General features: G+C 57.3%; 39 protein-coding genes, 1 tRNA gene and 1 pseudogene. 23 read left to right on the top strand and 18 right to left on the bottom strand.

Features of this window, described 5'->3' with window-relative positions; all coding sequences use genetic code 11:
- Nucleotides 1–292 precede the first annotated feature (292 nt).
- Entirely contained in the window at nucleotides 293–1,774 is a 1,482-nt protein-coding gene (locus tag LW884_08640) for a GWxTD domain-containing protein (protein MCE3008394.1), read from the bottom strand.
- Nucleotides 1,775–1,838: 64 nt separating this feature from the next.
- Between LW884_08640 and LW884_08635 the strand changes: the two genes are divergently transcribed.
- The 8 genes from LW884_08635 (at nucleotide 1,839) to LW884_08600 (ending at nucleotide 16,636) form a co-directional block, all read left to right on the top strand.
- On the top strand, nucleotides 1,839–2,408 hold the full coding sequence (locus LW884_08635; protein MCE3008393.1) for a WbqC family protein: 570 nt from the start codon (nucleotides 1,839–1,841) through the stop codon (nucleotides 2,406–2,408).
- Between the two features lie 207 nt (nucleotides 2,409–2,615).
- Entirely contained in the window at nucleotides 2,616–3,620 is a 1,005-nt protein-coding gene (gene nuoH, locus LW884_08630; protein MCE3008392.1) for an NADH-quinone oxidoreductase subunit NuoH, read from the top strand.
- 45 nt (nucleotides 3,621–3,665) lie between these two features.
- Nucleotides 3,666–6,212, top strand: a complete 2,547-nt coding sequence (locus tag LW884_08625) for an ATP-dependent Clp protease ATP-binding subunit (protein ID MCE3008391.1) — start codon at nucleotides 3,666–3,668, stop codon at nucleotides 6,210–6,212.
- A 227-nt stretch (nucleotides 6,213–6,439) separates the two neighbouring features.
- A complete protein-coding gene (lipA, locus tag LW884_08620) occupies nucleotides 6,440–7,324 on the top strand; it encodes a lipoyl synthase (GenBank protein ID MCE3008390.1) in 885 nt (294 codons plus the stop codon).
- A gap of 347 nt (nucleotides 7,325–7,671) precedes the next feature.
- Nucleotides 7,672–9,765, top strand: a complete 2,094-nt coding sequence (locus tag LW884_08615; GenBank protein MCE3008389.1) for a formylglycine-generating enzyme family protein — start codon at nucleotides 7,672–7,674, stop codon at nucleotides 9,763–9,765.
- A 371-nt stretch (nucleotides 9,766–10,136) separates the two neighbouring features.
- Nucleotides 10,137–10,952, top strand: a complete 816-nt coding sequence (locus LW884_08610) for a hypothetical protein (GenBank protein ID MCE3008388.1) — start codon at nucleotides 10,137–10,139, stop codon at nucleotides 10,950–10,952.
- A 13-nt stretch (nucleotides 10,953–10,965) separates the two neighbouring features.
- Nucleotides 10,966–11,490, top strand: coding sequence for a hypothetical protein (locus LW884_08605; protein MCE3008387.1), 525 nt, complete (start codon nucleotides 10,966–10,968; stop codon nucleotides 11,488–11,490).
- Nucleotides 11,456–16,636 (top strand): PKD domain-containing protein, encoded by a 5,181-nt coding sequence (locus LW884_08600; GenBank protein ID MCE3008386.1) that lies wholly within the window; start codon nucleotides 11,456–11,458, stop codon nucleotides 16,634–16,636. Before LW884_08605 ends, LW884_08600 begins: the two co-directional genes overlap by 35 nt.
- 388 nt (nucleotides 16,637–17,024) lie before the next feature.
- On the opposite strand, the gene LW884_08595 is transcribed toward LW884_08600, so the two are convergent.
- Both LW884_08595 and LW884_08590 read right to left on the bottom strand, forming a co-directional pair.
- Complete coding sequence (locus tag LW884_08595; GenBank protein ID MCE3008385.1) at nucleotides 17,025–17,204, bottom strand: histone H1; 180 nt, start codon at nucleotides 17,202–17,204, stop codon at nucleotides 17,025–17,027.
- A gap of 87 nt (nucleotides 17,205–17,291) precedes the next feature.
- Complete coding sequence (locus LW884_08590) at nucleotides 17,292–18,536, bottom strand: pyridoxal phosphate-dependent aminotransferase family protein (protein MCE3008384.1); 1,245 nt, start codon at nucleotides 18,534–18,536, stop codon at nucleotides 17,292–17,294.
- A gap of 115 nt (nucleotides 18,537–18,651) precedes the next feature.
- Between LW884_08590 and porQ the strand changes: the two genes are divergently transcribed.
- The gene (gene porQ / locus LW884_08585; GenBank protein MCE3008383.1) at nucleotides 18,652–19,755 is read left to right on the top strand and encodes a type IX secretion system protein PorQ; all 1,104 of its coding nucleotides are present in this window, start codon (nucleotides 18,652–18,654) and stop codon (nucleotides 19,753–19,755) included.
- Nucleotides 19,756–19,840: 85 nt separating this feature from the next.
- On the opposite strand, the gene LW884_08580 is transcribed toward porQ, so the two are convergent.
- Entirely contained in the window at nucleotides 19,841–20,185 is a 345-nt protein-coding gene (locus LW884_08580) for a hypothetical protein (protein MCE3008382.1), read from the bottom strand.
- Nucleotides 20,186–20,351: 166 nt separating this feature from the next.
- Here LW884_08580 and LW884_08575 point away from each other — a divergent pair, with 166 nt between their 5' ends.
- Entirely contained in the window at nucleotides 20,352–23,312 is a 2,961-nt protein-coding gene (locus LW884_08575; protein MCE3008381.1) for a serine hydrolase, read from the top strand.
- 10 nt (nucleotides 23,313–23,322) lie between these two features.
- On the opposite strand, the gene LW884_08570 is transcribed toward LW884_08575, so the two are convergent.
- The 8 genes and pseudogenes from LW884_08570 to LW884_08535 form a co-directional block, all read right to left on the bottom strand.
- The gene (locus LW884_08570) at nucleotides 23,323–24,717 is read right to left on the bottom strand and encodes a Fic family protein (GenBank protein MCE3008380.1); all 1,395 of its coding nucleotides are present in this window, start codon (nucleotides 24,715–24,717) and stop codon (nucleotides 23,323–23,325) included.
- A gap of 42 nt (nucleotides 24,718–24,759) precedes the next feature.
- On the bottom strand, nucleotides 24,760–25,656 hold the full coding sequence (gene dapA, locus LW884_08565; GenBank protein MCE3008379.1) for a 4-hydroxy-tetrahydrodipicolinate synthase: 897 nt from the start codon (nucleotides 25,654–25,656) through the stop codon (nucleotides 24,760–24,762).
- Nucleotides 25,657–25,719: 63 nt separating this feature from the next.
- Nucleotides 25,720–26,781 carry an aminotransferase class V-fold PLP-dependent enzyme gene (locus LW884_08560; GenBank protein MCE3008378.1) on the bottom strand — a complete coding sequence of 354 codons (1,062 nt, stop codon included), beginning with the start codon at nucleotides 26,779–26,781 and terminating at the stop codon, nucleotides 25,720–25,722.
- A 175-nt stretch (nucleotides 26,782–26,956) separates the two neighbouring features.
- A pseudogene (gene serA / locus LW884_08555) lies at nucleotides 26,957–28,201 on the bottom strand (phosphoglycerate dehydrogenase).
- Between the two features lie 118 nt (nucleotides 28,202–28,319).
- Nucleotides 28,320–30,515, bottom strand: a complete 2,196-nt coding sequence (locus LW884_08550) for a thioredoxin family protein (protein ID MCE3008377.1) — start codon at nucleotides 30,513–30,515, stop codon at nucleotides 28,320–28,322.
- 91 nt (nucleotides 30,516–30,606) lie between these two features.
- On the bottom strand, nucleotides 30,607–31,260 hold the full coding sequence (locus LW884_08545) for a 3-oxoacid CoA-transferase subunit B (protein ID MCE3008376.1): 654 nt from the start codon (nucleotides 31,258–31,260) through the stop codon (nucleotides 30,607–30,609).
- Nucleotides 31,261–31,436: 176 nt separating this feature from the next.
- Nucleotides 31,437–32,741, bottom strand: a complete 1,305-nt coding sequence (locus LW884_08540; GenBank protein MCE3008375.1) for a GEVED domain-containing protein — start codon at nucleotides 32,739–32,741, stop codon at nucleotides 31,437–31,439.
- A gap of 267 nt (nucleotides 32,742–33,008) precedes the next feature.
- Nucleotides 33,009–34,229 (bottom strand): NAD(P)/FAD-dependent oxidoreductase, encoded by a 1,221-nt coding sequence (locus tag LW884_08535; GenBank protein MCE3008374.1) that lies wholly within the window; start codon nucleotides 34,227–34,229, stop codon nucleotides 33,009–33,011.
- A 127-nt stretch (nucleotides 34,230–34,356) separates the two neighbouring features.
- Here LW884_08535 and aspS point away from each other — a divergent pair, with 127 nt between their 5' ends.
- From aspS to LW884_08520, 3 genes are all read left to right on the top strand, one after another.
- Nucleotides 34,357–36,153, top strand: coding sequence for an aspartate--tRNA ligase (gene aspS / locus LW884_08530; GenBank protein MCE3008373.1), 1,797 nt, complete (start codon nucleotides 34,357–34,359; stop codon nucleotides 36,151–36,153).
- A gap of 103 nt (nucleotides 36,154–36,256) precedes the next feature.
- The gene (locus LW884_08525; protein MCE3008372.1) at nucleotides 36,257–38,281 is read left to right on the top strand and encodes an OmpA family protein; all 2,025 of its coding nucleotides are present in this window, start codon (nucleotides 36,257–36,259) and stop codon (nucleotides 38,279–38,281) included.
- Nucleotides 38,282–38,326: 45 nt separating this feature from the next.
- On the top strand, nucleotides 38,327–40,315 hold the full coding sequence (locus LW884_08520) for an OmpA family protein (protein MCE3008371.1): 1,989 nt from the start codon (nucleotides 38,327–38,329) through the stop codon (nucleotides 40,313–40,315).
- On the opposite strand, the gene queG is transcribed toward LW884_08520, so the two are convergent.
- The 3 genes from queG to LW884_08505 all read right to left on the bottom strand — a co-directional run bounded on the left by queG (nucleotide 40,299) and on the right by LW884_08505 (nucleotide 44,045).
- A complete protein-coding gene (gene queG / locus LW884_08515) occupies nucleotides 40,299–41,237 on the bottom strand; it encodes a tRNA epoxyqueuosine(34) reductase QueG (protein MCE3008370.1) in 939 nt (312 codons plus the stop codon). The two genes, LW884_08520 and queG, sit on opposite strands and share 17 nt — an antisense overlap.
- Nucleotides 41,234–42,184, bottom strand: a complete 951-nt coding sequence (locus LW884_08510; GenBank protein ID MCE3008369.1) for a hypothetical protein — start codon at nucleotides 42,182–42,184, stop codon at nucleotides 41,234–41,236. The genes queG and LW884_08510 overlap by 4 nt, the downstream gene beginning before the upstream one ends.
- 97 nt (nucleotides 42,185–42,281) lie before the next feature.
- Nucleotides 42,282–44,045, bottom strand: a complete 1,764-nt coding sequence (locus LW884_08505) for a tetratricopeptide repeat protein (protein ID MCE3008368.1) — start codon at nucleotides 44,043–44,045, stop codon at nucleotides 42,282–42,284.
- A gap of 141 nt (nucleotides 44,046–44,186) precedes the next feature.
- Here LW884_08505 and LW884_08500 point away from each other — a divergent pair, with 141 nt between their 5' ends.
- The 5 genes from LW884_08500 (at nucleotide 44,187) to LW884_08480 (ending at nucleotide 48,330) form a co-directional block, all read left to right on the top strand.
- Complete coding sequence (locus tag LW884_08500; GenBank protein MCE3008367.1) at nucleotides 44,187–44,408, top strand: fructose-6-phosphate aldolase; 222 nt, start codon at nucleotides 44,187–44,189, stop codon at nucleotides 44,406–44,408.
- Nucleotides 44,409–44,427: 19 nt separating this feature from the next.
- The gene (locus tag LW884_08495) at nucleotides 44,428–45,180 is read left to right on the top strand and encodes an ATP-binding cassette domain-containing protein (GenBank protein ID MCE3008366.1); all 753 of its coding nucleotides are present in this window, start codon (nucleotides 44,428–44,430) and stop codon (nucleotides 45,178–45,180) included.
- A 168-nt stretch (nucleotides 45,181–45,348) separates the two neighbouring features.
- Nucleotides 45,349–46,035: a metal-dependent hydrolase gene (locus LW884_08490; protein ID MCE3008365.1), complete on the top strand. Its 687-nt coding sequence runs from the start codon at nucleotides 45,349–45,351 to the stop codon at nucleotides 46,033–46,035.
- 94 nt (nucleotides 46,036–46,129) lie between these two features.
- Nucleotides 46,130–47,326, top strand: coding sequence for a pyridoxal phosphate-dependent aminotransferase (locus tag LW884_08485; protein MCE3008364.1), 1,197 nt, complete (start codon nucleotides 46,130–46,132; stop codon nucleotides 47,324–47,326).
- A 23-nt stretch (nucleotides 47,327–47,349) separates the two neighbouring features.
- Nucleotides 47,350–48,330: a PfkB family carbohydrate kinase gene (locus LW884_08480; protein ID MCE3008363.1), complete on the top strand. Its 981-nt coding sequence runs from the start codon at nucleotides 47,350–47,352 to the stop codon at nucleotides 48,328–48,330.
- 272 nt (nucleotides 48,331–48,602) lie between these two features.
- Here the strand turns inward: LW884_08480 and LW884_08475 are convergent.
- Nucleotides 48,603–48,676, bottom strand: a tRNA-Asn gene (locus tag LW884_08475).
- 102 nt (nucleotides 48,677–48,778) lie between these two features.
- On the bottom strand, nucleotides 48,779–50,737 hold the full coding sequence (locus LW884_08470; protein MCE3008362.1) for a hypothetical protein: 1,959 nt from the start codon (nucleotides 50,735–50,737) through the stop codon (nucleotides 48,779–48,781).
- A gap of 237 nt (nucleotides 50,738–50,974) precedes the next feature.
- On the opposite strand from LW884_08470, the gene LW884_08465 reads away from it, so the two are divergent.
- Entirely contained in the window at nucleotides 50,975–51,475 is a 501-nt protein-coding gene (locus LW884_08465; GenBank protein MCE3008361.1) for a histidine phosphatase family protein, read from the top strand.
- Between the two features lie 5 nt (nucleotides 51,476–51,480).
- Here the strand turns inward: LW884_08465 and LW884_08460 are convergent, their stop codons facing one another.
- Nucleotides 51,481–51,834 carry an NADH-quinone oxidoreductase subunit C gene (locus LW884_08460; GenBank protein MCE3008360.1) on the bottom strand — a complete coding sequence of 118 codons (354 nt, stop codon included), beginning with the start codon at nucleotides 51,832–51,834 and terminating at the stop codon, nucleotides 51,481–51,483.
- A gap of 124 nt (nucleotides 51,835–51,958) precedes the next feature.
- Between LW884_08460 and LW884_08455 the strand changes: the two genes are divergently transcribed.
- From LW884_08455 to LW884_08440, 4 genes are all read left to right on the top strand, one after another.
- A complete protein-coding gene (locus LW884_08455; protein MCE3008359.1) occupies nucleotides 51,959–52,789 on the top strand; it encodes an aminotransferase class IV in 831 nt (276 codons plus the stop codon).
- Nucleotides 52,790–52,973: 184 nt separating this feature from the next.
- A complete protein-coding gene (locus LW884_08450; GenBank protein MCE3008358.1) occupies nucleotides 52,974–53,759 on the top strand; it encodes a mechanosensitive ion channel in 786 nt (261 codons plus the stop codon).
- A gap of 100 nt (nucleotides 53,760–53,859) precedes the next feature.
- The gene (locus tag LW884_08445) at nucleotides 53,860–55,056 is read left to right on the top strand and encodes an acetyl-CoA C-acyltransferase (GenBank protein ID MCE3008357.1); all 1,197 of its coding nucleotides are present in this window, start codon (nucleotides 53,860–53,862) and stop codon (nucleotides 55,054–55,056) included.
- Nucleotides 55,057–55,371: 315 nt separating this feature from the next.
- A partial coding sequence (locus LW884_08440) for a hypothetical protein (GenBank protein MCE3008356.1) occupies nucleotides 55,372–56,834 on the top strand: 1,463 nt, incomplete at its 3' end.

Below are 56,834 nucleotides of genomic sequence, written 5' to 3'. Positions count from 1 at the left end.
TGGCGTACATCCGTCCCAAAGTGTGTTGTGCATCTGCATCTCCTTGCTCAGCCCTTTGCTGCAGCACTTGCAGCGTGTCTTGGGCGGTGCTATACAGGGGCAGCAGTAGGAGGCCTAGCAGGCAGGCAGTCCGTATCGTCTTCATCGGCTTATCTTCGGGTGTTACGGTTTTAGACTTGTTTCATGCATCCCTTGCTACCAAGTTAAGGGAATAGGGGCGCTTGTCAATTTCCTTGCTCGTACGGGCCTCCAGCCAGGGTAGGGCCGTGGTGCAGTGCAGCGCGGTGTCGGGCTACCTGCCCGGTTCCAGAATTGGCTGATTCGGGCTCGTATCCGGGCTGCCCCCTGCGGCCCCGTTGCCGTTCTGCTGGATCATCTGCCGCCAGGCGGTGTTTTGCACCTCTCGGCGGTGGCTGCTGTGTATCAGCTGGTAGTTTCCCGTCAGGCCCAGGTCGGCAAACACAAAGGAGACGGCACTCTGCCCATCCAGGGTATTGTAGTTCCACAGCTGGTAGGGGTGGCTTCGCTCGTCGCTGTCTACCTGCTCCAGGGTGTTTGGCGCACCGTACTGCAGCAGTATGCGGCCACGGTCGGTCTGCCAGCCGGCCCGGCCCGGCAGGCCAAAGCGCTGGTTGGCATAGGCTAGCCGCTTCCGGTAGTCTAGCGCCAGGGCCGCAGGCTCTTTTTCGCCTGCTTCTCCTGCCCGAGCTCGCTTTTGCCAGAAGCTTACAAAATAGTTTTTGCGCTCCTCCTCGGTGCGCAGCGCGCGGGCAAAGTCTACCTCCAGCCGCGAGGAGATGGGCTGTAGCTGGGGGATTAGCTCGCGCAGCTCTTCGTCCTTATACCCATACAGCCGGTCGTAGGCCGATAGGTCTGCCTGTGTTTCGGTTTCGGCCTCCTTGTATATCGCCAGGGCACGGGTTTGGCGGGCCAGCAGCCGCCCGGTGTTGGTGTTCAGCTCCAGGTGCAGCTCGTACAGGCCGTCGGCCAGGCCGGCCAGGGGCAGGCCGCCCACATAGCTGGTGTAGGCCCGGGGCAGGCTGGGGCGCGTAAGGGTGCGTGCCTGCCCGGGTGCCTCGCTGCTGCCCGCCGGGCGCAGGTAGTAGGCCAGGTAGTAGGGTTCCTGTATCTTCCGGTCCAGCCGGTAGTATTCCCAGTAGAAGTAGAGCGAGTCCTGGCCCATCAGCACCCCATCTGTAGCCAGGGGGTATAGCTCCCAGCCATTCTTGGAGAAGGAGGTGAGCTGGGTGTCCGAGGGCTGGTAGCCCTGTAGCAGCATCAGGTCGCTCACCGTCAGGCTATCTGCCTGGGGGGTGAGGTAGAAGAAGCGGCGGGCCTCATACACCCGTGCCTTTGTGCCGTTTGCCTGGGCATCCTGGCAGCTTACGGTTAGGCCATAGTTTCCGGGCGGCAGTGCCCGCCGTAGCTGAAACTGAATGAGGCTGGGCAGCTGGGTGCTATCGGCCAGGGTCTCGGTCTTCAGGTGCTCGCGGGTTTCGAATAGCCGGGTGCTGTCGGGCAGGCTGTACAGCTGCACCTGCACTGCTGCCAGGCCCTGGTAGCCCCCCTGCACGGGCCTGCGCACCAGCTGGGTTGTTTCGATGCCGACGTATAGCTCCACATAGGGGTCTCCCTCCAGGGTATAGAAGCGGGCTACATCGATGTGTGGCAGCTGCGCCAGGCACTGGCCAATGCACAGTAGGCAGCCCAGCAGGGCCGCCCACCCGGCACGGCATGGCCCGTGCGCAGTGGTGGGATAGAGGGGCATACGCATGTGCAAATATACCGCATCTGCCGGGCAGCTGTCTTCTTCGTGCTGCATGGGTTATTTTTGCCAGATGACACCGATGCCCCTGCCCCCCCACTACCTGCCCAGTGTGCACTGGTGGGCCCAGGCCGTGCAGCAGGCTGGGTCCTCCGAGCGGGTGCTGTGGCTCAGCACACAGGTGCAGTACGAAAAGCAGACCCCCCTGAGCCGCACACAGATAAAGACCTGCAACGGGGTGCAAACCCTGGTAATACCTGTGCGGCACCACAGCCGCCACCAGCCCCTGGCCCTGGCCCAGCCGGAGGATGCCCAGCGGTGGCGGCAGGTGCATAGCCGCGCCCTACAGTCGGCCTATGGGCGGTGCGCCTACTGGGAGCACTATGGCCCCCCCCTGCTGGCCACCCTGGCCCAGGCCGATACGCTATGGGCACTGAACGAAGGCCTTATCCAGCAGATGGCCACTGCCCTGGGGCTGGGGGTGCAGGCCGTGGCCGCCCCACCGGCTGCCATAGGCTGCTATGTGCTGCCCCTGTACTTTCAGCCCTTTGATGCCCATGTGCCCGGCCTGAGCGGGCTAGACCTGCTGATGAACACGGGCCCCGAGGCCCTCCGGCTGCTGCTGCAGGCCCGGGCCGGCTAGCCCCCCGGCCGGCCATGCCTGTACAGCCCTGCGCCCGGGCAGCCTGCCTGCCACCGTTTGGTTTTCCATTGCGTTGGTTTATTCTGTACTTTTGCACAAAGAGAAAATGCCTATTCCGTCATGATCGACCTGATTAACGTCCTGCCCGAGTCCTTTGCGGGTGCCTTGGCCGAGAAAGCCATTTTTGTAGGCCTGGTGGTTTTTGTGATGCTAACAGCAGCAGCCTACAGCGTGTTTGCCGAGCGTAAAATTGCCGGTTTCATCCAGCAGCGCCCCGGGCCCAACCGCGTAGGCCCCTTCGGCCTGCTGCAGCCGGCGGCAGATGCCGTAAAGCTGATCCTGAAAGAGGATATTGTGCCGGCAGATAGCAATCGTTTTCTGCACTTTCTGGCCCCGGCCCTTACCGTGTTTCTGGCGGTTATGGGCCTGGCCATGCTGCCCTTTGCCAAGGGGCTTATTATTTTTGATGCCAACATTGGCATCTTGTTTATCCTGGGGGTCAGCTCCATTGCGGTGTATGGCATCACCCTGGCCGGCTGGTCTAGTAACAGCAAGTATGCCCTTATTGGCGGCCTGCGCAGCAGTGCCCAGATGATTAGCTACGAGCTGAGCATGGGCCTGAGCGTAGTGGGTGTGGTCCTGCTGGGCAATGCCTTCTACGGCGGTAGCGAGTACCTGCGCGTTAGCAGCCTGGTAGAGGCCCAGCGCACGGCCTGGTTCTTCTTTCTGAACCCCATTGGTGCCCTCATTTTTATCACAACAGCTTTTGCCGAAACCAACCGGACACCCTTTGACCTGGTAGAGGCCGAGCAGGAGCTGGTAGGTGGCTTTCATACCGAGTACAGCGGGATGAAGTTTGGTGCCTTCTTTGTGGGTGAGTACCTGAATGTGGTGGTGATGAGTGCCATCATCAGCGCGCTTTTCTTTGGCGGCTACCTCGGCCCCTTTGAGGGTGCCCTGGGCGTGGCAGGCTGGGAGCCCCTGTGGCAGACCCTGTGGGGCATTGGCTGGTTTGCTGCCAAAACCTTTTTCTGGGTGTTTGTGTTTATCTGGGTACGCTGGACGCTACCTCGTTTCAAGTACAATCAGCTGATGAACCTGGGATGGAAGCGCCTGCTACCCATCAGCGTACTGAACCTGATGATCATTGCGACGCTACTGAGCACCGGCGTGTATACTGCCATTTTGCGGGCAGTGGGTATTTTGGAATAACATTTGCCACAACAAGGGTTGTTGCCCTAACGTATAAAGCAAGACATGGAAGCTAATTTTTCAAACCGAGTACGAGACGTGATCAGCTACAGCCGCGAGGAAGCCCTACGGCTGGGTCATGACTATATAGGCACTGAGCATCTGCTGCTGGGCCTCATCCGCGAGGGGGAGGGCTACGCCATCAAGCTGCTGGTAGGCCTGGGCGTAGACGTGAGCCGGCTGCGCAAGACCATAGAAGACTCTGTGAAGATAACCAATGCCAACGTACATATTGGCAATATCCCGCTGACCAAGCAGGCAGAGAAGGTGCTGAAAATCACGTATCTGGAGGCCAAGTTCTTCAAGAGCGACGTGATAGGCACCGAGCACCTGCTGCTCAGCCTGCTGCGAGACGAAGACAACATAGCGGCCCAGATCCTGTCTCGTTTTGGCATAACCTACGAGATGGTGAAGCATGAGCTGGAGACCGGCGGAGACGAGCTACGCATGGCACTCCCCTCCGAGCCTGGCGAGCCATCCGGCAGCAGCGAGGCTGGCGAGCGCAGCAAGAAGGCCTCGAAGAGCAAAACCCCTGTGCTAGATAACTTTGGCCGCGACCTTACCCGCTCGGCAGAGGAGGGTAAGCTAGACCCCATCATCGGCCGCGAGGCAGAGATAGAGCGGGTAGCCCAGGTGCTCAGCCGACGCAAGAAAAATAACCCCGTGCTGATAGGCGACCCCGGCGTAGGAAAGACCGCCATAGCCGAGGGCCTGGCCCTGCGCATCGTGCAGCGCAAGGTGAGCCGCGTGCTGTTTAACAAGCGGGTGGTGAGCCTGGACATTGCCAGCCTGGTGGCTGGCACCAAGTATCGGGGCCAGTTTGAAGAGCGCATGAAGGCCGTGCTATCCGAGCTGGAAAAGAGCCCGGAAGTCATTCTCTTTATCGATGAGCTGCACACCATCGTGGGCGCAGGCGGTGCCAGTGGCAGCCTGGATGCCAGCAATATGTTCAAGCCCGCCCTGGCGCGCGGCGAGATACAGTGCATAGGTGCCACTACCCTGGATGAATATCGCCAGTACATCGAAAAAGATGGTGCCCTGGAACGCCGGTTCCAGAAGATCATGGTGGATCCCACCTCGCCCAGCGAGACCGTACAGATCCTGCACAACATCAAGGATAAGTACGAGGATCACCACAATGTGAACTACACCAACGAGGCCATAGAGGCCTGCGTTACCCTCAGCGAACGTTACATCACCGACCGGAACTTCCCGGACAAGGCCATAGATGTGCTGGACGAAGCCGGTAGCCGGGTGCACCTCAGCAACATCCATGTACCCAAGGCGGTGCTGGACCTGGAGGCCAAGATAGAGGACATCAAGGAGCAGAAAAATCGTGTGGTTAAGAGCCAGCGATACGAAGAGGCCGCGCAGCTCAGAGATCAGGAAAAGCGCCTGCTCGAAGACCTGGATTCTGCCAAACTGGCCTGGGAAGAAGAGACCAAGACCAAGCGCTATACTGTTACCGAGGACAATGTGGCAGAAGTGGTGGCCATGATGACCGGTATACCCGTGAAGAAGGTAGCCGAGGGCGATATCCAAAAGCTGCAGACCATGGGCGACGAGCTTCGTGGGCGCATCATTGGCCAGGATGAGGCAGTAGAGAAGCTGGTAAAAGCCATCAAACGAAGCCGAATCGGCCTAAAAGACCCCAATAAACCCATCGGCTCGTTCATCTTCCTGGGCTCTACGGGCGTGGGCAAGACGGAGCTGGCAAAGGCACTCACAAACTACCTGTTCGAGGGCGAAGACTCCCTTATACGGGTAGATATGAGCGAGTATATGGAGAAGTTCTCCGTAAGCCGCCTGATCGGAGCGCCTCCCGGATATGTAGGCTACGAAGAGGGCGGCCAGCTGACCGAAAAGGTGCGCCGCAAGCCCTACAGCGTAATTCTGCTAGACGAGATCGAGAAGGCCCACCCCGATATCTTCAATATCCTGCTCCAGGTGCTGGACGACGGCATACTGACCGATGGACTGGGTCGCCGCATCGACTTCAAAAACACCATCATCATCATGACCTCCAACGTGGGGGCCAAGGAGCTGAAGGACTTTGGCGCGGGCGTAGGCTTCAGCACCACGGCCAAGCTGGCCCAGACCTACGACCACATGAAGAGCACCCTGGAGGGAGCCCTGCGCAAGGTGTTCCGCCCCGAGTTTCTGAACCGGGTGGATGATGTCATCATCTTCAAGAGCCTGGAGAAGGAGCACATCATGAAGATTGTAGACCTCTCGCTCAGCAAGGTAACCCGCCGCATAGAGGAAATGGGCTACACCGTAGAAGTAACCGACCGGATGAAGGACTTCCTCGCCGAAAAGGGCTTCGACCAGCAGTATGGTGCGCGTCCCCTGAACCGCGCAATCCAGAAGTATGTAGAAGATCCCATTGCCGATGAGCTGCTGAATGTGAATGTAGCCGAAAGCGACACCATTACCGTAGACCTGGGCAGCGAGGATGAGATAAAGATAACCCACGCCAAGTCGGGTACCGCCAAAAAGAAGAAGGGTGGCTCCGGCGAAAAGTCGGGAGAGAAGAAAGAGGAATCCAAGTAAAGTCAACTTGGAGTTCTCTGCCGCAGGGTTGACAGATGAGGTTAAGCGTATAGCAGCGTGGAGATTCAGGATCCAACCGGATCTCCACGATGCTTTTTCGAGCAGCGGGCTTACCGAGTACTCGCGGGCAGGTGTTTGGTGTATGCCTCAGCCGAAACCTACTTATCCATACTGCTGTTTGTAGGTGAAGACAGATCTTACGAACTTTGTACATAAGCCTGCACAAGATGATAGAGCTACCGGTAGTACCCAGCATAAAGAATACGGAAAGCCTGAAACGGCCAGACTGGTTGCGTGTAAAGCTGCCCTACGGAGACCAGTATCGTAGTGTGCGGAGCATAGTAGACAAGCAGCAGCTGCACACGGTGTGCGAGAGTGCGCGCTGCCCTAATATGGGCGAGTGCTGGGGCGAGGGTACTGCTACCTTCATGATCCTGGGCAATGTATGCACGCGGGGGTGCTCCTTCTGCGCCGTGGCTACTGGCAGGCCCACCGAGTTTGACGAAGAAGAGCCGATACGTGTGGCCGAGGCCATCCGGCAGATGGGCGTAAAGCACGCAGTGATTACCAGTGTGAACCGCGATGAGCTGAAAGACGGGGGGGCCAGCATCTGGGCCGCCACCGTGCGCGAGAGCTACCGGCTGAACCCGGGACTGACGATGGAAACACTCATCCCCGACTTCAAGGCCAAATGGGATGCCCTGGAGCTGGTGCTGGCCGAACGCCCCAATGTGGTGAGCCATAACATGGAAACCGTGAAGCGCCTGTACCGCAGGGTGCGCCCGCAGGCCCGCTATGAGCGTAGCCTGGAGCAGATACGCCGTACCAAACAGGCCGGGCTGCGCACCAAGAGCGGAATTATGGTGGGCCTGGGCGAAACACCCGAAGAGGTGTATGAGATAATGGATGACCTGGTGGCACATGGCTGCGACGTGATGACGCTGGGCCAGTACCTGCAGCCCACCAAGATGCACCTGCCGGTGGAGGAGTTTATAACCCCAGAGATGTTTGACCACTACCGTACGGTGGGCCTACGCAAGGGCCTGAAGTATGTGGAGAGCGGCCCGCTGGTACGCAGCAGCTACCACAGCGAACGCCACCTGGAGGGGTAGTGGGCCAAACCTGCGCCTATCTACTCTCACCCGCCCCCCCTCCAGAACCTGTAGGTAGCAGATATTTATCCGTTGTGCTCAGGTCTTGCTCGTCCGCACGCTCGCGAGTGCGGCTGTGGCCACCCGCCATGAGGAGGGGTATGCCCGTCCGCACGATACCCGGCCCAGAACGACTCCTTCCGCGGAGCAGCCGCAGCTGGACGGTTATCTATAGCCCACTTCTCGTTTCGTCTTGTCTTCGAAAAATGAGCAATCTCATTTGTTTCGCAATATAAAATGTTCTGTTTTGAGGAGATGCGGAGAGTTTGCTCCTCTTTAATTTTATCTCTCTATGTAATGCTATCATCATGAAGCGATGTTTTATTGTCTTCCTTGCTCTTGCATCTGGCTATCAAGCACTGGCCAACTCTATTGTGGTGTCCAATATCACGCGTGTGGGTGCTAATCGGGTGCAGTTTCAGCTGAGCTGGCAAAACAGCTGGATGGTGTCTGGCGCGCCCGGCAACCACGATGCCGCCTGGGTATTCGTCAAGTTCCGCCGCTGCGATGCTGCCGACCTCACCTTTAGCCACGCCCTGCTGAGCACCACCCTGGCCGACCACAGCCTCAGTGCCGGCCTGGCGTTTGCCCAAAACATTACCACCACCGACCGGCTGGGCAATGCGGGCAACCATAATACCGGTGCCATGGTGCGCCGCAGCACCGATGGGATTGGCCACATAACCGGAGAGACCGTAACCCTGGCTATAGTAGGCGCCACCGATGGCGCCACCTTTGAGCAAACTGTAGACTACGAAATACGCGTATATGCCATCGAGATGGTACAGGTGCCCCAGGCCGCCTACTGGGCCGGAGATGTGGCGGGACCCCTTACCTATAAGGGCTTCTATATGAGCACGATTGTGGGCGCGGATAGGGCGAGGGACGGTTTGAATCTATCCATTAACAGGACCTGGATTGACGGAGAGGCTGCCCGGAACCTGCCCATCAGCGGTGGGCAAGTGGCCCTTCTTGCCAATTATCCCAAGGGCTTTGATGCCTTCTACTGCATGAAGTATGAGGTAAGTGCCGGCCAGTACGTAGATTTTCTGAATACACTGGGTAATGTGGCAGCCTTGCGTTTTGCGAGTGCTTTTACGGCCTACCGAAATACCATTACCATTGGCACCCAGGGCTATGTATCCACCGAACCGAACCGGGCAAATAACTATATGGACGAGGCCGACCTGCTCTCTTATCTGGACTGGGCGGCGCTGCGCCCCATGACCGAGCTGGAGTATGAAAAGGTGTGCAAGGGGGTAGGGGCCTTTTCCGAGGGCGGATTTGCCTGGGGCCGGGATGTATTCACCCTTTCGCAGTTGCTGCGCATCACCACGCCCGAAAACGGAACCGAGCTGGCCGATGCCTCGAATGCAAACGCAAACTGCCACTATCGCGGTACCACTCCCTCACTAAACGAACATCGTTTGTACGATCCGGCAGGCAATAGCCTGGGCGAGGGACCGGTAGGCTGCGGCCTCTTTGCCCGAAATGCGAACGAGAAGCGTTCTACCTCTGGTGCCGCCTACTATGGCGCCATGGAGATGAGCGGGAATGTATGGGAGCTGGTTATACACATAGCTACCGATAGTCGTTATGCCGGAAACCACCCCTATACGGGCGTATGGGGGGATGGACGACTGAATGCGCAGGTCCTGTACGATGTTCCAGGGTGGCCTGCCGACTGGTCGCCACGCGTGCGCCTGTATTACAGCGCTACCGGCTATATGGCCAGCTGCAGCCCGCTAGATGTAACGGCTGTAGCGGGTGGTACCTTTTCCGGATCAAACTCCTTTACCTGCCTAACAGCGGGCTTCTACATGGTGCAGGTACTGGGCGATTCGTCCGATATCTTTAGCTGCTACAACCACCTCGGGCGGGCTGTCCAGCTCTCGATACTTGGCCAGCAGGTGCAGGCCACCAGTGCCTTCAACCTGGCTACGGCCGCTGCCATTGATAACGTGAACGGCGGAGACCCCCTGCCCGAGAATGTAACCATATCCGGCGCTTTCGATCGCTTTGGTTGCAACAACAATGTGCTGCCCGCCGGCGATTTGTGTGGCCCAAATGTAAAGGCCATTTACCGCCGTGTAGTGATTGATCAGAACGGTATTCTGACCGTTGGTAGTGGCAACTGGCAGCGCTTTACCTATCGGCTATACCGGGGCGATGCCTCCGCACTCCCTCAGTCGGGGGGGCGCATTACAGGCCTGGTGGATCAGGCGGGTTGCCAGGCTCTGCTTACTCCCATCCGGGTATGTGTTACGCCTGGCACATACACCTTGGTGTCATTTGGCGATGCAAATGATGTAGGGATAGGAGATCAACCCACCCCTTCACGCTTACGGCTCCCGTCACCACTTTCGGTAATCCCGCTGCGCCAAACAACCTGGGAACGATAACAACCGGAATTGTAAACGCACAAACGGATTTCTGGACCTGTATAGATAACCCGCTCACCATAGCCGGACGCACCCCCTGCGACGGGGCTACCAAGCAGATCTACCGGGTATTCTATCTTACGGGTTCCACTTTTCTTACAATAAGTAGTCATTATAACTTCCGGCTTTTTGCCGGAGACATCCGCAACGGTGCAAACACACTGACGCCTTATGCGGATAACATAATTGGCGAATGGGGCTGCCGTGGAGGACAACTGAGCACCAACGTATATGCGCCATTCCCCGCCACAGCGGGCTGGTATACGGTTGTTCAGTACGGTAGCGGTGGCTCCTTTGTCAGCCCTACATACTCAAGTGGCGCGGGCGGAAATTTGGGCGAAGCCGTTAATCTGACTATCGGCATCGGCACGGGGCTGACCAACAGCCCTGGATTCAACCGGCCTGCCACAGCCTGTGTAGCCAATAATGGAACCCCATTGTCTTGGAATGACCCTGGGGTACAGCCCGTACCTGCTACGGGCAGGGCCTACACCCTGTGCCAGCCAGAATTCTTCAACTGTACGAATGACCTCCCATTTAGCGGTCATCCCATAACAGGATGTTCAGGCTATAATCGTACGGCCTATTACACCTTCTCGCTCGACAGGGAGTCTTACGTCAATATCCGGAATGTCTTCCACACCTATCGCGTGCAGGTATATGCCGGAAATGCCCGTACCAACCCCGCTATCCTGAATGCCGCACCTATCCAGCCCTGCGTTCAGCTGTCAAACACCTGGTTTCACTCAACCTATTCTACCCATGATGGAATTGAACTCTGTCGTGCCCAGCCAGGGGATTACACCTTTGTTGTTTTTGCGAATGATAGCCATATTGGCCAGAGTGTCCAGCCCATTGTGTATGTAGATCAGGTGGCTACCAGCCGGTTTGACCATGCTTCTACGGCCTACGATTTTGGTGTATTGCCCCGTAATGGGCTGGAGTACTACGGCCGAGTAGACGACCCTACTGCTGCCAATCCCGTAGAAGAGGCGCACCCCACGGTGCCGGGTAGGCGGGCCAGTAGCGATATCTTCTACTGCACTACGGGTGCTCAGCCAGGTGAGCTACGGGATTCTCCTGCCGAGGGGGGGGGCCGACATCGAGAAATGCGCCATAGGCGGATACCCGAATACCACGCCTACTAGCGTGCCCTACCCCATGCCTGCCAACTTCGTTGTCTACCAGGACGATGCCCAGACACAACCCTTTACCCGCCGCACCCTGTGGTACACCTTTGTGGTAGACGGCCCTGGACGAGTTACTGTGCGTGTTCGAAACCGAACCAGTGGTAAGACCCTGCAGGCTCCTTTTAGTGTATATCGCTCGGATGCCGATGGTACCATCGATTTTGCTACTCTGCGCGCCAGTGGGGGTATAGATAGCACCGTGGCACAGGGCCTCCGCTTTATCGATAACAGCCGGACGGCACCAAATTGGTGCCCAGAGGACCGAAACTCCGTTACCTTTGAGCGCAACCCCTGCACCGAAACAGGCAGGGTTCGGTACTATGTTATTGTAGACAACAACGTATTTAACTACGTAAATGGACAGGTGGACGTAAGCGTGCAGCACGAGGGATTTGATAATCTACCTTTAGTGCACGACTTCTGTGGGGGGGGATGCCAACCCGAACCTAAATGCAGCCAACATGGGCGTGCTGCCATCTGGCGTGACGGTGGGTAATTGGGCTTCTTTCTCCTGTGCCACCCGAAGTGCTACCGACCCAAATGGCTGTGGCAACCGCACCCTGTGGTACACATTCGAGAGTACGTTTTCGGGTAGGCTTCGTATCAATTACGAAATCAACCCCGGCAACCAGGTTTATGCAGATGCCGATAACATCCAGGTGTACAAGGCCCCTGACTGTGCCAGCCTGGATGCCAGCGACCGGGTTACGACGAGCACTCTTTTTGCGAACAGCCAGCCCTGGAGCGAGGGCTGCCTAAGCCCTGGCCGGTACTATGTGCTGCTTACGGGCTGTGGCTATACCATCGAGCAGGTACGGCCCCGTGTATGGCTCATCCCTCAGCGTGGCGACTTGTGTACTTCTACGGACCCGGAGTCTGAGGCGGTTAATATTCAGCTTACCCATGTGCCCGGCCTGCTTACCTCAGCATCCGGATCGGTCAATATTGACTGCCACACCATAGGCGAGGGTTTTGGCGAGGATGGCAGTAATATGGGCTGTCTTTTCGGCCCTACCAACTATAAGTCTGCCTGGTTTAAGGTGGCTGTAGCCGCAACAGAGAAGGTGGATTTGCGCTTCCGCCTGGAGGAAAATACCAATGCCCTTCCCTCAAATATCCGCTACCGCGTGCTGTATGGCACCTGCACGGCCCTCAGTGCTGGCCCGTGCAACTCGGACGCACTTACCGAGTTTACCCTGAACTGCATGCAAACTGGAGATTACTATGTGCAGGTGGTGGTTCCTGCTGCTGCTGTCGGTACTGTCAATCTTTTTGCTGTAACTGCCCCCACTACAGATCAGGATTGCAATCCGCTCAATCCCTTGTTGCCCATTGTAAACTTTACCATTGCCGGGGGCTGCGTAAATGAGCCAGTTCAATTTTCAAACTTCTCTACCCAAGGCTCCGATATTGAGTATGAATGGGAGTTTGGTGATCCTGCTGCTTCCACCTCTTCAGATTTCGAACCTTCGTTCACCTACACGGCCGAAGGTACCTATACCATTCGCCTTACCGTGCGAAACACGGCTTTCATGCCAAACCTGGTGGCTACCCTCTCCATTCCTTATGACATTGACCTGAAGCCCACCGGTTCTATCAGTGTTACCTCTCCGGCTACGGGGGGTGTAGAGAATGGCTGCGAGCAGGTGATAGCCGATACTCCATACAACTTTTCCTCAAACTCAACTAATGCGCTTGCCTGGTATTGGGATTTTGCCAGTGGTGGAACCTCAACGGATGAAAATCCGGCGAACATAATTTTTGTTAATGATGGCGAAAACCTGGTTAGCCTGACCTTGATAAACGGGAATTGTACCGAGACACTCGATTCATGCTTTTTGGCAGGCTTGGAGCCTGTTTTCCAGGGTGGGCCTTATGATGGAGTCACTTCGGACGTGCTCAACCCCTGCGTGGAGCCGCTGTTCTACCAGGGTGGGCCTTATGATGGGGCTACGGTGGACGTATTCAACCCCTGTGTGGAGCCGCTGTTCTACCAGGGTGGGCCCTATGATGGGGCTACGGCGGACGTGCTCAACCCCTGTGTGGAGCCGTTGTTCTACCAGGGTGGGCCCTATGACGGAGCTGCTTCGTGGAACTATGCCATTGCTTTGGCCAATGAATCCTCGCCGCAGCAGAGTTTGTGTGCAGGCACACCCGTTACGCTAGACATCACTGTGGCACCAGCTGCCGGTGCTACCTCTGTCAGTTATTGGTGGTCTACCGGCGCCACAACCCCTACTATTACGGTAACTCCGGCTACCACTACACAGTATCTGGGGCGTATCAACTTCACGCACCCGGGTGGATGCGCAGAGCAAGTAGAGAACACCTTTACCGTGGTGGTGCTGAGCGGCCCTGTGGCTGCTGCAGGTGCAGATCGAACTTTTTGCGAAAGCCCTACCCCCACACCCACCACACTGGGATCTCCGGCTATGGCAGGCTATACCTACAGCTGGGTGCCTGCTACGGGCCTCAGCGCTACCAATGTAGCCCAGCCCATCGCCACGGTCACCACCACCACTACCTATACCCTCACGGTCACCGACCCATCTCTGCCGGGCGCCTGCGCTACCTCCACCGACCAGGTTGTTGTCAGCATCCTGCCGCTGCCCGTCGTTACGCCCGGAAGCGACCAGCTGGTATGCCCAGGCGGCTCTGCCACCATCACGGCAACGGTATCTGCCGGCGCTGGTTATGAGTGGTTTACCCTGAATCCTACCACGCTTGCCGTTACCACCACACTGGGCACTGCCAGCAGCTACACGGTGGGCACGGGTGTGTATGGCGTGCGTGCCACAAATGCAGCCTGCCAGAGCAGCATACAGCCTATACGGGTAAATGAGGAAGATATAACTAGCCTGGACTATCGTTCCAGGGATAATGGAAACTGGAATGCCCTTACTACCTGGGAAGTAAAAAATCCGACAACAGGGGTGTGGGTGCCAGCTGAGAACCTCGTATTTGCCTGTGGTACAATACCCTATCCCACTGCGCAGAGCGACTCCGTATTGGTACAGCACACCGTTGTGTACAATCTGCTGTACAATACGGCTGGTGCCTTTAACACAACCAACAATCCCTTTGGCATTGACCAAACCACCATATCGGCCGCAGGGCTGCTACGCATACCGGTGGGTAGCAACCTGGGAGTGGTAGATAAGGGTACCTATGACCTGGTAAATGAGGGCCGCCTGGAGATAGCCGGCACCTTTACCACAACGGGATCTGGCCTGCTACAGAACAGTGATAACAGTACCGTAGCCTATACACTGGCCGGAAATCAGACCATGTGGAACGGCTCATATGGCAGGCTAGAGGTAACTGGCAGCGGTAGCAAAGCGGTAGGGGGTGCCAATACCGAGGTGCGGACTGGCGTGCAATTCAGCAATGCCTTCATTGTATTGGGCAATAGAAACATAGCGCTACGGAGCACCGCCACTCTGTCTGGCTTCGGCCCTTCAGCCGGTTACTTTGTCACCAATCAGTTTGGTTCGGTGGTCAAAGATGCGGTTGGAAGTACGCCATTCTTCTACCCCGTAGGCAGCAGTACCGCCAGTTATAACCCGCTGCTGGTAGACAATGATGGCACTGTAGACAACTACAGCCTGCGTGTAGAGCCCAATTTTGCAAATGACCTGATTTTCGCCCAGGACGAGCTGACCGCAGCCACTTCGGTTAACCGCACCTGGCACCTGAGTGAAAGCGTTCCAGGGGGTAGCAACCTGGCGATTACGACCTACTGGGTTGCAGCAGATGAAAATGCCGGATTTGACCGCGCCTCTTCGGCCAATGGTGTGTTCAACAGCGGTACGGGCTGGGCGCGAGTTGAAAACCTGAAGCCTGCCCTGGGCAGCGGTACCTCTGCCGATATGTACAGCCAGACCAGCAGTGGGCAGACTACAGTAGGCCCAATAAGCGTGGGTAGCTGCAATATACCCCCGCTGGACTACCGCACTATTGCCGATGGAAGCTGGACCGATGTAAGCATCTGGGAGGTGTGGGATGTTGCTACTTCCACCTGGGTTTCGGCCAGCTTTGTGAACAACAGCTGCCTGCAGGTGCAGTATCCCACCGCGCTGAGCCGCTATGTGCACATACGTCACAATGTGAACTACAATTTCACCATTCCTAATGGCGTGGATCAGGTGCTGGTTCGGACTGGTGCACGGCTTACGGTGGCCAGTGGTGTTATCCTGCGCATGCCCCATGGCTCTGCAGATCCCAATAGTGTAGTGAGCACTACCCTTCCGCCCGATGCGGCCCAGCTCATCAGCAACACGGATATCTATAACCTGGGTACCTTGGTCATTACCGGCGAGTTTGCGGTAATGAACGCGGCAAAGCTGAATAATGATGACAACAGCCTGGTGCACTACAATGGAAATGCCCAAACTATGTGGGCAGGCAAGTATGGCAGGCTACAAGTAAGCAGCCCGTCGGCCTCTGTGCTGAGCAATAAGGCACTGGGCGGAGCGAACACCCGCGTAAATACGGACATCCGCTTTACGGGTGCCAAAGTGGTGTTGGGTAACCAGAACATTACCCTGGCAAGTGCAGCTACGGTTACGGGTGCAGGCCAGCAAACAGGCTACCTAGTGGCCACGGAAAATGGTTACTGTGTGTGGGAGTATGCTACGGGCACGGATGTAGCCCACAGCTTCCCGCTAGGTGGCGATGAATACAGCCCGTGTGAGATCAGTTTTGCGAGCGTTACCGGCTCTGGAACCCTGCTGGGCCGTGTGCGCGAGCACAGGCATCCCACACTGGCCACTGCTATCAACCGATTCTGGACCCTGGAGCGCGGAACCGTTAACTTTGCTGGGGGCTATGTTGGTACCTTTAATTACCATAATGTAGACCTGCCTTTTGTGCCTGCAGATCTGAGTGAAGAACTGGATATGGTTAAGGTAGCCGGTGCCTACAGTACGGCCTATACCCAGCCAAATAACTGGCGACTATCTCCGCAAAGCCTGGGTGTGTCTCATGATGTGAGTAATAACCTTGGCTCAATCGGAAATGATGCCTTTAGCGATTTCACCTTCATGCCCGACTTTCAGACTGTACTGCCCGTGGAAAACCTGGTGCTGGCAGGCAAGTGGGATGGAAGAGATGCCCAACTATACTGGACGGGAGATAGCGAGACCAATGCCTATGGCTATACCCTGCGGCGCAGCCTGGATGGCATCACCTGGACCGATGTGGCTTGGCGCTCTGCCGTAGGTACCACCAGCCAGCCCGTGGCCTACCAACATCTGGATATGGAGGTGGCCTCTATGACCACTCCGCACTACTACTACAGCGTGCAGCAGCAAGACCTGGATGGCCGGGTAACCCATAGCAATACGGTGCTGCTGATCCGCAGTGGCGGTGCCCCAGCAGACGAACGTGTGCGCGTATTCCCCAACCCCGCACTGAATGGCCAACAGATCAGCCTGGTGCTACAGCTGGAAGCAGATGAGCCGGTAGAGATCGTGGTAAGGGATGTATTAGGAAAGGTACTGTTCACCAAAACCGTGGCGGCCAGTGCAGGCCAGAGCCTGCACAGCCTACCCGTGGGCAGACTGGCTGCCGGTAGTTACCACGTTCAAGTAGTTACGGCCCGTAGGGTGTACACGGAGCGTGTAATTGTGCTGGATCAGTAGCCAACCCCTTTGGTGCCAGCTTGCTGTAGAGTAACTTTTAGAGGGCCATGAGGCCCTCTTTTTTTGATCCTGCTTGTTGCTTTTAGAGATTGCCCGCCTAACCAGCAGCCTTGCATAGGCCGTTTGCACGAGCGGTTCAGATAGATCCCTTGCGGGTGGGGGAGGGGCAGTGTCTTTTCCTGAATCTTAAAAATATCCCTGCCTAAGCGTGGCGGCATGACTCGGCCTGGAATAAGTTCTGCACAGGTTGCATAATCCGTTCCTGCCCATTTTTTAGGCAAACCTGCTTTAGCCTGGAGCGTTTTATGCTAACCGCGCTGCCTTTCGCGAGCTGGTTCATAAAAAAAGGCTACCATTTGGTAGCCTTTGTCTTTTTTGCCGAGTGTAGTTAGGCATTGTTTTTAGAGTCCTGCACTTCTTTGCGGATTTCTTGTGCGCGATTGCGAAGGTCCATCAGGCCCTTGCGTACACGGGTGCCGGCTGCCTTGTTGCCTTTCTCAAAGAATTTCTGGAAATCTCCTTCCAGCTCTTCTACCATCTGTTTAATCTCGGAATAGGGGTTACTCATAATTAAAGGTTTTTCAGTTTACGGGATGCAAATAAATGCAAAAAGCCTTTCAAAATCATTTTTGAGGGCTTTTTTCCTGTTTTTTTCTCAACTCAACTGCGGCACTTTATCCACATAGGCACCGGCATTCAGTTTTGTACGTATGTCCTCAAAGGCAGCCAGGGTGCGTTCTACATCCTCCAGGCTATGGCTGGCGGTGGGGATGATGCGCAGAATGATGACCCCACGTTCCACCACCGGGTATACAACGGCAGAGGTAAAAATGCGGTGGTTACCCCGTAGGTCTGCCACAATGTTCATGGCCTCTACGTCGCTACCATTCATATACACGGGCGTTACCGGCGTGTTTAGCTCACCTATGTCAAAGCCCCGCTGGCGCAGGCCATTCTGTATGGCGTGTGTAATGGTCCACAGCTTTTCGCGCAGCTCAGGTTTGCTACGCAGCAGCTCCAGGCGTTTCAGGGCTCCCCACACCAGCGGCATGGGCAGGCTCTTGGCATAGATCTGGCTGCGCAGGTTGTAGCGCAGGTAGTTGATCAGTTTTTTCTCACCGGCCACAAAGGCACCAATCAGGGCCATACTCTTGGCAAAGGTGTCGAACAGGATATCGATCTTGTCTTGTACCCCATAGTATTCGCCTGTGCCGCGTCCGTGGGCACCCATTACACCGAAGCCGTGTGCATCGTCTACCATCAGGCGGAAGCTGTACTTGCTCTTCAGTGCGGCAATCAGGTCCAAACGGCCCGTATCGCCCTTCATGCCGAATACGCCTTCGGTGATCACCAGGATGCCGCCTCCGGTTTCTTTTACAATGGCTTCTGCTTTTTTCAGCCGGTCTTCCAGCTGCTCCATGTCGTTGTGTGCAAACACAAAGCGCTTTGCCAGGCTCAGCATCATACCGTCTATAATACAGGCGTGGCACAGCTGATCGTACACAATCACGTCCTTCCGGTCGGTAATAGCAGGTATGATGGACATACAGCCCTGGTAGCCATAGTTTAGCAGAAAGCCGTCTTCTTTCTCTACAAATGCAGCCAGCTCTTGCTCCAGTTGCTCATGGTAGTCTGTATTACCGGTCAGCATTCGTGCACCCATAGGCGAGGCCAGGCCCCAGCGGCGCGCGCCTTCTGTATCTGCTGCCCGTACCTCGGGGTGGTTGGCTAGCCCCAGATAGTCATTTAGGCTCCAGTTTAGCAGTTGCTTTCCCCGAAACTCCATATGGGGCCCAATGTCTCCCACTAGCTTTGGGAAGCTTAGATAACCGTGGCCTATTTCCGCATACTTGCCCAAGTCGCTCTGCATGCGGCGGTCTATTTTGTCGAATACATCCATTTTTTCTTGATAATTGGGAAAGAGCAAATATACAGATATTCCCTGGCACACTGGTGTACCACATTTTCTGCCACCCAGCCAATAATGGGCCACCGAATCCGTTTAATTTGTGTGCATGAATAGAACCAGGATGTATAAGCAGCTGCTCGCAAGTTTGTGGCTTGGCAGCCTAATGCTGGTAGCGGCTGTGCAGGCACAGGTGGGAGGCCGTGCCGTATTCGATTTTCTTCGGCTGCACACCAGTGCCCGCCAGACGGCGCTGGGGGGCGCCTATATATCCGTGCAGAACACAGACAACGCCCTGGCGCTGATGAACCCAGCCCTGCTAAACCCGGACATGCACCAAAAGGCATACGCCAGCTGGATCGACTTTCTGGGCAATACCAACTATGGTACGGTGGGCTATAGCCGCCACTATCCCCAGCTGGGCACCGTGCAGCTGGGCATTCGGTACTTAGGGTACGGCAGCTTTACCGAGGCCGATGCCTTTGGCAATCGGACAGGTAGCTTTAGCGCGGGCGATGTAGCCCTGAATGCAGGCTGGGGCAGGCAAGTGGCCGAGAACCTAAGTGTAGGCGCAAATCTGAAAGTCATCAATTCTCATCTATATACCTATAGCTCCTGGGGCTTGGCAATGGATATAGGGGCCTACTACGACTATAAGAAGTGGGATGTGCAAATAGGTGCTGTGGCACAGAACATAGGCCGACAGCTGAACCCCTATGTGGCTGGCAGCACTACCGAGCCACTGCCCTTTGACCTTCAGTTGGGCATCACCAAGCGTATACCCCACACGCCCATGCGCTTTACCCTTACGGGCCACGACCTGCACCGGCCCCAGCTGGTAAACCAGGATGCTGAGGGCGAGGAACTGGACCTGGAGGGAAACCCGGTGAAGGATAAGACGAGCACGGCAGACGAGGTGTTTCGCCACCTCACCTTCGGGCTGGAATTTTTGCTCAACAAGAACCTGCACCTCCGTACTGGGTACAACCATCAGCGCCGCCGCGAGCTGCAAAGCCCCGAGAATAATGGCCTGAACCTGAACGGATTTTCGCTAGGACTGGGCCTGCGCATCAACCGTTTCTACCTGGACTATGGCTTTGCCAGCTACCATGCGGTTGGGGGGGTACATCACTTCCAGATCAGCACCCTGCTCAATACCTTCCAGCGAGGCTGGCAGTACGACCCTGCTGCGTACGACTACAACTATAACTAGCGCAGTGGGGGTGGGGGGGCTGGCCGCAACCTGGCGGCTCGCCGAACAATGCCCTGGGGCGCGCAGGTGGGCGTACGCACCCTGCCTAGAGGATGGCCCGAATCCGGCGGCCAGCCCAGGTGCTAAAGCCCCCAACCAGGCCGCCCACCAGGCCTGTAGCAGCTACCAGTGTCAGGTTGTTCGGCAGCGAAAGTAGCTGGGCAATTTTATCTCCTAGCCGATAGCCATTGAAATGGTCGATACCCAGTGCCACCAGCCCCCACAGCAGGAAGAGACCCAGAAAGCCCGCCAGAAAGGCATGGACGGTATTCCGCGCAAACAAAAAGCCGCAGGCAGCACACACCGGCGCGAATATCCACCAGGGCATACTGTCGCGGAAATAGTAGTTCGCCAGAAAACTCAGCGCTGCTGTAAGTACAACCAACATCATAATGAGTAAAATTACGGCTTTTCCTTGCGCACCGGCTAGCCCCTGGCCAACGCTTCGTCCACAGCCTGCGTATCTCTACATCTGGTAGGCGGGCAGCACCTGTGGATAGATGCCGGGGTGTGCGGGGCTCGCCCGGAGGCAGATTGCCGTATTTTTGGTCGGAATCATGGATGTGCGATTTTTATTTCTTGCTGCCCTGCTCCTGGGCCAGGCGCACGCGCAGTACAATCCCCCTGCGCGGGCCACTCGCCCGCCCGAGACGGTGGAGGAGCTATTCCCCGGCGCCGATGCCGCTTGGGCGCGGCAGCAGCTGGATAGCCTGAGCCTGGAGGAGAAGATTGGCCAGCTGTTTATGGTGGCAGCCTTTACCGATGCGGTGCAGTACAACATACCACAGGTGGAGAAGCTGGTGCGCGAGCAGCGCATTGGTGGCGTTATGTTTATGCAGGGGGGGCCTATGCGCCAGGTGGCGGCGCTAAACCGCCTGCAGCGTAGCAGCAGGCTGCCACTTATGGTGGGTATGGATGCTGAGTGGGGCCTGGGTATGCGGCTGGACAGCACCCTCAGCTTTCCCCGAAACATGACACTGGGTGCCATAGAGAATGACTCGCTGCTCTACCAGTATGGCCGCATAATGGCTGGCCAGTGCAGGGCGCTGGGGGTGCATGTCAGCTTTGCCCCCGTGGTGGACGTGAACTACAGCGCACGCAACCCGGTGATCAACGACCGCTCTTTTGGGCAGGATCGACACCTGGTGGCCCGCAAGGCCCTGATGCTGATGCAGGGTATGCAGGATCATGGTGTTATGGCATCGGCCAAGCACTTCCCCGGCCACGGCGATACCGACAGCGATAGCCACTACACGCTGCCCTTCATCCGGCACAGTCGCCAGCGCCTGGATAGCATAGAGGTCTATCCTTTTAGCCAGCTCATCCACCACGGGGTACAGTCGGTTATGGTAGCCCACTTGTATGTACCCGCCCTGGATAACACCCCAAACCTGCCCACTACCCTAAGCCCCAGGGTGGTAGGCCGCATGCTGCGCGATTCGCTGGGGTTCCGGGGCCTCGTCTTTACCGATGCCATGAATATGGGCGGGGTAGCCCGCTACTACCAGGCAGGCGAGGCCGAGCTGATGGCCCTGAAAGCCGGAAACGATGTGCTGCTGTATCCACGCGATGTGCCCAAGGCTATTGCCTACATCCGCAGGGCTATCCTGGAAGACAGCACCTATACCCAGGCCGAACTGGATGCCCATGTGTACCGGATCCTGCTGGCCAAGGCATGGATGGGCCTGCCGAAAAACCGCTATGCCAGCTACGAGGCGGCACGTGCCGCCATTGCCGACCCGGCAGCCATAGCCCTGCGCGATGAACTGTATGCCCAGGCGGTAAGCCTGGTGAAGAATGACCTGCTGCCCGTGCCCATAGGCAAGCTGAACCGACGCATGGCCTATGTACAGATTGGCTACAACCGAGGCACGCCCTTCTATGAAACGCTGAAAACCTATGCGCCCTTTGACTTCTTCCTGCTAGACCGCTACAGCCGCCGCGCTACCCTGGATAGCGTGCTGCGGGTACTAAAAGACTATGACGTTATCGTAACCGGCCTCTTCGAGATGAGCCGCTATGCCTTCCGCCACTATGGCATTACGCCCACCATCCTTACCTATTGCGACTCTGTATCGGCCTGGGATGCACAGAGCATTCTGGTACACTTCAATAATCCCTATGCGCTGCAGTACCTGCAAGATCATCGTGCTGTGATAGCGGCCTATGAGGAAGCCCCGGCGGCCCAGGTAGCCGCGGCCGAGATTGTGATGGGTAGCCGGCAGCCCACGGGCCTGATGCCGGTGGTGCTGCCCGATAAGTTCTCCATGGGTTTCAGCTATGTAAATGAGGGCGAGCGGTTCCGAACCGCCCGGCCCGATGAGGCGGGTATGGACCCCGCTACCCTGGACAAGATTGAACCCCTGGTGCAAGACCTGATTCGCAAACGGGCGATGCCAGGCTGCGCCATTATGGCCCTGCGGAACAATAACATTGTATACAACCGCGCTTTTGGCTACCACACCTACCAGCGCGAGGTACCGGTAGACAGTTATGCCAGCCTGTTCGACCTGGCCTCGGTAACCAAGGTGGTGGCTACTACCGTGTGTGCCATGAAGCTGTGGGAAGAGAAAAAGCTGACGCTGGACGCACCGGTGCACGCCTACCTGCCAGAGGTAACCGGAGCCGTGGGCGATATTTCCATCCGCGAGCTGCTACAGCACAATAGCGGCCTGGTGGCCTGGATTCCCTTTTACCTACAGACCGTAAAGGATGGCGTGCGCGACCCCGCCGTATACGACACCCTCCCCTTGGCCAGCTACCCTGTGCAGATAGGTACGCAGCTGTGGCTGAACAAAGATTATCCAGACTCCATCTGGCACCAGATCATCCGCCAACCCGTGAACAAGGCCCAGGGCTACAAATACAGCGACCTGAATATGATTATCCTGAAGCGGGTTATGGAGCGTATTACCAACCAGAGCCTGGAGGACTATGCTACGCATACTTTTTACCAGCCGCTGGGCATGAACAATACCCTGTTTAACCCAGCCTGGAAGGGGCGTGCCGCAGACTGCCCCCCTACAGTAGAAGACCGGAAGTATCGCTTCGAGCGGGTGCAGGGCTATGTGAATGACGAGTGCGCCAGCCTGCTAGGTGGCTACAGTGGCCACGCGGGCCTCTTTAGCAACCCCTACGACCTGGCCAAACTGCTGCTTATGCTCCGAAACGGCGGCGAGTATGGCGGCGAACGTTATTTGGAGCCCGGCACTATCCGCTACTTCACCAGCCAGAGTACGCAGCTGCCCAGTAGCCGCCGGGGGCTTGGCTGGGATAAGCCCGATAAGAGACCTGGCTACATTAGCCCTGCCAGCGACTACGCCACGGCCAGTGCCTACGGCCACCTGGGTTTTACGGGCACCTGCGTATGGGTAGACCCCGAGGCAGACCTGATCTACATCTTGCTGGCCAACCGAACCTATCCGGATAGCGAAAACAACACCTTCCTGTATGAGAACGTGCGGGGAAAGGTGGCCGACCTGCTGTACGAGAGCATCCGCAATGCGCGCACACCCTAGGTGGCCGGGGTTAGGGGAGTGGGGTATCAGGGGTATCTAGCCCAGCCAGGTGGCGCACTGCTTCGTACAGGTAGTCGCCCAGTGCGGCGGTGATTCTATCCATTGTTGCCCGATCTACAGCTTCGTGGTACCCGAAGGAGGTAATCGTATTCGGAATACTACGCCCGTGGTTTTCCCAGATGTAGCATCCTACGTCGTAGGTAAGTTGCTTGAATGAAATCCCTACTCCAATGAATAGATCATATGGCCCTTCCGACTTATTGTTGGGGCGGGTAAAGCCTCTCAGATCAAATCCAATTTGAAATTTATCGATCTCACCTCTGTTGGCTGGCACCAGGGCATACACCAGCTCGCCTACTTGCGCGAAGCTTTCCAGTGTCCTTTCTTGGGGGAAGGTAATGAGCCGATACCCTGTTTTCCCAAAAAGCAGGTGGAATTTTTGAACAACGGCTTCGCATCGCTCGGCAAGTGCCAGGAATGCAGGCAGGATCAGCCCCTTATAGTCGGCCTCCGCTTTAGGTAGGGTCAGTTTCTCACGGTCCTGCAGCTGCCTGTCTAGCAGGGCCAGCTTCTTGTCCAGGTCGCCGGGTTCGTCCAGGCTTTCATCGGCTGCCGCCTTGGCTACCAGTTGCTGGGTGGCCAGCACACACTCGGTAAGGAATAGGTAAAAGGGAAGTGGGTCTTGGCCATACAGCTGTGCATCAGCCAGGGTTTTGGTATACGTATCGCGCTGCTCCGCCCGGATAAGGGGGAGCGGATGGCCTGCATAGATCAGGATAAGCGCGCTGAGCAGCCTGGCCATGCGGCCGTTTCCGTCGTAAAAGGGATGGATGCTTACAAAGCGGACATGAAATTCGGCGGCAATGACCACCGGGTGCAGAAGTGGGGCCTTGGCCTTCGCCAGGGGTTGGTACAGCTGGTTGTCTAGCCAATTTATGAGGGTGTTTACCGCCTGGGGTGTTTCGCTGGCAGGTGTAAAGTCCAGGCGCTCGCCTCGGTAGGTGTACAGATAGTTATCCTGTGTTTTCCCCCGGCCTATCTGGTTCGCTTTTTCAGGCGCATCCGGTTCGTGCATTATCCCGCGATGCAGTTCTTTCAGTAGCCGCTCGGTAATCCGAACTTTGCCCTGTCCCGCCCCGAGCACGCTCTGCATGACCTTATCGTGGCCCCGCACTTCCAGCACCTCTTTCAGCGAGCGATGGTGCACGTCCAGTACATCCATCATTACAGAGCGTGTCTCTTCCAGCGTCAGGGTATTTCCCTCCATTCGGTTGGAGTGGTAGTTCATCTCCAGCCGTAGCTTATAGTGCAGCTTCTGGCGCTGTGGGTCCGTCAGGCCGGGTGTAGCAGCTTTTCGTTCGTCCAGTTCAGCCAGTAGCTGCTTTAGTCTATCTTGCAGATACATATTCCGTGGGATACACACCCGAAAGCGGGGTGGGTTTGCCGCTTAGCTTGCCTGCTTCAGGGCCTTTAGCAGTTGCCCTAGCCGGGCCTGCAGGTCGTGGCTGGCAGGCACCAGGGGCAGGCGCGTATAGGGCTGGCAAATGCCCAGCTCGGCCAGCAGGGCCTTGATGCCCGCGGGGTTCCCCTCCTGGAAGATGGCGTGGATGAGTGGTAGCAACTGGTAGTGCAGGGCTCGGGCGGCCTGCACCTCCTGCCTGGCAGCCAGGTGGACCATGCGTCCGGTGAGCTCTGGCAGGGCATTGCCCAGCACCGAGATGAGACCCGTTAGGCCCAGGCAGATGCCGGGCAGGGCCAGCAGGTCGTCTCCGCTAAGCACCGAAAAGTGGGCAGGCTTATGCGCCACCAGCTCCATAGCCTGGGGCAGGCTGCCACTGGCCTCCTTGATGGCGATAATAGTTGGGCAGGTTTCGGCCAATGCCAGCACGGTGCCAGGCTCCAGGTTGCTGGCCGTACGGGGGGGCACATTGTACAGCACAATGGGCCTTTCGGTGGCTGCGGCTATGGCCTGGTAGTGCGCCAGTATGCCTGCCTGGCTGGGCTTGTTATAGGCTGGGCTTACACTCAGGAACCCATCGGGCTGGTAGCGGGCATCCAGGCTTTGTATCTCTTGTACTACGGCAGCGGTGTCGTTTCCCCCGCAGCCTAGCAGCATGGGCTTCCGGCCCGCGTTTACCTCTACTACGATATCCAGCACGTAGTGCTTTTCGGCCTTGGTGAGGGTGCTGCTTTCGCCTGTGGTGCCTAGCGGAACCAGATAGTCCACCCCTCCGTCTATCAGGTGTTCGGTCAGGCGCCTTAGTCCTTCTGTGTCCAGCTGGCCGTCTGCCAGCATAGGGGTCACCATGGCCACACCCAACCCGTCGAATAATCCTTTACCCATCTTGCGATTCAATTTTTTCTCGTCTGGCGCAAAGGTAGGCAGAAATCTGCCTGTGCTGCAGCCCTACAGCCCCTGTAGTAAGCCACAGAGTTCCATGACAGCATCAGCAGGTAGTGCCGGGAAGTTGGCAATCCGGAAGGTTGTTTTGTCCAGCGGCTTGTACCCTCTGCCCAGGGTGAGGCCAGCTGCCTGCGCGGGCTGCAGTACCCCTGCCAGCAGGCGCTCGGGCGGGCAGGCTACGGCGATGACCGTTTGGCTACGATTTTCGGCCCGTGCCACAAATGGCGACAGCCAGCTGTGCTGCTCCAGCAGGCTGTAGTAGGTATGGGCCCGTTCCTGTAGGTGTGCATCCGTCTGCCGGATGGGTGGGATGTCTTGCAGGATGCGGCTTAGCAGGTAAATGGCTAGTACGTTGGGGGTATAGCTCGTCTGCCGATCTTTCCAGTGGCTGTGCAGCCGCTGCAGGCCGTTGTAGGCGGCCCTGTGCCCCAGGCGCTCTATCCGCTGCTGGGCCTGTGGGCTGCACACCAGTACACCCAGGCCTGCTGGCATGCCCAAGCACTTCTGCACGCTGGCAAACCAGGCATCGGCCTCGCGCCAGGGCAGGGCCTGGCCTGCCAGGCTACTGGTAACGTCTACCGCGATCAGCTGATCCTGCAGTACGGCCCGTACTTCTGCTAGCCACTCGGGCCGGATCTGCGTGCCATTGGCGGTTTCGTTCTGGGTGAAGCACACCAGCTCCACCGGGCGCAGGAGTCGCGGCTTCAGGCTGTCAAAGTCTGCGTCGGGGTCGAAGCTGAGTGCCTCTACCCCCGGGCGTATAGCCCGCGCATACTCATACCAGCGCTGGCCAAAGGCGCCGGAATACACATGCAGGGCGTTTTCGCTAATAAGCCCGGCAGTCAAAACCTCCCAGCACTCTGTGGCACTGCTCAGGAAGTACAGGCTATAGGAGTCTGGCAGCTCCAGCTTGCTGCGGAAGCCCTGCAGCACTTCCTCATACAACTGGCTGAAGGCCGGACTGCGGTGGCTCTCGCTCAGCAGGCCCGAGGCTACGGCCTCTTGCAGGTACCATTCTGTCTCCAGCTGAAGCTGAGAGGGGCCAGGGGCAAAGGTGTATTTCATGTTCTGGGAGAGCGAGAGGATGATTTTGGCTTAGAAAGGGCGAACGCTTCCGGCATAATACCCTGCTCGCCAGGATAAATATAGGGTTTCCTTGTTTTCCTTCTCCGGCTGCCGGGGCTGAAGAAACACCCGAGCACAGGGAGGGGACGGGCAAGATGGGCAGGGGGATGCCACCTCAATAGAGGCTGCGGATGCGTATGGTTTCTTTTACGTCCTTCAGGATGTCTACTGCCAGTGGGGTGTTTCCCTGTTCAATGTCGAGTACTACGTAGCCTATGTGCTCGTTCGTCTTTAGGAACTGGCCCACTATGTTGAATCCATGATCGCTCAGGCGCTGGTTGATCTCGCTGAGTACGCCGCTTCTGTTTCGGTGGACGTGCAGGATGCGGTGGGTTCCTTCCATGGCAGGTAGTTGAATTTCGGGCAGGCTTACACTGCCTATTGTGTTGCCCTGATCCAGGAAGTTTATCAATTTCTGCGCTACATCCAGCCCAATGCTTTCCTGTGCCTCCTCTGTGCTGCCCCCTATGTGGGGCGACAGGATGACCTGCCGCAGCCCCTGGAGGGGGTTTTCAAAGCGCGCACTCTTGCTAGCCGGTTCCTGCTCAAATACATCCACTGCGGCACCACTCAGGTGGCCCTTGATCAGTGCATTGGCCAATGCGGCATTGTCCACCACCTTACCCCGGCTATAGTTGATGAGCCTTGCCCCGGGCTTCATCAGGCCCAGGGTATGCTCATTTATCATGTGGCGCGTAGTGGTGGTTTCGGGCACATGCAGGCTTATGATGTCGGCGGTTTTTAGCACCTCCTCCAGGTTTTCGGCCGGTTGTGCATTGCCCATTATCAGGGTAGGCAGGATGTCGTAAAACACTACCTTCATCCCCAGCGCTTCGGCCAATAGGCCCACCTGGCTGCCAATGCGGCCATAGCCAATGATGCCTAGGGTCTTGCCGCGCAGCTCGTGGGCGCCGACATGGGTTTTCAGCCACTGGCCCTCATGGGCGGCCAGGCTTTTCTCTTAGATGCGCCGCATCAGGTGGATGCAGCTGCCCAGCGTAAGCTCGGCTACGGAGCGGGTGCTACTATAGGGGCTGTTGAAGGCAGCAACTCCTTTTTCTTGCAGGGCAGCCAGGTCCATTTGGTCTGTACCGATGCAAAAGGCCCCTACGGTCAAGAGCTTGTTGGCCACCTGTAGCACGTCAGCCGTCAGTTTTGTACGGCTGCGTATGCCCAGCACATGCACCTCGGGCAGCCGTTGCAGCAGCTCGTTGGGGTCTATAGCTTTTGGGATATGCGCTACCTGCGTGTACCCATGCCGTGCAAGCAGGGCCATGGCCTGGGGATGAATGTCTTCCAGAAACAGGATGTTGATCTTTTCTTTCGGAAAGGAAAGCGTGGTATCGGGCTTTTTGTCCATATCCGCCGGGGTAGGGGGGCTCAGTTATATCGGTATGACTATAACGCACATAGCCGTTAGTTTAACGGCTATGTGCAGCACCAAGGTGCGAAAGTGCGTTTTTTTTAGTGGATTTCAGCTATTTTTTCTCCATCTTCTCGTACAGGGCCTTACCCTTCTGCAGCCAGGCCAGGTACGTGTTCTTATCGTTTTCGTAGCCCACGGGGTGCGTAAAGTTCACTATTTTTCCCGCTTTCAGTTCGGGTGCTATCAGGGCGTAGTAGGGCTGCGCCAGTAGTCCATAGTTTTCGATCTGGAACTGCGTCCATTTATCACCTATGGTACGCACGCTTGTTCCGTCCTTGGCCTTGCGGGGCTGGCTTAGTTTTTCCGTATCATCCACGTATAGCGAGATCATCACATAGTCTTCTTGCAGGGCGCGCTTTACCTGCGGGTCTTGCCATACTTTGCTCTCCATCAGGCGGCAGTTGGCACAGGTAAAGCCGGTAAAGTCCAGAAACACCGGCTTCCCTACCTTGCTGGCATAGGCCATGCCTTCCTCAAAGTCGTAGAACATGCAGAAGCCGGCCGGTGCATTGTGTGCATGCTTGTCGCCGCCTATTCGTGGCAGGTCGCACACCTGCTGGTTGGCGCCTGATTGGCCGCCGGTACTACCACCATGGTTGCGGTATTCATCGGCATAATATTCGGATATTTTTACGCCCACTTCGCGGTTTGTTGGGGGCAGAATGCCACTCAGGTTCGCTATGGGTGCGCCCCACAGGCCTGGCACCATGGTGAGGCCAAAGCCGAAGGCAGCCAGGGCAATCAGCAGCCTGGGTACGGGTACTTTCTCCAGCGGCTCATGGTCGTGCGGCAGGCGATACCACCCCATTAGGTAGGCACCCAGGGCACCAGAGAGCACAATCCAGATGGCTATAAAGACCTCGCGATCCAGGATGCCCCAGTGCCACACCTGGTCGGCCTGGCTGAAGAACTTCATGCAGAGCATCAGCTCGATATAGCCCAGTAGCACCTTCACGGTGTTTAGCCAGCCCCCACTGCTGGGTAGGCCGCTTAGCAGCCCGGGGAATATGGCCAGTATACCAAAGGGTACGGCAAAGCCTAGCGCAAAGCCGCCAAGGCCCACCACGGCCTCCTGGGTGCCACCGGCACCACTGCTCAGGGTAGCGAGTACGCCACCCAGTAGCGGGCCTGTGCAGCTGAAACTGGCGATAACAAGCGTCATGGCCATGAAGAAGATGCCAATGGCCCCGCTGTTTTTCATACTGCGCTTGTCGGCCCAGGTGCTCCAGCTGCTGGGTAGCTTGATGTCGAACCAGCCCAGGAAGCTGAGTGCAAACAGCAGGATTACGACGAAGAAAATGAGGTTTACCGTGCCACTGGTGGAGATATCGTAAAAAATGGTGCCACCATACAGGTTTACCAGCAGGATGCCGGGGATCATGAACATTATGATGATGGACAACACATATACCCCCGCGTCTCGCAGGCCCTGCCTTCTGCTTTTGGCATGCTTGGTAAAGTAGCTGACTGTCATGGGCACCAGCGGAAATACACAGGGGGTGATGAGGGCCACCAGCCCAGCTGCCAGACTGGCAAAGAAGATGGCCCAGAGCGAGCCGCCATCAGCAGCTGCGTTCGGATCGGCCTGCTCATCCACCACAATCAGCCCGCTGCGATCGGGGGTGGCTGTGGGCTCGCTGGCCTTCTGTGCCGAGTCGGCCTCGCTGGCTTGGGTTTGGGCTGCATCTGCCGACTCGCCATCGGTATTTTTCTCTGTCGGGCTCACCGGGCTGGGGGCAGCGCCTGTACCGGCGCCCGCAGTTTGCTTGATGTCGATCTCCCTGTTTTTGGGTACGCAGATGCCCTCTTTGCACACCTGGGTTTTGATGCGGCCCTTTATGTGCACCTGCTCGGCCGTAATGCGGAACTGCTGGTAGTAGTGTGCCTGCCCGGTGAAGTACCAGGTATCTACCTCAAACACCTCGTCGTACTCCTTGGTTGGCTGTCCGCTTTCCTGCAGGCTGCCCATCGCACTTACGCCCTTGCTGTCTTCAAAGGGTTCGTATTCAGCAGGCATGGGCCCAAACTCACCTGGCTTGTATCGCTTCACGCTGTATATGTGCCAGGGAGCCTGCAGGCTGGCATAGAAGTGTACCGTTACTACATCGCCCACCTTCCAGCCACTGGTGGGTGTTGTTTCCACCCGCCACTGCACAGGGTCGGGTCCGCCGGATGGGAACTGGGCGCTAGCTGTGTGCACACACAGGCCGACAAGGAGCAGCAACAGGAGGAGCAGGTTTCTTTTCATACAATCGATTTGGAATGAGCGTAGAACGGCATAATCAAATAGATAGTTTCTTTGGAAACTAAAATAACTTCGAGCATGCTCGGATTGGCGGCTACAGGGCCATTTCAGGCACCTGGCCGGGTATCAGGATCGGAGCCCCGGTTTTGGCCACAATCTCCTCTACGCTCACGCCCGGGGCACGTTCTACCAGCCGGAAGCCCTGGTCGGTTACGTCTACTACGGCCAGGTCGGTTACAATCCGCTTTACGCACTTCAGCCCGGTGAGGGGTAGGCTACAGCTGGGCAGCAACTTGGGGCTGCCGCCAGGGCCGGTATGTGTCATGGCTACGATGATGTAGCGGGCTGCCGCCACCAGGTCCATGGCGCCACCCATGCCCTTCACCATCTTCCCGGGTATCTTCCAGTTGGCAATGTCGCCCTGGGCACTCACCTCCATGGCACCTAGGATGGTTAGGTCTATGTGCCCGCCCCGTATCATGGCAAAGCTCTCGGCACTGTCAAAAAAAGCGGCACCGGGCAGATAGGTTACCGTCTGCTTGCCGGCATTAATCAGGTCTGCATCCACCTCTGCTTCAGTGGGGAAGGGGCCTATGCCCAGTAGGCCATTCTCGCTCTGTAGCACCACCCGCAGCTCGGCCGGAATATAGTTAGCCACTAGGGTGGGGATGCCAATACCCAGGTTTACGTACATGCCGTCCTGTACCTCTTGGGCTATGCGCTTTGCAATTCCATGTTTATCTAGCATGCCCAAATATAAAGCTATAAAGCCTCCGTGCACTACATACCCGGCATCCGATATTCTGTTGTGCCCAAAATATGACGCCGCATCCGCCCCCTGGGCTAAAACAGAAAAAGGCCCAGCTGGGATAGCCTGGGCCTTTTGTTTTCTTGCTGACGAGCGAACTATGGGGGGCTTCTAGCCTATTCGGAGGCCAGGAAGGTTACACCCAGGTCAAGTGGAAGCCCACCCTGATCGTAGCATCTGCAGTTGAATCCGGTGTTGGACATGCCCGAAACTAGGCAGAAGCCGGGGGCGGTAGTAGTGGGGTCCAGTATATTTACGTTGTAGTCATGTGTTTCACCCGTGAAGCCTGATTGCCCGGCATCGCTACAGGCATCTGTTAGTGCTGTTACTCCAGGGCGAATGCCCCTTATACGCATACGAGTCAGTCCGCAGTTTGCACTACATGGCGCGGTGATAGAAACATTGGTTAGGTTGGGGACATCAACTCCGCTGTCGTGTACCAATTCTCCAGTATCATCAAAATCTCCGTCCTGATTCCAGTCTACCCAAATATACATGCGAAAGTTGCTACTGCCAGATGTAGCACCGTGGGTTGTGCTGAGCTGAAAAGTTGCACTAGGGTTGATGCTAACAGTACCTCCGGTGATGCTATGGCCAAAATTTGGTGAAAACTGACCGTTGCACCCGGATGAGGCATGGTTGATATTTACAACGCCACCAGTTGTAGAAACACCGTCTATAAATTTGAATTCAGTGTTCAGTGTTACAGGATTGAAAGCTGAGCATCTGTTCCGATAGGTGTCTCCACTCGAGAACGCGCTATGGGGTATGCAGTACATGGTAGTGATGGGGTCTAGCGTAATAGTCGGTGCATCGGTACAGGGGGGGGAGCTACAGCCTCCGCCAGCACCACTGTTCATATAGCCACTTACCACTACGTTGGGTGTAGAGGCAAGTGGGGTATTGAAAGTAATGGTATACTGGCCGGTGCCGGTACGGTTTGCAGTAATAGGGCCGTTTACCACGTTTCCGTTGCCGGCAATGGTACCGCCCAGTATGGCGCCGGGCGGGGTAGTGCTGCCGCCGCCTACAGGGTACCAGGCGCCGTCGTGGTACACAAACTGCGACACCTGGCCGTTGCCGGGCACAGGGTAGGTGGCAAAGGTGCCCGCGTCGTTGTCACGGTTCAGGATGTACAGAATCATGCCCTGTCGCGGGGTGGCGGGACCGGTAAGGGCATTGGCCTGCGCGCCGGCGTTGCTGCCTATCTGCACCATGGAGGTGTTGTCGGGTATGGCGATGGTAGCACCGGGTGCCAGCTCGGTACCATTGTACAGGATGAACTTGCCGTCCACCCGCACACTGCCATTCACGTGCAGGGTCTCCTGGGGGTTGGTGGTGTTAATCCCCACGTTTTGAGCAAAGAGGAGCGATGAGCAGAGCATGATGCACATGCCCACTACAATTCCTGAAAATTTCATTTTAAGCATTTGGTTTTGATTTCACCCGGTTTCCGGCTTTACTTAATAATAACACTAATCCGCAAACGGGTACGCATCCGGCGGTATGTGTCCGGGGCAACTTCGCTTGCGCGTTTTTTCGCGTTTAATTTCAAAAATAGCATAAAAAGCAATGTGGTGCTAGCAAACCGCACGAAGGGCCGTGTTTTTTGTGTGAATTGCACAAAATGGGGTCTGAACGGTAGTCCACAGGGTGCGAGCCGATGCCTGTTCGTGTCTGGTGCACGGTCAAGTTCCGGAGGCCAGGCCGGTGCCAGCCAGCCAGCCAGTAGTCCAGGCGGCCTGAAAGTTGAAGCCCCCCGTAATGCCGTCTATATCCAGCACCTCGCCTGCTAAAAACAAGCCTGGGTGGCGTTTCGCCTCCATCTGTGGGCCTACCTCGCCTAGGGCTATGCCGCCTGCTGTTACAAACTCGTCCTTAAAGGTGGTCTTGCCCGCTGCGGTCAGGCTGTGGCGTAGCAGCAGCTCGGTTAGCCGGTTTCGTTCTCCGGCGGGCAGGCTTGCCCAGGCCGTTTCGTCGGCCAGCCCCGCCGCCTGGCACAGCCAGGCCCACAGGCGCCGGGGTAGCTGTGCAGGCGGGGTATTGCGTATTCGCTTTTTGGGCGCATCGGTCCGTTGCAGTTCTATCCAGCTGCGCAGCCGGGTATCGTCCCAGCCTGGCAGCCAGCACAGGCGTATGCGGTAGCGGTAGTCGGCCTCTTTCAGTGCGCGGGCTGCAAAGGCACTCAGCTTCAGCACCGCAGGCCCACTCAGCCCCCAGTGGGTAATCAGCAGGGGCCCCTCCTGGCTCAGCTTGCCCTGTTCGGGCAGGCTTACTACCGCCGGGGCCGATACGCCCTGTAGCGCACGCATGGGGTGCGGCTGCAGGTTGAAGGTAAAGAGCGAGGGCACCGGCGGCACTACCTCCAGCCCCAGCGCTTGCAGCCAGTCTAGCCCTTTTATCCCTGGGCTGCCGCCGGTGGCTACCAGCACCCGGTAGGCCTCTATACGGGTGCCCACACTGGTTTCCAGCTGCCAGTGGCCCGGCGGCCCAGGGTGCAGGGCCCGCACCTTTACCCCTGTGTGCAGCTGCACACCCAGGCTGTGTGCCTCCTGCAGCAGGCAGTCCACAATCGTCTGGCTACGGTCGGTGGTGGGAAACATGCGCCCGTCGTCCTCTCGCTTCAGGGCCACCCCCCGGTGGGCAAACCAGTCCAGCGTATCCTGCGCACCAAAGGCCTTGAGCGCCTGCTGCATAAATTGTGCTCCCCGGGGGTACAGCTGCCGCAACCCCTGCCGAAAGCGGGCAGGGTCGTGCGTTACGTTGCAGCGGCCCCCACCGGATATACGCACCTTGGCCAGCGGCTCTTTTTGCTCCAGCACCCGCACCTCCCAGCCAGGCTGCAGGGCCTTTAGCCGCAGGGCGGCAAACAGGCCGGCGGCACCGGCCCCGATGATACAGACGCGCATGGCAGAGGTATTGGCCAACCCGAAAGAGAAAGGCGCGAAACATAGGGAAAAATACCCGGACAGTGCCTATTTTTGCCGCTATTACGCTTTTATTCATTCCTTTTCGATACCCTAAAGTATGCAGCCTATGAATGCTACCACCCTGCGCACCCACAGCTGCGGCCAGCTCCGCATGGCCGATGCCGGCCAGCCCGTAGCCCTATGTGGCTGGGTGCAGACTACCCGAGACTTTGGGCAGTTTATCTTCATAGACCTGCGCGACCTGCAGGGCATCACCCAGATAGCGATAGCCCAGGAGCACCAGCCCGAGCTGTACCGGCTGGCCAAAACGCTGGGACGCGAGTATGTGCTGCGGGTAGAGGGCAGCGTGCACGAGCGCGAAAACAAGAACCCCAAGAATCCCACGGGCGATATAGAGATCCGCCCCACACAGCTCAGCCTGTTGAACCGGGCCGAGCTGCCCCCTTTCCTGATACAAGACGACACCGACGGCAGCGAGGAACTGCGCCTGCAGTATCGCTACCTGGACATACGCCGCCCAGCCCTGGCACACAACCTGCGCCTACGCGCCCGGGTAGCGGCTGCCATGCGCCGTTTTCTGGACGCGCGCGGCTTCCTGGAGATAGAGACACCCAACTTCATCCGGGCTACGCCCGAGGGCGCGCGAGACTTCCTGGTGCCCAGCCGCATGCACCCCGGCACCTTCTACGCCCTGCCCCAGAGCCCCCAGATACTGAAACAGCTGCTGATGGTGGCCGGCATGGACCGCTACTACCAGATAACCAAGTGCTACCGCGACGAAGACTTCCGGGGTGACCGGCAGCCCGAGTTTACCCAGCTGGACTGCGAAATGAGCTTTGTGGGTCAGGAGGATATCCTCAGCACCTTCGAAGCCCTGGTGCAGCAGGTATTTCAGGATACAATTGGGGTAGATATACCCGCACTGCCCCGTATTTCCTATGCCGAGTGTATGGAGAAGTACGGCAGCGATAAACCGGATCTGCGCTTTGGTATGGAGCTCATTACGCTGAATGCGCAGGTGGCAGGCACAGACTTTGGTGTGTTCAACAGCGTGCTACAGGGCGGCGGGCTGATAGCGGGTATATGCGCCCCGGGCCTGGGGCACTACAGCCGCAAGCAGACGGATGCCCTGATAGACTATGTGAAGCAAAGCCACCTGGGCCTGAAGGGCCTGGTAAGCCTGCGGGTGGAGGCCGACGGCAGCTGCAAAAGTAGTGCCGACAAGTTTTTCGGCCCCGAGCAGCTGGCAGCCATAGCCCGCCACATGCAGGCCCAGCCCGGAGACCTGGTGCTTATTGGGGCAGACAGTGCCCCGGTGGTGCGCCGTAGCCTGGGGGCACTACGCAAGCACATAGCCGACACCGAGCAGCTGTATGACCCCGATAGCTGGAACATCTTCTATGTTATAGACTTCCCCCTATTCGAGCGGGATGAGCAGAGCGGCCAGCTGGTGGCCATTCATCACCCTTTTGTAATGCCGCACGAGGCAGACTGGGCCGAGTACAAGGCCGGAACACGCCGCCCCGAAGACATACGTGCCCTCTGCTACGATATGGTGATGAACGGCAATGAGGTGATGAGCGGCAGCGTGCGTATCCATCGCGAGGACATCCAGGATGAAGTTTTTGGCCTACTGGGCCTTAGCGAGGCCGAGATACGACAGCAGTTCGGCTTCCTGCTGCGTGCTTTTCGCTACGGGGCTCCCCCCCATGCTGGCTGCGCCTTTGGGCTAGACCGAATCTTGATGCTCATGACCCGCAGCAGCAGCATACGCGATGTAATGGCTTTCCCGAAAAACAGCGCCGGGCGAGACCTGATGCTGGAGGCACCGGCACCCGTGGATGCCCGCCAGCTAAAGGACCTGCACATCCGCCTGGAGCAGGCCGAGGCCCCCACAGCCTAGCGGCCCGCCGGGTGGGCTGTGTAGGGGGCTGGGCCGTGGGCATACAGGGTTTGCTATTCAGCAGCGGCCTGTTGTATCTTTCGTGTTCCTAAACTACTATGTCATGAAAATAAAGATGGGTTTCATCGGTCTTCCTACCACTGTTTTTGTCTTTCTGCTCCTGGCCCCTCCTGGCCTGGCAGTAGCACAGCCGATGGACCCGGCGCTGCTGAAAAAAATGGAGGCACAGGCCACCGTACACCGCCTGGCTGGCGAGTGGATACAGGCCGCCGAAACCTATCAGCAGCTACTGGGCTACGAGGCCAAAGAGCCGGAGATGCGCCTGTATCTGGCCCTTTCCTACTTCCACTCGGGCCTGAAGGACCTCGCCTATGAGCAGTATCAATACCTGCTGGCCCGGCCTTCCCTTACCGACCAGTTGTCTGCCGGCCAGATGCAAGAACTGTATGGCACCTATGCCCAGGTGCTACACCACCAGGAGCTGTATGCCCAGGCACAAGCCTACTACCAGCTGGTACTGGAGCGCCTGGCCCCCCGGAACCCAGACCGTGCCTACTACGAGCAGGCCCTGGCACGCTGCCAGCAGGCCCAGCTGCTAGCAGCCGCACCCCGCGCCGGTGTGCGCCTTACACATTTGCCTTCGGCCGTGAATACGCGCTACGATGAACTGGGCCCCCGCTGTAATCCCGAAGGTAACCTGCTGTATTTCACCAGCTATCGCGCCGATGCCACAGACCAGGATGCGGTACGCTCCGATTTCTTTTTTACCCGGATACAGGACGGCGAAATAACCGTACCCCGCACAGCAGTGGCCATGGATGCCAACGCCTTCAAGCGCACTGCCGACCAGCAGGCCATGCGCGGCACCGGCCTGTACTACTTCCCGGACCAGAAGCCAGCGCCCGGCACCCTCTACGTATCCACCGGGCCGGCCCGGCCCGTATATGCACGCACCCTGGCCCAGGAAGTAAGCATGCCCGTGAAGCTGCCTGCGCCCTTTGATGCAGGTGCAGGAGACCGAGATCCATTTATGGATGAAGAGGCGGGCCTCTTCTTCTTCGCCAGCAAGCGCAAGGGTGGCCTGGGCGGCTACGACATCTGGGTAAGCCAGCTGGGCGAGAAGGGTGTGTGGATGCGCCCGGTGCACACCGGCCCCGGCATCAATACTCCCTATGACGAGCGCAGCCCCTACTACCACGTTGCTACCCGCCGGCTCTACTTCTCCAGCCAGGGGCACGATGCCATGGGGGGCTATGATGTATTCCAGTCCGTACACCTGGATGATGACAGCTATAGCACCGCCAACAACCTGGGCTACCCCGTAAACAGCCCGGCGGACGACCTGGGCTATGCACCCTATGGAAAGGGAAATGCAGCCTACCTGGCCTCGGACCGGCGAGGATCAAACGGCGCACTGGATCTATACCAGGTGGTGCTGGAGGAGGCAGATCCGGCACCACTTGCCCAGGGCACGGCCACCAGAGCCACCTACACACCGCCTACAGATAGCCTGGTGCCAGGCCTGGACGAGGAAGAAGCGGCCCGTAAGCTGGCCCCAGGCACAGGGGAACCAGACGGTACCGCCCCCATGCCCCCTACAACTGGCCAGAAACCTGCGGACGAACCCGCTACGGCCCTGCGCACACCCGTAGCAGGGGGCACCCTGGAGCCTGCGCTGGCAGAGGAGGTACGCAAGGAGCTAAAAGCCTACCCTGCCTTTTTCGTGGAGCGTACGCTGGATAAGGCAAAGCAATATCCCGAGATTGCGCGCATCCAGCCCGGAGAAACCCTGATGCTGTGGGAGCTGGACTTCAAGCCCGGAACAGATGAGTTTGGCCCAAGTGCAACCAGTGACATGGACAAGCTCTTCTACATGATGATGGCAAACCCGAATATGCGGGTCAAGATTACTGCCCATACCGATAACCAGGGCGCCCCGGCCGCCCTGAGACGGCTGAGCGAACGGCGGGCCATGCGGGTGGTGCTCTATCTGGTGGTGAACAAGGGAATAGATGAAAGCCGATTCGAATACAAAGGAAAGGGCGGCACCGAGCCGCGGGCAGACAATAGCACAACCGAGGGCCGGGCACGTAATAATCGCGTAGAAGTGTTTGTCCTGTCCAAATAGGCAGATTTTTCAGACCACCCTTATTTGGTTTTACTCCCATTATTTATGGTCAGATCATACACCACCCTGGCTAACATGCAGCTAATAGTGCTCTTGCTGCTTGTGGGCATAGCTGGCTCGGGCATACACGCCCAGACGTTCGATAAAAAAGCAGAACGCCAACTGCTGAAACAGGCCGATGAACATCTGCTATTTCAAGAGTACGAACAGGCCCTGCCCTACCTGCAGCAGGCCAATGGCGTAAATGCCGATAATATGCATACATGTTACTGGCTAGGTGTGACACTGTTTGAGCAGGGCCGCCCCACAGATGCCCTGCCTTATTTTGAGCTAGTGGCCACGCGGGCATCCGGTTTCGACCCCGGACTAGACTACTACATGGCGCAGGCCCTGCACCAAAGCAGCCGCTTTGAAGATGCCAGCATTTTTTATCAGCGGGAGCTGGGCCGCTACAAAACTTCGGATGAAGCCTATACGCGGATCCGTAACCAGCTGCGCCAGTGCGAGCAAGGAGTAAAACTGATGAAGGATACGGTAGTGGTGGAGATACGCAACCTGGGGCCGAATATCAATACTCCGTACCCGGAGTTTGGCCCCGTCATCACTGCCGATGGTGCCCGCCTGCTGTTTACCTCGCGCCGCCCTGGCAACCTGGGCGGGCTTGCTTTTGACAATAAGCCCTACGAGGATATCTACTTCAGCGACCGGGATACTGCCACGGGCTGGATACCGGCCAGGCCGCTGGGTCCACCCATCAACACCGTGTATCACGATGCCACGGTAAGCCTGGCACCAGACGGGCAGACCGTGATGCTGTACCGGGACAGCAACAATGGAGGCCTGTACAGCGCCCGGCAGCAGGGGGCAGACTGGCAGCCGCCTGTTTCCATCTCCCGGCCTATCAACAGCAAGTATGGCGAGAGCTCTATGTGCCTGAGTGCAGACGGACGCTATGCTATTTTTGCGAGCAACCGCCCCGGGGGCCTTGGTGGGCGAGACCTGTACTGGAGCCAGCAGCGGCCCGACGGAAGCTGGACCGACCCGGTAAACCTGGGCCCGGCCGTGAACACGGTATTCAACGAAGACGGCCCCTTCTTGCACCCCAATGGCCGCAACCTGTACTTCAGCAGCGAAGGGCATAGCAGTATGGGCGGCTACGACGTGTTCAAGACTACCTGGCGGCCCGACCGGACCTTCTCGGCCCCAGAAAACCTGGGATTCCCCATCAATACGCCCGGAGACGACGTTTTCTTTGTGCTCGATGCCAGTGGCCGCCAAGCCTATATGAGCAGCGTGCGTCCGGGTGGCTACGGGCAGGACGACCTCTACCAGATTACCTGGCCAGCGCCAGCAGATACCCTACTGGCCAACCAGCGCCCAGAGGAGGATGCAGCCGTGCCAGAGTTTAACCTGACCCTGCTGAAGGGAACTGTGCGGGATGCTGAAACCCGGCAGCCCCTGGCTGCAACGCTGATGATTGTGGACAACACGGCGAATGACACCCTGAGCATCATCAACAGCAACGAGGAGACCGGAAAATACCTGATTACCCTGCCTGGGGGGCGAAACTATGGCATCAGTGCCGTAGCCGATGGCTACCTCTTCAGTTCCGAAAATTTCCCCGTAGCCCAAGCCTCGGGCTACCAGGAGGTGGTGCAGGACCTGTACCTGGAAAAAATCCGGTCGGGTAAGCGCATTGTGCTGAGGAATATTTTCTTCGAGGTCAATCAGGCCACCCTGACGCCTGAGTCGGTGGCCGAACTGGAGCGCCTGCTGCGCACCCTGGGTGAGAATGCCCGGCTACGCGTGCGCATTAACGGGCATACGGACGACCAAGGGCCAGAGGACTATAACCTGAAGCTGAGTGAGGAGCGGGCGAAAGCCGTGGTAGCCTGGCTGGTAGCGAATGGCGTGGCAACCGAGCGGCTGGCGTATAGGGGCTATGGCGAAGCACAGCCGGTGGCGGAGAACGACACGGAAGCGGGCCGCCAGCAGAACCGCCGTACAGAGTTTGAGGTTATATCGAACGACTAGCCTTTGCCAGCGCAATATTCTCCAGCAGTTTTTCTCGCCGTATGCGCGAGAGTGGGCTCGTGCGGGTGCGCTTTCGGTACTGGCTGCTACTCAGTGCCTGCCAGTCTTTTTCGGCATAGTGGGCTACCAGCTCGGTCAGCCTGAATGCAGGCTCGGTGTGGGGCTGGGCAAAGCGCGTCCAGGGGCACACCTCCTGGCAGATGTCGCAGCCGAACGCCCAACCCGACAGCATGCGATGAAACTCCACAGGTACCTGCGCCTTTAGCTCGATGGTGTGGTAGGAGATACACTTGCGGGCATCCATCTCGTAGGGGCTAAGGGCACCCGTGGGGCAGGCATCCAGGCAGCGGGTGCAGGTGCCACAGTGGTCGGCCTGGGGGGGGTGCTCGGCAGGCAGGGCCAGGTCTACCAGCAGCTCGCCCAGAAAATACCAGCTGCCGCCCTGTCGGGTAAGCAGCAGTGTGTTCTTGCCTATCCAGCCCAGCCCAGCCCGCTCAGCCCACCGTCGCTCCAGGATGGGGGCCGAGTCGGTACACACCCGTACCGATAGCGAGCGCCCCACCCAGTCCGATAGGTCTGCAGCCAGGGCATATAGCCGCTCCTTCAGCACCTGGTGGTAGTCTTGGCCGTACGCGTAGGCCGCTACCCGAAATCCATCGGCCTGCTCGGGCAGCTCAGGCGGGTAGTAGTTCTTCAGCACCGATACAACCGTTTGTGTGCCCGGGTGTAGTTTGCGCGGGTCTATCCGTAGGTCAAAGTGTTTGTCCAGGTAGTGCATCTCTCCCTGCCTGCCGGCTGCCAGCCAGCGTTCCAGGTAGCGTGCATCCTGGCTCAGCTCCGCCGCAGGGCTTACGCCCAGCGCATCAAAACCCAGGCGCAGCGCCTGCTGGCGCAGCTTACGTATCAAGCTTTCGCCCGTCATTCGGCTGGGTTTTGGGGTGGTTCTTCAGTTGCCTGCTGCTTTTTATTTTTGGGTTTTCGCGCTCCTGCTTCCACGTCCTTTTTCTCTTCCTCTTCCTCCTCATCGTCCACGCTGGGTAGTTCGGTTGGCTTTTCCTTCTTCACCTTCTGCTGGCGCAGCCCGCCGGTGGCGGTGCGCACGGTCTCCGTTCGGTTGCGTTTCTTATCCTCCAGTGCCATGTAGGGTAGGCCATAGGGGCAGCTCTCCAGGTTGTACAGCGGCGATTGGCTGTAGTAGAATTTGCTGCGGAAGAATGCTAGCAGCCGGTTCCGATCCTTGGCCTGTTTGAATGCCAGCATCATCGCCGCTCTTTGCTGTGCTTCCCAGCTGGGCCGGGCTTGGGCCGTAGAATCGGTATTTGTCTGGCCTTCCGGGGTTGCCTGCTTCTTCCCCCGTAGCCTGGATAGCAGCCTACAACCCGTCTTTTTGTTGGTTTGCGGTGGGGTTTGCGGTTTGCTACTCAGTTTGCTGCCTAGCCCCAGGGTGTCGATCATCCCCAATAAATACAGGCAGCGGCCACCAATGGAGTCTGGGTCGTAGTACATCTTCTTTTTATCCGAGTACACCACCAGGTAGGCTTTCAGTCCATGGTTCTCTATCGGGTGCTGCTCTACCAGAATGTTTGTGCTACGCACCACATACAGATAGTAGTCGGTAAAGCCATTTCTTACCCGGTATCCCTTTCTATTCATTACCCTCGGCTCTCGTATCAGGATTTTGTAGCCATTGGTGCTGCGGAGGTGAAAATTCAGCGAGTCGCTGGTCGTAATGTTTGGGTTTGTGGTGGTGAAGATGGGCTGACCATAGGCGCAGGCTATGCTCAGCAGGATTGCCGCCGGCACCCGCAGTATGCCCTGCACCCAGGCTCCTGGCAATCTATCGGGCTGTATGGGCCTACGGATATGCATCCTGCAATATACAAGCCGGGCGTGAGAGAAGTATTTAAAAACAAAACGGGGATGCACTGTGGCATCCCCGCTAAACCGTCTTGGTTGCGATACGTTTTTAGGACTGCGTGGTGGCACTCCGGAACTGCTCGTCGTCGAAGAATTTGCGGAACTCGAGGTCTTTGCGGGCTTTCTCACCCAGGCTGGGGTCGATCTGTACCGCACGCTTCAGGTTCAGGATCATCACATTCGTGTCGGCAGTGCGGGCACCCAGCAGGGCCAGTACGTAGTAGGCCTCAGCATCATTTTTGTCGCTGCGGATGGCTGCTTCCAGGCTGTTTCTGCTGCCTGCCAGGTCGTTCATCAGCAGCTTGGCCAGGCCGGCATTGTACTCGGCACAGGCCAGGTTTCCGGCGGTTACAAACTGCTCGGCTGCTTCGGGGTAGCGGGCCAGTTTGTGCAGGGCGTAGCCCAGGTTGAAGGCCAGTTCGGCTTGGCTACCGGCCTTTTTGCCTTCCTGTAGTACATACAGGGCCTTGCTATACTGCTTGTCTGCCAGGTAGGCAGCTCCCTGGTTGATCATTACAGCAGTGGCTTTGTTGTTCATTTTCAGGGCCGAGTTCAGGTAGGCCATACCCCGCTCGGTGTTGCCCGTTTTCAGCTCGTGCACACCCAGGTCGTTGTAGCCTCTCCAGTCTTCGTTATAGATCTCGATGAAGCCATCTTTCAGCGCCTTATGCTGGTCCGCAGCATCTGTCAGGCGGTTGATGGCATACAGCATCTCATCGGCAGTAAAGAAGGCTGCAGTGGCTTCCTTGTCTTTTCTGCCCGCCAGGAAGTCTTTCAGCATTTGATCGATTTGCGCATCGGTATGATTGCTGGTCTGGCCTTCCAGACGGATGGTAGCGCGGCGCAGGGGTGCCAGGATGTCTTCTACTTCATCGGCACCGCCCACCAGGGCCATCACACGGTTCTCTACAGTGGCGGGGTCTTGGCCGGAAGAGATGATGTCAATGATCTGGCGCTTCACATCTTCCGGGAAGCTCTTGCGGCTCAGGTTCGCCTTGAAGCCTTCCCAGTCCTCTGTGGTGGTGGCAACGGCGAAGAAGCTGCTATCCAGTTGAATGTTGTAGCCAGCTTTGTTTAGCTGGGCTGCCAGCCACTTCTTTACCTCCTTGCTACGGGCGATGGACAGAAACTCGTTGCGCCGGTAGGCACCCTCGGGAGAGGCAAAGCCGGAGATGGTTACTTTGCTGGCGGCATAGCGCTTGGAGAGGAAGTCTCCGATGGCCAGAATCTCAGCCTTCTCATACTCGGTGGGCTGGATGTCAAATACGTTCTGAGGGAACTGGAACTTTGCCTCCAGGGTAAGTGGCTTTTGTTTTTCGAAGTTGAAGGGGGCCATTACGTGCTTGGGCTCATCGCACAGCAGCAGGCTGGTGGTAATGCAGCAGGGGGCCAGGTCTATCGTGGGCAGTTCCACGTTCTTGCCCTTGCGGCTGTAGTTACCCATGGCCTGCAGCATACCGCCATTCATGCCAGGTTGGTAGGGCTTGCCGGCCGTTACGCTGGTGCTGGCACCCGCCTTCTTGATGTCCGGAAACTGGTCTGACGAGATGATTACCTGGCTAAATTGGTACTTGGTTCCATTGTTGTCAATGGCGAGTTTACCGTCATACACGCCGCCTTTTTTGAAGCCGGACTTGGGTGGGATGGATGCGCGAACGGTGAAGTTTACCGAGTCTGCATGCACCTCCAGCGGGTTGGGTTTCACGTTCACTTGTGCACCTTTGAAGGACGTGCACTGCCACATAAAAGCACCCGTCAGCACAGCTAGTGCAGGTATGTGCAGCGTTTTTAGGTTGTGTGTACCGATTTTCATGGTTTTAATTGGAATATCCAGAAATAGACGATTTTGGGCAAATTTAGAAAGTATTTAGTAACAGCAAGCCATCTGTTCCGTTAATTTGTGCCTTACACGGATGAATGGAATAATAGACAGATAACGAGTGTTTTATGCCCGATGAAAAAAATCTACTACGTCCTGAAAGTGCAGGGTAAGGCCAAAATCCCGGACTATATCCAGGTGAGAGATGCCGATTTTACCCTGATCGGCTATTTCCGCCCCAATCGTTCGCAGAGGACATCCAGAGCCAATGCGGATCCCCAGCAGGATGTTTTTCACAAGATTGAAGAAATGGCTGAGACACTGCCCTTTGGCAAGATTACAAAAATAGAATTCTAGCACACTCCACAGCCCTATCATGAGCATCTCCTCTACCGATCCGAGCACGAATGCCCCTATGCCACAGGGTACTACCCCTGCTGCTACTTCAGACCAGGATGCCATTATCCGGTTTACCGAAGTATCTGCCGCCTACGACCAGCGGCAGGTGCTGTCGGGGGTAAACTTTGAGCTAAAAAAGGGCGAATTTGTCTACCTGATTGGCCGCACGGGCTCGGGCAAGAGCAGCCTGCTCAGGCTGATCTATGCCGATATGCTGCCTACCGCAGGTACCGTAGAGGTGGCAGGCATGGTTTCCAATAAACTGCGAAGCAAGGATATACCCTTGTTGCGCCGCAAGTTAGGCATTGTGTTTCAGGACTTCCAGCTGCTGCCAGACCGGAGTGTGTCAGACAACATAGAGTTTGCCATGCGGGCCACCGGTTGGCGAGATAGCTCGCTCATCCGCAATCGTATACACGATGTACTCATGCTCGTGGGCCTGAGTGCCAAAATGAAGCACATGCCCCACCAGCTGAGTGGCGGCGAGCAGCAGCGCGTGGTGCTAGCCCGCGCCCTGGTGAACGACCCCCTGCTGCTTATTGCCGACGAGCCTACCGGAAACCTGGACCCCGAGGTAACCGCCCACATCATGCAGATCCTGAAAAAGATCAACACAATGGGCACTGCCATCCTGATGGCTACCCACGAGCATGGCCTGATCCGAGAATATCCCGCCCGTGTGCTGGCCTGTGTAGACGGGCAGGTAGTAGAGAAGGTTTCGGTAGAGTGAGGTAACCAGCTTGGGCCACCCGGGGGGCTATAGCTGTTGCCTGCCTATTTCTTACCCACGGCGTCTGCGTACGCCCAGTTAAATGCTCGAAAAGGACAATGGCTGCTTCCATCCCCTTGTTTGCTAGCTCGGGTGCCTGTATCTTGCCAGTGCAACACGCCCCATGCTATGAGGATAACGTACTATGGCCATTCCTGTTTTGGGATAGAAACCCAAGGGACACATTTGCTGTTCGACCCCTTCATTACCCACAATGCGCTGGCAAAAGGGAAAGCGGATGCGGGCACGGTGCCTGCCGATTATATTCTGATCAGCCACGCGCACGAAGACCATGTGGCAGACCTGCTCCCTATCGCCCAGCGTACAGGTGCCACCGTAGTGTGTGCCTACGAGGTGCACAGCTGGTGCCAGCATAAAGGGATTGCCGCTACGCACCCGATGAATACGGGCGGTGCATGGCAGTTCCCCTTCGGCACCGTGCGCTGTGTGGAGGCGGTACATAGCAGTACTTTTGCCGATGGCACACCCGGGGGAAACCCCATGGGCTATGTGCTGGAGCTGGCCGAGGGAAAGAACCTGTACTTTGCGGGCGATACAGCCCTGAGCCAGAACATGCAGCTGATCCCCCGCCGTACCCGGCTGGATATGGCCCTGCTACCCATAGGGGGCAACTTTACCATGGATGCTGTGGATGCCCTCCAGGCAGCCGAATTTATCCAGTGCCAGGACATCATCGGCATGCACTACGATACCTTTGGCTACATCAAAATAGATCATGCCGCAGCAAAAGAAACCTTTGCTGCCAAAAACAAGAACCTTACCCTGATGGAGATAGGCCAGCAACTGGAGAGATAACCGGGGGCTTTGCCTTGCCTGCCGGGCAGTAGAAACTACGCAGGGTAGATAGCATAAAGTATACAGAGAAAACGGTTAGATGATGGAGAAAACAATGGTACGCGGGAACGCAAAACTGGCCGCCGTGAGCGAGAGTGCCACCCTGGCCATGGCTGCCAAGGCCCGCCAGCTGAAAGAGCAGGGGGTGGATGTGGTGAGCCTTACCCTGGGTGAGCCGGACTTCAACACCCCCGAGCACATAAAGGAAGCGGCCATACAGGCCGTGCGAGACAACTATAGCCACTACCCCCCGCTGAATGGATATCCGGAGGTGCGGGCGGGTGTAGCCCAGTATTTTCAGCAGCAGCATGGCCTGCCCTATCAGGCTGGCCAGGTGATAATAAGCAACGGGGCCAAGCAGTGCCTGTACCACGCCTTCACTGCCCTGCTAAATCCTGGAGATGAGGTTATTATCCCCGCTCCCTATTGGGTAAGCTACCGGCCTATGGCCGAAATGGCTGAGGCCGTGCCGGTTTTTATCCAGGCTGGCACCGAGCAGCAGTACAAGATAACGCCCCAGCAGCTAGAGGCAGCCATTACCCCCCGTACCCGCCTCTTTCTGTTCAACAGCCCTAGCAATCCCAGCGGTATGGTATACACGGAGGCTGAAACCCGTGCATTGGCCGAGGTACTGCTCCGGCATCCGCAGGTGTGTATTATCAGCGACGAGATCTATTCGCTTATTTCCTACGGAAAAACACCCTTTAGCATAGCCCGGGTAGAGGGCCTGTTTGATCGCACCTGCACCATAAATGGGGTGAGCAAAGCCTTTGCCATGACGGGCTATCGCGTTGGTTTCCTGGCCGGGCCCGACTGGATGATCCAGGCAATGAGCAAGCTACAGGGCCAGATAACCAGCGCCGTGAGCGGCGTGGCCCAGATGGCAGCATTGGCTGCGGTTACCCAGCCACTGGACGAAACCTACCGTATGCGCGATGCCTACCGCCAGCGGCGAGACCATGGCCTGCAACTGCTGGCCCAGATCCCAGAGCTGATTGTGCCTGTACCAGAGGGGGCCTTTTACTTCTACATGGATGTATCTGCCTTCCTGCACAAGAAAACCCCCGGTGGCCAGCACATCGGCGACACGGATCAGCTCGCCCTGTACCTGCTGAATGATGGCCGGGTGGGCTGCGTGAGTGGCATTGATTTTGGTACCGATCGCCATATCCGCCTAAGCTATGCCACCGATCTGGCTACCATCGAGGAGGGCATAGCCCGCATCCGGCGGGCCCTGTATGCACTGAGCTAAGTACACAACCCACACAACCTATCGTGCAGTTTTTTGACGATATACGGGCAAAGCGCATCCTGGTGCTGGGAGACCTGATGCTGGATAAATACCTGTGGGGTAGGGTAGAGCGCATTTCGCCCGAGGCCCCAGTGCCTGTGGTGGACGTGCAGAAGGAAGAGTACCGCCTGGGTGGTGCGGCCAATGTGGCCTATAATCTGCTAAGCCTGGGTGCGGACCCCATCCTGTGTGGCATTATTGGCACCGAGCCGGTAGAGCGCAGTCAGTTCTTGGAACTGATGAATACCTATGGCCTGCAGACAGGGGGGCTACTATCCCTGCCCCACCGCCCCACCACCAGCAAAACCCGCGTGCTGGGCGATAACCAGCAGATGCTGCGCGTAGACCGTGAGAACAAGCAGCCACTGACTGCCGAGGAGGAGGCGCAGATGCGCGGGCTGCTGGACAGCCAGATGGCGCTACTCCCCGCAGCCATTATTCTGGAAGACTACAATAAGGGCCTGCTTACGCCAGGGCTTATCCGGCATGTGGTGCAGCAGGCTGTGCTACACGATATACCGGTGCTGGTAGACCCCAAGTACACCAATTTTCTGGCCTATGGGGGCAGCACCATCTTCAAGCCCAACCTGAAGGAGCTGAATGAGGCCCTGGCCCTTACGCTTTCGCGCGAGGATATTCCCGCCATCGTATCGGCCTGCGCCCTGCTACAGCAGCGCATGCCGCACCGTTACACCTTTGTTACCCTGAGTGAGCAGGGGGTGCTATTGGTAGACGCTGCCGGGCATCATGTGCATTTCCCTGCCCATGTGCGCAAAATACGCGACGTGAGTGGTGCTGGCGATACCGTCATTTCCGTAATGGCAGCAGCCCTAGCCGCCGGGTTGCCAGCAGAGCAGGCTGCCGCACTGGCAAACCTGGCTGGTGGCCTGGTGTGCGAGATCCCCGGTGTAGCGCCTATCGACCCACTGCGTTTGCGCCAGGAAGCCCAGGCTATCCTGGCCTAGTTTCGCACCGGGCTGATGCCGGTAGCGATCGGGGGGGGGCGGCGGCTGGCTTCTTTTGCCCATTCAATCTAGCCGTGCTTACTCGGCTGTACCGCCGGCTCTGCCCATGTAGCCCCTTGCCCGGACAGGCAGCACTACGGATCTGTGTGAAAGCACTTCCCCGGTTGGTCGGTTTGGCCAACCGGGATCTTTTCTCCCCCCCCCCAAGTCTTCCCCCAAGCAAAAAGCCCGGATGACCGGGCTTTGAACGTTGCTTTTTCTACTGAATGGGGCTCCCCCACCTGGGCTCGAACCAGGGACCTAATGATTAACAGTCATTCGCTCTAACCAACTGAGCTATGGGGGAAAAGAGAGTGCAATTATAGTGGTTGGAGCCCACATGCACAAGAAAAAATCAAAAAAAATGCCCGGCAAGTGCCGGGCATTTCAGTTAGGTAAGTGGGTGACACTAGTTCATAAACCGCTTGAATGCGGGGTTGGCACGTAGCGTTTTGAACGCATCGTTGTTACGTGCCAGCTTCTTCATTTCCGGGTTTGCTTCCACGGCATGGTTCAGGTGGGTGATCGACTTATCTGTGTGCCCTTTCCATGCATATACAATCGCCAGGTTGAAGTGTGCTTCGGCCAGGTTTGCATCCTTTGCCAGGGCGGCTGTGAAGTCGGCCTCAGCCTCGGTTACACGGCTCGCCTTCAGGCGGGCCACGCCACGGTTATTCATCAGTGCTGCGCTATTGTTGCCCAGCTTCTCATACTCGGCCAGTGCACCGCTCAGATACCCCACTTTGTCCATCATTACGGCCCGGTTCAGGGTCAGGGCTGCATTGTCCGGATATTTGGCAATGTAGGTGGTGTAGTCATTCAGCAGGCGCATGCGCTCGCTTACGGTGTAGATGTCCGCATACTTGGTTTTGTAGCTCAGGGCTGCCAGTGCATAGTTGCTGTTGTCCCGGTTCAGGTTCATAGCACTTTCTATGTCGTTAATGGCACTCTTCACATTGGTTAGTGCAAAGTGGTAGGTGCTACGCATGGCAAACAGGTTGGCCGTACGGTTGTTGTTTACATCTATCAGGGTGTTCAGTACGCCCAGGCCCTTGTTCGCATCTACATTACGTTTGTACTCAGTGATTACGAACTCCTGGCGGGCTACATCGAACAGCGCGGGGCTGATAACCGGTATCTGGCTGGGATAGTACTCTACGAACATACGGTCCTTCACGTACTCAAACTGGAAGGTTACAAAGGTGTGGCGGCAGTACTCCAGCACATCCGTTACCAGCTTGGACTTGCTGGGGCGCACCTCCAGCAGTTTTTCGTCGCGCAGGATTCTTTCCTTCTCATCCATGCCTTCGGGTCCGTTGGCAATTGCGAGCAGGCGGCTACGTACGGCGGGCTCAAAGTTCACGGTTTTTACCAGTTGCTCAAAGCGGTTCCAGTCCTCGCCTTTTCCTGCATAGGTCAGTTTTAGCTCATTTAGGCGCCCAGCGCGCTCATAGTGGCGTACCAGATCGTTGTACACGGCCTCAGCGCGTGCGTTGCTCAGGCCTTGGTTCAGCTCTACGGTACCACCCTGAGAGCAGTATCCGTCTATGTTAATTGCCTTCAGTTTGAAGCCCATGTCTTCATACTTGGCAGCATAGTTGATGATGGCGTTGTTCAGGCTGTCTTTTTTGAAGACGGTAGAGCTCATGGGGAAAATGAGATCCAGCGTGCCGGTGAAGCCCTGGTAGCGGTACTGTTCGTTCCGGATGTTCAGGTTCGGTACATCTACCACACTCTGCGTGTTGGCACCCACCCATGGGCGGTCTGTGCAGCATCCGGGGTCTATTGGGCCAAGGGGCATCTCTACCGAGTTGCAGTATACCTTCTTGATGGCGCCTTTCTTGTTCAGTTTTACTACTGAGAAGCTGAGGCTCAGCTGCTTGCCATCTATTTTGCCATTGGTTTCCACCTTGTACACAAAGAAGGGCTCTTTGTTGGCATCATAGTAAGCACGATCGATGGTAAGGGTACCCAGTGTGCCTTCCGGGCTACTCTCTATGGCACTCAGGTGTTCCTGTGCCTTGTAGTTCACCTTTACCAGTATGGCCACGCGCTTGTGCAGGTATTTCTCGTACTGCAGGTCATTCACAAGGCGGAAGTACAGGGTGTTTCCCACCTGCTCAAACTGGCCAGGCTCCAGAAACATGGTGTTGTAGCTGCTGTTATCATACTCGGCCACACGAAGCACCGATGCTCCCGCGTTAGCATCAATAATGGCCGTTACCTCGGCGGTGAACTGATCGCAGGTGTTGGTTACCTTACGACCCTCATAGTTGGTTTTGTTAATCACCCCTTCGGGCGTACAGGCAGTTACGGCCAGCAGGGCCATGAGTGCCGCCGTAGCAAGCTTAGATAGGCGTAAAAGCATGATAGAGAATTTAGGATAATATGAAGTGTGCTTTATGTAAGGCAGTATTGCCTCCAGTGCCCAAAATTAGAGATATATGCCTATTGCGCAACACGGATAGTGGATATTTTTTGTGTAGCATTTTCATGTTTGGCGCGCACACTATCTCTTATCCAATACTAGCATCACCTAGGCTATATATGCTGGTGAGCTGTTTGGGTATGTCTGTTTTTTCGATATCTTCGGCCATATTTTTGTATGAAAACGCTTTACATCATCCGCCATGCCAAGTCAGACTGGGACCAGGGTTTGGCGGATTTTGAGCGCCCGCTCAATGCACGCGGCCTCCGAAATGCCCCCTTCATGGGTAAGCTGTTGCGGGATCGCGGGGTGAAGTTTGACCTGGTAATAAGTAGCCCGGCACGACGAGCCCTGCACACAGCGCGGTTCATCTGTTCCGAACTGGGCTATCCGCTGGATGCTATCTGGCAAGAGGCTGCGATCTACGAAGCCACCACCGGTGTGCTCCAGCAGTTGGTACTGGGCCTGCCGGCACAGCACGATACGATCGCCTTGTTTGGGCACAACCCGGGCCTAACCCGCCTGGCCAACCTGCTGGCGGGCACGCTACAGCTGGATAACCTGCCTACCTGTGGCATGGTGGTACTACAGTTTGATGTGGCGGACTGGCAGTATGCAGAGACTGGCACGGGCCGGGTACTGCTGGTAGACTATCCGCGCAAGCATGCCGCCGAGTAGGCCCGCTAATAGGCAACGTCTATATCATGATAGCTGTCGGCCTCCTGGTAGTCTTTTCGCATGGGGTGCCCCGCCCAGTCTTCGGGCAGCAAGATCCGGCGCAGGTCGGGGTGATTGGCAAACGTAATGCCGAATAGGTCATACGTTTCGCGCTCGTGCCAGTTGGCCGCTGCATAAATGTCCGAAATGCTGTCCACCACCGGATTATCCCTTGCCAGGGCCACCTTCAGCACAAGCGAATACCCATACGGGATGGAGTAGAGATGATAGACCACCCATAGCTGCTCACCGTCATCCACCCCGCACAGGCTGGCAAGAAAGTCCAGGTAAAAATCTGGATCATTTCTAAGAAATGACATGAGTTTATGTATCTCATGATCAGATACTTCTATCCATGGCTGTAGCCCTTCTGCCTGCACAGTACGGACGGCAGACGGCAGCACGACCCGGATTTTTTCCGTTATTTCCGATAAACTTAACGACATGCACGAAATTACAGTTTATCAGGATCAGATATACACCCAAGACGCAGAGGCACCGATGAGCTGGCAGCGTGCGGCAGCCTTTGGGGATGGGTTGTTTGAGACCATGATGTGGCGAAAGGGCGTGCTGCAGTTTTGGCCTCGCCATTGCCAGCGCATAGCGCGCGGGCTGGGGCTGCTGAACATAGAGCCCGACGTGCATGCCTGGGAGGCTGCCCTGCTAAAGGTGCAGCCCTACATGCCCCCCACTGCCCGCATTCGCCTGTCGGTGTGGCGCCGGGGCAATGGCACGTATGGCTCGCAGGAGCGTGGCTCCGACTTTCTGATCCAGGTAGTGCCCCTGCAGCGCGATGGCTACTGCCAGCACGAGGCAATGAAGCTGACTGTGGCCACCACACCCGTGCCCAACCATGCACTGGCAGCCTACAAAACCCTGAGTGCCATCAGCTACGTGCTGGCCAGCAATGAGGCTACCCGGAACAAAGCCCACCAGGCTGTGATGCTGGACGCACGCGGCTGGATAGCCGAGACCAATGTGGCCAACCTGTATGCCCTGAAGGGAGAAACCCTATATACCCCCAGGGGGGGGGTAGCGGGCATCCAGCAGTCGGTGCTCACGGAGAACCCGCTACCCGGCTGGCAGGTGCAGCAGGCAGATATTTCGCCAAGCGAGCTGTTCAAGTACGATGCCGTTTGGGTATCGAACAGTGTGATGGGCCTTGGCGAGGCCATCAGCCTGGATCAAAGAAAGCTGCACAGAAACGCCCCAAACCTTGTGCACTGGTGCCGGCACCTGCTGGCGTTGTGCGAACTGGAGGCTACCTTTGTATAGGCATACAAGCGTCCACCCAGTACGATGCTGATCGGCTGTACGTAGAGGTGGGGAGGTGGTATACCCGGAGCTAAAAGGCACGGTTCGTACCGGTGATATGCGGTGGCATTTGCTACCTTTGCTGGCCCCAAAAAACCCGATTTTTTGATTCTCTCTCAATCCCGTATACTCTAATAGCACGAAGATGGAAAAAGACCTGAACTACTACCTGAACCATGCCCTGGATGTAGCCATCCAAGAGGGACCCCGCATTCTATTTGCACTGTTGCTCCTGATAGTGGGCCTGAAGGTGATACGTGTACTTTCTCGACGGCTGGTAGGTGTAATGGGCAAGAACAGCCTGGACGAAAATGTCCGCCCCTTCTTGCGCAATGTCTTCTCCTGGCTGCTTAAGCTCGTGTTGATTATATCTGTGGCGGGCATGCTGGGGATCAATACCTCTTCCTTCCTGGCCGTGCTGGGTACCGTAGGCTTAGCCATCGGCTTGGCCGTTAAGGATAGCCTGGCCAACGTAGCCGGGGGGGTAATGCTACTCACCCTGAAGCCCTTCCAAAAGAATGATACCGTGGAGATACAAGGCAAGGTGGGCAAGGTACAAGAGATTCGTATGCTCCACACCCTGCTGCTTACTGTTGACAATAAGGCCATCATCATCCCCAATGGTGGCATTGTAAACAGTGCCATCATCAACTATACCCAAGAAAAAATGCGCAGGGTAGACATCTCGCTGCGCATTTCCTACCAGTCTGATCTTAAACTGGCAAAGGAGATAGCATCGGAAAGGATCCAGTGCCATCCGCTGGTTTTGCAAGACCCTGCATCGTTTGTGGGTGTGTCGGCCCTAGGTGCCAACTCAATAGAGTTGACCCTGCGCGCCTGGGCCAAAACAGAAGACCATGGAGCCGTTTTCCACGAATTGATAGAGAGCATTAAGGTAGCCTACGACGAGCGGAGTATAGAGATTGTTTAGCCCTCACAGATACTCACAGATAGAGGTGCCGAGTAATGGGTCTATACAGCACCACCCTTAGGCAGCGGCACGGCCCCTTGCTTTTCCCTATCTTGCAGCCATGAAGGAAGCCTACATTGTGGATGCCCTGCGCACCCCCATTGGCGCTTATGGGGGTAGCCTCAGCAGCGTACGCCCAGACGACCTGCTGGCCCATGTGCTGCGGAACATCCTGAAGCGGAACCCCGGCCTGCCACCCGATGCCATAGAGGAGGTGATAGCTGGTGCGGCAAACCAGAGCGGAGAAGATAACCGAGACGTGGCCCGCATGAGCCTGCTGCTGGCAGGCTACCCCCTTAGCGTAGGGGGTGTAACGGTTAACCGGCTGTGTGCCAGCGGCCTGCAGGCCTGCATAGATGCCACCCGCGCCATACGGGCAGGAGACGGCCAGGCCTATGTGGCAGGCGGGGTGGAGAGCATGAGCCGCGCCCCCTTTGTACTGGCCAAGGCCACCACGGCTTTTGGCCGGAACGCCGAGCTGTACGACACCACCATTGGCTGGCGCTTTACCAACCCCGCACTCAGCGCCCTGCACCATCCGTACAGCATGGGCGAAACTGCCGAAAATGTGGCCGAGCAATACAAACTATCTCGCGAGGCACAAGACCGCTTTGCCCTGGCTAGCCAGCAGAAGTATCAGGCAGCGCACGAGGCAGGCCTGTTCAAGGAGGAACTGCTACCCGTGCCCGTACCCCAGCGAAAGGGAGACCCCCTGATAGTGGGCCAGGATGAGCACCCCCGAGAGACCAGCCTGGCGCAGCTGGCCAAGCTAAAGCCCGCTTTTCGCGAAGGCGGTACCGTGACGGCAGGAAACAGCTCGGGCATAAATGATGGTGCCGCCGCCCTGCTGCTGGTAAGCGAACAAACCCTGAAGGACTATGGACTGACCCCCATGGCTCGCGTAGTAAGCACGGCCTCCGCCGGGGTAGACCCAGCCATTATGGGCATAGGCCCCGTGCCTGCTACCCACAAGGCACTGAAGCGTGCGGGCCTGAAGCTAAAGGACATTGGCCTGGTAGAGCTGAATGAAGCCTTTGCGGCACAGAGCCTGGCCGTGCTGCAAGACCTGAACCTGGATCCTGCCATTGTGAATGTGAACGGCGGTGCCATAGCCCTGGGCCACCCCCTGGGCTGTAGTGGCGCACGCATCCTGACCACCCTGCTGTACGAAATGCGCCGACGCCAAACCCGATACGGCCTGGCCACCCTCTGTGTGGGCGTAGGCCAGGGTGCCACCCTCATTGTGGAACGGGTGTAAATTTTGTTATTTTTCCCGTTTCGTTTGAAACAAAATGCCCGTACTTACAGTTGGGTAGTTGTAGCATTGGAAACAATGTGAGTGTAGAGTAGTTAGTAGTCAGAGTAGGAGAGCCTTCGCGAAAGCGAAGGCCTTTTTTTGTGCCGATACGCTTGTTTGTGCGACTGCCATGTGCAGCAGAACACCTCCGCAGGCTTATGGATACCGTCATGCCGTATCTAGCGTAGATGAATTTACAATGAATCTGGGCACGTTGGTTGAATCTGCCGTCCGGTTCTTTTATTTTTGGTAGAGATGTACTGATTATATCCCCCTATGCAGACTACGCCACACAGCCCCCGCCCCTTCTTGCTGCTTGTCTTGCTGCTGCTAAATAGCGTGCTGGGCACCGCCCATGCCCAGCCCATCATCGAGTGGGACAAGACACTGGGGGGAAGCAGTTGGGATGAGCTCAACACCCTCCAGCAGACCAGCGACGGAGGCTATATCTTGGGCGGAATCTCTGAGTCCGATTCGGGCTTCGAGAAGAGCCAGAACAGCCGGGGCGGATCGGACTATTGGGTAGTAAAGCTGGATGCAAGCGGAAATAAACAATGGGACAAAACCTTGGGCGGAGGTCTCGATGATAACCTCTGGTCTCTTCAGCAGACCGCCGACGGCGGCTACATACTGGGCGGTCGGTCTTCGTCCGGTGTTGGAGCTGAGAAGAGCGAAGATAACAGAGGTTCATTGGACTACTGGGTGGTAAAACTGGACGCAACCGGGAACAAAAAATGGGACAAAACACTGGGTGGAGATGGATGGGATGACCTCTGGTCTCTTCAGCAGACCGATGATGGTGGATACATTCTGGGTGGCTGGTCGTTTTCTGATGCCAGTGACGAAAAGAGCGAGAACAGCCGGGGCAAAGCCGACTGCTGGGTGGTGAAACTAGGAGATCTAAGGCCCAATCTTGGCCCCGACCGCCCCTGGTGCCGCTGGACTAACCAGGATGCTACCCTCCCAACCTACCCTCCTACTGCCAATAACCCTGTGCTGACCGGGCCCGCAGGTACAGGCCTCAGCTACCGCTGGTGGCGAAACAGCATGCTGCTGAATGGTGAAACTGGCCGTACACTCGGCATCAGTCAATCCGGCGAATATGTACTGGAAGTCATCTCAGCCGGTAGCGCCGCTCGCGACACCGTTGTCCTTACCCGCTACGACGAGGTGCAGCCCTTTAGCCTCATCAGCCAGCAGGAGCCCCGCCTCTGCCCCGGCGAGACCCAAACCTGGGTAGGCCCCAGCGGCGACTTTGCCTACACCTGGGAGTGGGCCCGAAACCCCGAATTTAGCCAGGTGATCGCCACCACCCGGCAGATTGCCCTCACCCAACCCGGCACCTACCGCCTGACGGCCATCGACAGCTGCGGCAACTATTACCGCGACTCAGTTGTCATCACCCGGCAGGCAGACCCCACCACCCTGAGCTTAACCCTGCCGCCCCTGTACGACCGCTGCATCCAGCAGGGCCGCCCCCTGCAGCTGCCCGCCGACCTCGGCCTTAGCTATCGCTGGACGGACGAAGACGGCAGCCTGCTGAGCGAGGAACCCGCCTACCTGCCCCCGAGCGGCCAGGGCGGCACCCTCACCCTCCAGATAAGCGACCGATGCGGGCGCAGCGCCACCGCCCAGGTAGAAGTCATCGACCCCCAGGCCTCGGCCGTACACCGCTGGGGCACCGCCTTCAGCCCCAATGCCGACGGCCTGCACGACACCTACCCGCCCGCCAGCTACCT

This window comes from Bacteroidota bacterium (assembly GCA_021300195.1).
Lineage (GTDB): Bacteria > Bacteroidota > Bacteroidia > J057 > JAJTIE01 > JAJTIE01.
The sequence above is the reverse complement of the archived record's forward strand: the minus strand, read 5'-3'. Positions and strand labels throughout refer to the sequence as shown.

Excerpts from the sequence above, each read along its gene's own strand:
- LW884_08510 (MCE3008369.1), bottom strand. The coding sequence starts at position 42,184 with ATGCATATCCGTAGGCCCATACAGCCCGATAGATTGCCAGGAGCCTGG.
- LW884_08625 (MCE3008391.1), top strand. The coding sequence starts at position 3,666 with ATGGAAGCTAATTTTTCAAACCGAGTACGAGACGTGATCAGCTACAGC.
- LW884_08470 (MCE3008362.1), bottom strand. The coding sequence starts at position 50,737 with ATGCTTTTACGCCTATCTAAGCTTGCTACGGCGGCACTCATGGCCCTG.
- LW884_08465 (MCE3008361.1), top strand. The coding sequence starts at position 50,975 with ATGAAAACGCTTTACATCATCCGCCATGCCAAGTCAGACTGGGACCAG.
- LW884_08615 (MCE3008389.1), top strand. The coding sequence starts at position 7,672 with ATGAAGCGATGTTTTATTGTCTTCCTTGCTCTTGCATCTGGCTATCAA.
- LW884_08450 (MCE3008358.1), top strand. The coding sequence starts at position 52,974 with ATGGAAAAAGACCTGAACTACTACCTGAACCATGCCCTGGATGTAGCC.
- LW884_08520 (MCE3008371.1), top strand. The coding sequence starts at position 38,327 with ATGGTCAGATCATACACCACCCTGGCTAACATGCAGCTAATAGTGCTC.
- lipA (MCE3008390.1), top strand. The coding sequence starts at position 6,440 with ATGATAGAGCTACCGGTAGTACCCAGCATAAAGAATACGGAAAGCCTG.
- LW884_08500 (MCE3008367.1), top strand. The coding sequence starts at position 44,187 with ATGAAAAAAATCTACTACGTCCTGAAAGTGCAGGGTAAGGCCAAAATC.
- LW884_08525 (MCE3008372.1), top strand. The coding sequence starts at position 36,257 with ATGAAAATAAAGATGGGTTTCATCGGTCTTCCTACCACTGTTTTTGTC.
- LW884_08485 (MCE3008364.1), top strand. The coding sequence starts at position 46,130 with ATGGTACGCGGGAACGCAAAACTGGCCGCCGTGAGCGAGAGTGCCACC.
- LW884_08640 (MCE3008394.1), bottom strand. The coding sequence starts at position 1,774 with ATGCGTATGCCCCTCTATCCCACCACTGCGCACGGGCCATGCCGTGCC.
- porQ (MCE3008383.1), top strand. The coding sequence starts at position 18,652 with ATGAATAGAACCAGGATGTATAAGCAGCTGCTCGCAAGTTTGTGGCTT.
- aspS (MCE3008373.1), top strand. The coding sequence starts at position 34,357 with ATGAATGCTACCACCCTGCGCACCCACAGCTGCGGCCAGCTCCGCATG.
- LW884_08550 (MCE3008377.1), bottom strand. The coding sequence starts at position 30,515 with ATGAAAAGAAACCTGCTCCTCCTGTTGCTGCTCCTTGTCGGCCTGTGT.
- LW884_08580 (MCE3008382.1), bottom strand. The coding sequence starts at position 20,185 with ATGATGTTGGTTGTACTTACAGCAGCGCTGAGTTTTCTGGCGAACTAC.
- dapA (MCE3008379.1), bottom strand. The coding sequence starts at position 25,656 with ATGGGTAAAGGATTATTCGACGGGTTGGGTGTGGCCATGGTGACCCCT.
- LW884_08445 (MCE3008357.1), top strand. The coding sequence starts at position 53,860 with ATGAAGGAAGCCTACATTGTGGATGCCCTGCGCACCCCCATTGGCGCT.
- LW884_08460 (MCE3008360.1), bottom strand. The coding sequence starts at position 51,834 with ATGTCATTTCTTAGAAATGATCCAGATTTTTACCTGGACTTTCTTGCC.
- LW884_08595 (MCE3008385.1), bottom strand. The coding sequence starts at position 17,204 with ATGAGTAACCCCTATTCCGAGATTAAACAGATGGTAGAAGAGCTGGAA.
- LW884_08505 (MCE3008368.1), bottom strand. The coding sequence starts at position 44,045 with ATGAAAATCGGTACACACAACCTAAAAACGCTGCACATACCTGCACTA.
- queG (MCE3008370.1), bottom strand. The coding sequence starts at position 41,237 with ATGACGGGCGAAAGCTTGATACGTAAGCTGCGCCAGCAGGCGCTGCGC.
- nuoH (MCE3008392.1), top strand. The coding sequence starts at position 2,616 with ATGCTAACAGCAGCAGCCTACAGCGTGTTTGCCGAGCGTAAAATTGCC.
- LW884_08455 (MCE3008359.1), top strand. The coding sequence starts at position 51,959 with ATGCACGAAATTACAGTTTATCAGGATCAGATATACACCCAAGACGCA.
- LW884_08570 (MCE3008380.1), bottom strand. The coding sequence starts at position 24,717 with ATGTATCTGCAAGATAGACTAAAGCAGCTACTGGCTGAACTGGACGAA.
- LW884_08635 (MCE3008393.1), top strand. The coding sequence starts at position 1,839 with ATGACACCGATGCCCCTGCCCCCCCACTACCTGCCCAGTGTGCACTGG.
- LW884_08545 (MCE3008376.1), bottom strand. The coding sequence starts at position 31,260 with ATGCTAGATAAACATGGAATTGCAAAGCGCATAGCCCAAGAGGTACAG.
- LW884_08535 (MCE3008374.1), bottom strand. The coding sequence starts at position 34,229 with ATGCGCGTCTGTATCATCGGGGCCGGTGCCGCCGGCCTGTTTGCCGCC.
- LW884_08605 (MCE3008387.1), top strand. The coding sequence starts at position 10,966 with ATGCCTGCCAACTTCGTTGTCTACCAGGACGATGCCCAGACACAACCC.
- LW884_08490 (MCE3008365.1), top strand. The coding sequence starts at position 45,349 with ATGAGGATAACGTACTATGGCCATTCCTGTTTTGGGATAGAAACCCAA.
- LW884_08590 (MCE3008384.1), bottom strand. The coding sequence starts at position 18,536 with ATGGATGTATTCGACAAAATAGACCGCCGCATGCAGAGCGACTTGGGC.
- LW884_08495 (MCE3008366.1), top strand. The coding sequence starts at position 44,428 with ATGAGCATCTCCTCTACCGATCCGAGCACGAATGCCCCTATGCCACAG.
- LW884_08560 (MCE3008378.1), bottom strand. The coding sequence starts at position 26,781 with ATGAAATACACCTTTGCCCCTGGCCCCTCTCAGCTTCAGCTGGAGACA.
- LW884_08575 (MCE3008381.1), top strand. The coding sequence starts at position 20,352 with ATGGATGTGCGATTTTTATTTCTTGCTGCCCTGCTCCTGGGCCAGGCG.
- LW884_08600 (MCE3008386.1), top strand. The coding sequence starts at position 11,456 with ATGGGCGTGCTGCCATCTGGCGTGACGGTGGGTAATTGGGCTTCTTTC.
- LW884_08540 (MCE3008375.1), bottom strand. The coding sequence starts at position 32,741 with ATGAAATTTTCAGGAATTGTAGTGGGCATGTGCATCATGCTCTGCTCA.